This is a genomic window from Arthrobacter sp. SLBN-112, assembly GCF_006715225.1.
In the GTDB taxonomy this organism is placed as follows: domain Bacteria; phylum Actinomycetota; class Actinomycetes; order Actinomycetales; family Micrococcaceae; genus Arthrobacter.
On sequence record NZ_VFMU01000001.1, the window covers coordinates 1,253,262 to 1,309,836 of the forward strand.

A 56,575-nucleotide genomic window follows, 5' to 3' on the forward strand; every position below is an offset into this window, starting at 1 on the left:
GTTCCGCTGTCCACCAGGCGCTCGAACTGGCTGCCGTCAGGGCGGACCCGGGCAAGCTGGGCGTGGCCTGGTGCCGCGGTGAACGACTCCGTGTTCAGGTACAGCCATATTCCGTCCGGAGAATATTCAGGCCCGTCGCAGTGCCGCTGGCCCACCTCCACGCTCTCCGGTGGGCCACCCGCGGACGCGATGGTCCGCAGCCGGCCAGGGCGCGCGAAGTCACCCGCCCCAATGTCCACGTAGGCCAGCCGGCCGCCGTCGGGACTGACGCCGTGGAGGAAATGGAAGGAACCGTCGTCGTCTGTGATCCTCGTGGCGTGCCCGCCTGCCAGCGGTGCGCGGTAGATATGGCCGTCCTCTCCTGAGAGGAAGATGCCGGTGCCGTCCGGGTCCAGGACGTGGTCATTATTGAGGTCCGGGACGCCGGTGAGCGGAACTTCGGTGAGGGAGCAGGCCGCCAGGTCGAGCCGCCACAGCCTGCCGTCTCCGTTGAGGATCAGCGCCCGGCCGTCGAGGGTCCAGTTGGGCGCCTCGAGCAGCATGTCCTCCGTGCGGAAGACGAGCGAAGATTCCCCGGTGACTGACGCCGTCCACACCTCGCAGCATTGGCCTGGTTGAAGGGTGCGGACCACGCCGGTTCTCCCTAGTCCTTGCTGCTGAAGGCGGCGTCGAAGCTGGTCTGGGAGGGTGGAAAGTCGTACTTCTTCAGGGCGGCGAGGGCTTCGGGGGCGCCGTGGAGGCGGTCCATGCCTGCGTCTTCCCATTCCACGGAGATGGGGCCGTCGTAGCCGATGGCGGCGAGGGCGCGGAAGGAGGCTTCCCAGGGGACGTCGCCGCGGCCTGCGGAGACGAAGTCCCAGCCGCGGCGGGGGTCGCCCCAGGCCAGGTGGGAGCCCAGGACGGTGTTCCGGCCGGTCTGCCGGACCTTGGTGTCCTTGCAGTCCACGTGGTAGATCCGGTCCTTGAAGTCCCAGATGAAGGAGACGGGATCAACGCCCTGCCACATCATGTGGGACGGGTCCCAGTTCAGGCCGAACGCTTCGCGGTGGCCGATCGCTTCGAGGGTGCGGACCGTGGTCCAGTAGTCGTAGGCGATCTCGGAGGGGTGGACTTCGTGGGCGAAGCGGACGCCGCATTCGTCGAAGACGTCCAGGATGGGGTTCCAGCGGTCGGCGAAGTCCTGGTAGCCGGCGTCGATCACCTTTTCGGGGACGGGCGGGAACATCGCGACATACTGCCAGATGGAGGAGCCGGTGAACCCGACCACGGTGTCCACGCCGAGCGCCTTGGCCAGCCGTGCGGTGTGTTTCATTTCCTCGGCGGCGCGTTGGCGGACACCTTCCGGGTCGCCGTCGCCCCAGACCTTGGAGCCGACGATGGCCTGGTGCCGGAAGTCGATGGGGTCATCGCACACGGCCTGGCCCTTGAGGTGGTTGGAGATGGCCCAGACCTTGAGGTTGTACTTGTCCAGGATCTCGAGCTTGGCGTCGACGTAGCCCGGTTCATCCCAGCGCCAGGCGTCCAGGTGGTCACCGGAGACGGCGATTTCCAGTCCGTCGTAGCCCCAGCCGGAGGCCAGACGGGCGACTTCTTCGAAGGGCAGATCGGCCCACTGGCCGGTGAACAGGGTGAACGGGCGGGGCATTCAGGGCTCCTTGAAGATAAGGGTGCTAGTGGCGGACGACGGTGAGGGTGCTTTTGTTGGCGGCGGACTGCTCCACCGCGTCCAGGACGTACTGGACGTTCAGTCCTTCTTCGAACGACGGCGAGGGCTGGCTTCCGTCCCGGATGGCCAGCAGGAAGTCGCGGACCTGGTGGGTGAAGGTGTGTTCCCAGCCGATGATGTGGCCCTGCGGCCACCACGCCTCCAGGTAGGGGTGCTCTGGTTCGTTGACCAAAATCCTGCGGAAGCCCTGCTCGCGGACCGGGGCCGTAGCGTCCAGGAAGCCGAGTTCGTTAAGGTTTTCCAGGTCGAACAGGAGGCTGCCCTTGTCGCCGTAGACCTCGATCTGGAGGGAGTTCTTCCTGCCGGTGGCCACGCGGGAGACCTCCACGGAGGCCACCGCCCCGGAGGTGAGGGACAGCGTGGCCCAGGCGGCGTCGTCGACCGTTACGTCCTCAAGCCCGCTTGCGGGACCATTTGCACCGGGGCGGCGGTCCACGAAGGTGTTGAGTCGGCCGCTGACCTCGGTGACCTGGTCGCCCAGGAGGAAAAGCACCTGGTCGATGGCGTGGGAGGCGATGTCCCCGAGCGCCCCGGACCCGGCGGTCTCCTTCCGCAGCCGCCAGGTCATGGGGGCCTGGGCGTCCGCGAGCCAGTCCTGGAGGTAGGCGGCGCGGACGTGCCGGACGGTGCCCAGCCGGCCCTCGGCGATCAGTTCCCTGGCCAGGGCCAGGGCCGGGACGCGCCGGTAGTTGAAGCCGATCATCGACTGCACCCCGTTGGCCCGGGCCTTGGCCGCGGCGGCCGTCATCAGCTCGGCTTCCGCGAGGGTGTTGGCCAGCGGCTTTTCCACCAGGACGTGCTTGCCTGCCTCGAGCGCGGCGATGGCGATCTCGGCATGCATCCACCCCGGGGCGCAGATGTCCACGACGTCAATGTCATCGCGGGTGATCACCGTGCGCCAGTCGGTGGCTGATTCGGCCCAGCCGTACTTTGCCGCGGCCTCTGCCACGGCACCGGCGTCCCGGCCCACGAGGACCTTTTGTTCGAAGGCCGGGACGTCGAAGAAGCTGGCCACGTTCCGCCACGCGTTGGAGTGGGCCTTGCCCATGAAGGCGTAACCGATGGCGGCCACACCCAGCGGGCGGGAAACCCGGCGGGAGGCCGGCGGTTCGGACGGGTGTGCGGGTGTGGTCATGATGCGTTCCTGCGTGCTTCCTGCTGGCTGGACTACGTGCTGGATTACTTGCTGGATCAGAGGGTGGCGGTCTCCGGCGCCCAGTCCTCGGGGAGGGCGGGCGACGCCGGGGCAGAGCTTTCCACATCCACGAACGTGCCGGACTCGACGGACTCGGAGATGGAGACCATGGTGTCCAGGACGTGGTAGGCCAGCTCACCCGTAGCGCGGTGCAGGACGCCGGCACGGATGGAGCGCGCCATGTCCAGCACGCCCATGCCGCGGCCGTTGGCGGGCCCGGTGGCCGGAACGGTGGTCCAGTCCTCGTCACCGGCGCGCCAGAGCTTGATGTCGCCGGTGAAGTAGTTGGGATCCGGCAGCGAGATGGTGGCTTCGGTGCCGGTGATTTCCACGAATCCCATGCGGGTGCGGGGGGACTCGAAGGAGAAAACGCTGTGCGAGGAGGCGCCAGACTCGAACTGCGCCATCGCGGAGACGTGGGTGGGCACCTCGACGGTGAATTCCTCGCCCGCCTTGGGGCCCGAGCCGATGACCCGCACGTCCTTGGCCTTGGACCCGACGGCGGCCACCTTGCGGATGGAGCCGAAGGCCTGGACCAGGGTGGTGAGGTAGTACGGCCCCATGTCGAACAGCGGGCCCGCGCCGTGCTGGAAGAGGAAAGCGGGGTTCGGGTGCCAGGATTCCGGGCCGGGGGTCTGGAACGTCGTCATGGCTGTCAGCGGGGTGCCGATGTCGCCGCGCTGGATCAACCGCAGGGCGGTTTGGATCCCGGCGCCCAGGAAGGTGTCCGGGGCGCAGCCCAGGCGGATTCCGGCGGCGTCTGCGGTCTTGAGCAGGCCTAGCCCGGATTCCCGGTCCAGGCTGAACGGCTTTTCCGTCCAGACATGCTTGCCGGCGTTGACGGCGGCGGTGGCCACCTCCACGTGCGCGGCGGGAATGGTGAGGTTGACGATGATTTCGACGTCCGGGTGGTTCAGTGCCTTGTCCACCCCGCCCCACTCGGGGATGCCGTACTCCTTGGCGCGGGCCTCAGCCGCGTCCTCGAAAAGATCCGCGATGACGAGGACCTTAAGGTCCGGGAATGCGGTGAGGTTGTCCAGGTACTGCTTGCTGATCACGCCGGCGCCGATGACGCCGACGCCCACCGGGCCCTTGCGGGAAGCTGTGGTGCTCATGCTTTTACTCCTTCGCCTGCAGCGTTGAGGAAGGAAAGGCTCTCGTTGATGCCTTCGAAGATGTCGCCGGCGTAGTCGTCGAACTCCACCACGCCCACCTCCAGCGACTTGGCCGCGGCGATGACGTCCATGACCGGCACCTTGCCCTGGCCTGCGGGCTGCTGGGCCTTGTTGTCCTTGTTCAGGGGGCCGTCCTTGATGTGGATGAACCTCACGCGGTCGCCAAGCTTGGTGAGGATGTCCACCGGGTCCTGGCCTCCGACGGCCACCCAGTACGTGTCCACTTCCAGGACAAGTTCCGGGTCCAGCAGGGACTCGAAGTACTCCAGGGCCGTGCGGCCCTCGACGATGGACTCCAATTCCCAGGCGTGGTTGTGGTAGCCAACGCGGATGCCGTATTCGGCGCCCTTCTTGGCAGCAGCGTTGAGCTTTGCAGCCGTTGCCTGGATGTCTTCGGCCTTCTGCCAGTGCTCGGCGGGCAGGAACGGATCGATGACGGTGGTGATGCCCAGTTCCTTGGCCGCTGCGAAGATCTCGTCCTGGTCCTGGCTCATGAGGGGTGCGTGGCCGGATGGTGCGGTAAGCCCGTTCTCCTTCAGGGCCGCGCCGAGTTCCTTGGCCGTGGCAACGAAGTTGTACGGCTCGACCTGCGTGAAGCCGATCTCCGCCACCTTCCTGATGGTCCCCGGAAGATCCTCCGAGATTGCGTTGCGGAGGGTGTAAAGCTGCAGTGAGTAGGACATGGGTTTCCTTAGGTGTTCTGTAGGTGTGGGCTGGGGTCAGCGGCCGGCGAGCGAGCCGCCGATGCCGCCGACGCTGAAGTACTTGTTCAGGGTGGCGAAGACGATGACGGGCGGGAGCATCATGACCACGGCCAGGGCCATGACGGAGGTCCAGTCCGTTGCATTCTGCTGGAAGAAGGACTGCACGCCCATGGGCAGGGTGAAGATTTCATTCGAGCGCAGGAACACGATGGCCACCAGGTAGTCGTTCCAGGCGAGGAGGAAGGCGAAGATCGCTGTCGAAAGGACACCGGGAAGGGAGTTCCGGAGCACCACCTTGGTGAAGGAACCGAAAACCGAGCAGCCATCGATCCAGGAAGCCTCCTCCAGGCTGATGGGGATGGAGTCAAAGTAGGCGGCCATCATCCAGGTGGCAACCGTCATGGTGGAGCCGACGTAGATGATGGTCAGGCCCAGGAGGTTGTCCACCAGGCCCATGCCGGCGAACAGGATGAACAAGGGCACCACCGAGGTGATGATGGGCAGGGACTGCATGACGAACAGCAGCAGCGAATATCCGGAAACTGCCTTGCTGCGGCCCCGGGAGAGGACGTACCCCGCTGGTGCGGCGACGGCCACCGAGACCACCACGGTGGAGAGGGTGGTGATCAGGCTGTTCTTAAGCCACGTGGCGGCGAGCGTTTTGGAGAACACGTTGCCGAGGTTTTCGAAGGTCAGGCCCGTGGCGGTGCTGTTGGGCCCGGGAGTGAACGCCAGCAGCACTGTGACCATGATGGGCACCAGCACGATCCCGGTGATGATGAGGATCGCGGCGAAGCGCCACCAGCGGCCGCGCTGGCCGGCCTCGGAGAGGACCTTGCGGCGTTTGCCGGCGTCGACGCCGAGTGCGGGGCCGGATTCGGGATGGGCGTGGAGTACTGCACTCATTATTCGACGCTCGACTTTCGGATCTGGCGGTACAGGATGACCGAGATGACCACCAAGGTCATGGTCATGAGGAAGGCGATGGCCACGCCGGGGCCGGTGGCGAAGTCCTGGAACACGGTGCGGTAGGCCAGGACCACCAGGGAGGTGGTGGCGTTGACCGGGCCGCCGCCGGTGAGCAGGTAGATGGTGGGGAAGTCGTTGACGCAGAAGATGGTCATCAGGATCCAGCTGATGTAGGTGGAGCGGGCAATCAGCGGCAGGGTGATCTGGGTGAACTGCTGCCAGCGGCTGGCCCCGTCCATGCTGGCTGCCTCATAGACGGTGGTGTCAACGGATGCCAGGGCGGCCGAGATCATCATCATCATGAAGGGGAAGCTGACCCAGACCTTGAACACCATCACCGTGATGGAAGCCAGCGAGGGGTCTGCCAGGAAGAGCGGGGTGCCCATGCCCAGGTTCCGGAACAGCGACGGGATAAGGCTGTCCGGGGTGGCCACCAGCCAGTTCCATGCGGTGGAGGACACCACGATGGGCACCACCCAGGGCAGGAGCAGCAGGACCTTGAAGGTGCCTCCTGCCGGGATCCTGGTGCGCAGGAGCAGGGCCAGGCCCAGGCCCACGAGCCAGGACCCGAAGACGCCCACGATGGTGAACCACAGGGTGAACTGGGCGGCTTTCCAGAATGCCGGCGAGGTCAGGACGGTGGCAAAGTTCTGCCCGCCCACGAAGTTGCCGGTCTGGAGCAGGTCTCCGTCGTGCGTCGCCTGGATGGCCGCATAGATCAGCGGGTAGCCGTGGATCAGGACAAGGAGGACCACGGAGGGAAGCAGGAGCCAAAAGAAGGTCCTGGTTGCCTGGGCGGACAGCTTGCTCCGGCGTTTGCCGGGGACCGTCCCGGACCCGCCGGGGGCAATCCCGCGGCGGGCCCGGGCCAGGCCGGACTGGGTGGTGGTGCTGGACATGGGCGGCCCGTCCTACTTCTTCAGGACGGATTCGAGGCCGGACTGGAAGGTCTGCAGGGCAGTCTTGGCGTCGGCCTTTCCGGTGATGATGGTCTGGCTGAACTGGTTCAGTGCCTGCCCGCCGTCCAGTGCGGCGAGGTTGGCGTTGAGTTTGCTGCCCTGGGCCGCGAAGGTCTTGGCGATGGGCTGCCAGTCCTTGACGATCTTGACGTTGTTGGGGTCGTTGGCGAACTCGGGAATCTCAGTGATGGACTTGAAGACCGGCAAGGCGGACATCAGCTTCTTCTGCCACAGCTGCTTGAGCTGGCCCAGATAGTACACCAGGAACTCTTCCGACGCCTCCTGGGACGGGGTGTTGGTGTACATCATGATGTTGTTGGGGAAGACGATCGTTGCCTTGTCCCCGTGCGGACCCTTGATGGGGTCAGCCACCAGCAGGTCGCCCGAGGTATCGCCCACGCGCTGCGGGACGTTCACCTGGAACAGGCCGTAGCCTGCCTTGCCGTCCTTCCACTGCGCGGACATGTTGTCCGTGGTGTAGCTGACCGCGGCGGGATCCACGATGCCGTTGGACACGAGTTCCAGGACGAACTCCATGGCCTCGACGTTACGGTCGTTCATCAGGTCCAGCTCGCCATCCTTGTTCCAGACACCGCCGCCGTTGTTGACCATCATCATGATCATGGAGTGGTTGGCGTAGTTGTTGCCCGCGCCTGCGCCGGTGGTGAAGCCGAACGCGCCCACCTTCTTCAGGGCCTTGCCCGCTTCCAGCAGCGACGGCCAGTCCGTGGGGAGCGCAACGTTGGCCTTTTCGAACAGCGACTTGCGGTACCAGAAAACGCGCATGTCCAGCTGCCACGGGACCGCCACATAGCCCTTGTCCGACTTGAACGGGTCCAGCACGCCGGGCAGGAAGTCGTCGAACTGGCCGCTGGCCTTCAGCTTCTCGATCACCTTGTCCGCGTATGCGATCTGGCCCTGCTGTTCGAACTGGAAGGCCTGGAATCCGCCGCCCGTGGACACGGCCGGGCCCGTCTTTGAAGCGATCGCGGAGGAGAAGGTCTGGTAGAAGTTGTTCCACTGGATGATCTGGTAGCTCGCCTTGGCGCCGTTGGCACCGGAGAAACCCTCCGCGATGCCCTTGGCGGCGTCGTTGTAGGCGGGCGTGGCCCAGGGCATATCCCAGAACTTGACGGTGCCGCCGGCACCACCGCCGCCGCCTTGGCTGGCGGAGCCGCCACCGCAGGCTGCCAGCAGCGGCACGGAAGCAGCCGCCGCCGTCAGGCCCAGGAAACCGCGCCGGGAGAAGGAGCGGCGCTGTTCGGATGTTGCGTTCATCATGTGTCCTTTCGGGACCGGCAGGCGTGATGCGCCGTTGATGCGGTCCTGCTCATCGTTGAGAGTGGAGGTGGGACTGGACTGCTGTTCAGGTTGCGTATCGGTGGGTCTGGTTACGTGTCAGCGAGGGTTGCGTAGAGGTCGGTCAGCCGGGCGAACCCGGCCAGATCGTCCGGCCGGGTGCCGGCGCCAAGATGGTCCTTCAGGCGCCGCCACGCCGACCGGTGGGCGGATTCGTAAAGCGTGGGAAGCAGGAGTTCGCCGTGGGCTCCGGTGACCCGGACTTCGGCCGGCCAAGCCGCGTTCGGATCCGGAAGCTGGACGGCCACCCCGCCGTCGGCAGTGTAAAGGCGGATATCGACGCCGGCCGGGCAGGCCGTGGTCAGCACGCCCTGGGCGGTGAACGGTGCGCCGTTGGCCAACCTGCCAGCCACGGCGTACCCCATGGCGTCGCTGCGGAGGAGGCTGACGCCGTCGAGCGTTCCGGTGACGGCCAGCAGCGCGGCCAGGTGCTCGCCAAGGAGCCGCCGCGGGTCCGTGCCGGGAGCCGTCGCGGCAACACTGTCCAGCAGTGACGCGGTGCCCAGGGCGCTGCGCACTGCGTCACGGGCGTCGGGGCCGTCGCCTTCTGCCACCAGCGCGGGGTTGGAGGCCCAGCGGAGGTCCAGGACGACGGCGGTTCCTGCGGCGTCTGCCGCGGCGGCCAGTTCGCGGGTGTCCTCGGGGACCGGGTTGGCCACCACGATGCCGCGGGCACCTGCGGCGACGGCGCGGCGGGCTTCGTCCGTCCAGCCGGGTTCGCCCGCAACCACCAGCACGTCCGCCGTGCTGTGCAGGTTCTTCGCGGCGGGTGCGAAGGTTGCCGGCAGTGAAGCCACCGTCTGGGTTACCGACCCGGCTTCCCGGGCGGTGGGGGATGCCGAGACCGTGTACTGGCCGCTCATGCCGAAACTCCTGCTTTTTCTGCCGCGCCGGACTGTCCTGGGGCACTATGCACGGTTGCGTCCGCGATGGCGAGGGCAAAGGTGAGGTCGTCGATCAGTGCCTGGGCGGAGGGCGCCTGGCGGGTTCCCCTGGCCAGCTCCGCCAGTTCACGCCATTCGCCCTCGTAGCCGTTATGCCCATAGGGGCCGAACGTGCGCGTTTCGCTGCCGCTGCGGCTGGTCAGGGTGGCGACGGCGGAGCCGGCCTGGACGTAGGACGGCGTGAAGTCGATGTGCAATGCCGCATCATCGGCGATCGCCTCGAAGGTCCATTCGGGTTTCCAGGTGCTGTTCATGACGGCACGCAGTTCGATGACGCGGGTTGGGGTGCGGAGCGAGACGGCGTAGCCGAACGGGCGGACGTGGAACACCTGGAGGACCTCGATGTCCGCGAAGTCCGGGGTAAACCGGCGGACCAGGGGCAGGTCGTGGATGGCCAGGCCCATGATCCCGCCCCGAAGCGCGTTCTTGATGACGTCGATGTCCGAGTAGTCGGGCTCGCCGGCGGCGGGGCGCGTGAGAATTTCGGTGGCGAAGTCCTCGAAGCGGGCATTGGGCGGCAGGATGATGGAGGAACGGATGGTGTGGACCTGCTCCGGGAGGTCGCCCCAGTTCTGTTCGGCCGCGAGCCAGCCCGGATCAAAGGTGTGCATGGCCCCCACGACGATGGGTACGCCCGTTTCGCTGCTGACCGCCGAGATGCGCGCAGCTTCCCCGGCGTTCATTGCGAAGGGCTTTTCGCAGAGGACGGCTTTCTTTCCGGCCCTGCAGGCGGCGATGACCTGGTCGGCATGGAACTGGTGGGGGCTGCAGATTGCCACGACGTCCACGGCCGGATCGTTCATCAGCGCATCCATGCTGGTGCCGGCGGTTGCTCCGACGCGGGCCGCCACCGAGGAGGCAACGGCCGGGTCCACATCCATGATGTGCCGGACTTCCAGGATGTCCTGGAGGCGTGCCAGGGCCGGGAGGTGGATGGCTTGGGTGACGGGCCCGGCGCCGAGGATGCCGACGCCGAGGGGGCTGTCTGCGGGCGCTGTGTCATGGGACAAGTTCAGTTACCTCTTTGTAAGCGGACTCTGGGATATGAGCGGACTCTTGTGCTGCCTGTGGACACGCTGCGGGCCGGGATCACTGCGGCTGATGTCCGCCATCGGATCCGCGAATGTGCCTTGAATCACAACGTAGAACTACTTTTGACGCACGTCAAGCAAAAGTTGTTTGTTGCGCGTCATTCTTCTGCCGTGATGACAGCCGTAAGTAAGAGTGTTATGACTTAGGCATGACTTCAGTGACGGGCAGGCAGGCCGCAAAAGACGCCGACGTCGGCAGCCTGTCGCGCGCCGGCGACCTCTTCCAGCTGCTGCGTGACGGCCAGGCCCGCACCCGCGCCGAGCTTGCCCTTAGTACGGGGCTGGCCCGGTCAACCGTGGCCTCGCGGATCGACGCGCTGATGCTGTCAGGCCTCGTCGGCCCCGCCGGCGAGGCGCTCTCCAGCGGCGGCAGGCCGCCGTCGCGCTTTGCCTTCAACCCGGCCGCCCGCCTGGTGCTGGCCGTGGACGTGGGCGCCACCCATATCATCGTTGCGGTCACGGACCTCGGCGGCAACATCCTGGCCGAACACCGGCTGGCTCAGCAGGTGGCCGACGGGCCGGAAGCGGTCCTGGACCAGGTGGTGGCGCAGGGCAAGGAGCTGCTGGCGTCCACCGGACGAAGCGTGGCGGAACTCGCCGGGATCGGAATCGGCCTGCCCGGACCCGTGGAACACGACACCGGCAAGCCCGTTAAGCCGCCCATCATGCCGGGCTGGGATGGGTTCGATGTGGTCAGCTACGTCCAGCGGTCGCTGCCCGTGCACGTGCTGGTGGACAACGACGTGAACATCATGGCGTTGGGGGAGCAGTCCGCCCACTGGCCCGAACACAACAACTTCTTCTTCGTGAAGGTGGCTACCGGTATCGGCTCCGGCATCATCAGCAACGGGGAACTGCAGCGCGGCGCCAACGGCACGGCAGGCGACCTGGGGCACGTCCAGGTGGCGCGCGGCGCGGATGTCCTGTGTGCCTGTGGAAACTACGGGTGCCTGGAAGCGCTGGCGTCAGGTCCCGCCGTCGTGCGTTCCCTCCGGGACCAGGGGCTGGACGTGGCGAAGGGCGCGGACGTGCTCCGGCTCGCCGCTGACGGCAACCTGCAGGCCATCCAGGCACTGCGCCAGGCCGGCCGGGACATCGGCGAGGTACTGGCCACCGTGGTCAACCTGCTCAACCCGTCCGTCATTGTGGTGGGCGGCAGCGTCGGCGAGACGGGGGAGCACCTCGTCGCCGGCATCCGCGAGGTGGTGTACCGGCGCTCGCCGCCGCTGGCCACCTCGCACCTGCGCATCAACGGCTCGCGCGCCGGCAGCCAGGCGGCAGTCCTGGGCGCCAGCAAACTCGTCACCCAGTATGTCCTCTCGCCGGCTGTCATCGAAGCAACGCTGGCAGGCGCCATCGCGGGGTAGGGCCTGCGATTACAGGCCCTACCCCGCCTGCGCGGCTTTAGGCTTCCGCCTCCGGTTCAGGTGCTTCGGTCAAGATCAGCGCAGTCCCGCCGTAGGCGGGCAGCTCCAGGAAGAAGCTGTGCAGGTCATCCACCTGCCCCACGGTCTCGCCGCTGAACAGGTCCTTGACGTTGGCACCTGAGGGGAGCTCGTTGGACTGGATGCTGCCGGCGATGTCCTGCCCGGAGAAGTTGAGCGCGGTGACCTGCAGTGTCCCGTCCGTCAGCCTGTTGACCAGCACCAGCGCGCTGCGGTTCGAAACGTCCGGGACATCGAGCAAGGTCCCGGTGGCAATGCCGTTCTCTTCACGCACGGTGAGGATCCGCTGCAACCGCCGGGCGAAAGACTCGGGGTCCTTCAGCTGGTCCGGCAGCGGGCCATAGAGGCTGCGGGCCCGCGGCATCCCGGAAGAGGAGGTGATTGCGTCCGGGCTGGTCCCCATGAGGTCATGGGCGCCGCGGTTTATCCAGCGGGTGTCACCCTGCGAGGTCAATTCCCGGACGCTGCTCCGGTCCAGGGCCAGGATTCCCGTGAGGTCCCAGCCGGACAGGGCAAAGACGCCGGGCTGCAGGGCGTTGTACATGGCCAGGAGCAGGTGGACGTCCCGGATCTGTGCTTCCTGTTCCGCGGTGGTGGCGGACGGGTCCTTGATGCCCAGCGCAGCCATGATGAAGCTGACCGAGGTGCAGGCAATGCCGTTGGTGGTGAAGACGGCGTTGTATGGCCCGTTCTCGCCGGTCAGCCGCTCGCGCATGGTCTGCTGGATCTGTTCGGCCAGCTGGGCGCCGGTGAGTTCCTCGCCGTTGAGCTCGAACATCTCGTCCCGGTGCCCGGCGGCGAAGTGCAGGAGCTCGTAGGTGAGTTCGTCATGGTTCTGCAGTGCATGCACCAGCGAGGCCTGGTCCACGCCGATCTCCAGGGACAGGCGGAGGGTCAGCCGCAGGAACTCGGTATCGGCCGTGATCAGGGCGTAATGGTACGCCGGCCGGGTAATGAAGTCGTAGGACAGGTCCGGGCCTGCTTCGGAGGTTGCCTTGATGTCATCAATGGTCAGGTTCAGCTCCTGGAAGGAGAACCCGCCAACTTTGCGGATCATGGACCCGATGAGCTGGTTGGCGGCCTCGGACAGCGGGTGTCCTTCGGACCAGCCGGGCTGCTCCTCGGCGCTCTTCTCCACGCCCAGGAAGCCGTTGGCATCAAGGCGCAGCGCCCCGGTGCCCAGGTCCACCAGCGAATGCAGGGCATCGCCCACTACCAGGCGCATTCCCGCGAAGGTGGGATCCAGCCAGTTGATGGAGGGCTGGCCTGCCTTGAAGTAGTGCAGGTAGACCCAGCGGCGGGTCTTCCCGGCCGTGTCCACGATCGGCCTGGTAGCGCTCCAGTTGGTTTCCTTCACCCCGGGTTCGTAGAAGATGACCCGCTGCAGCCGGCCGATGATGTAGCCGGCCTTCTGCAGTGCCTGCTCCGAGTCGGGGCTGAGGTTGACCGAGTCGGCCCCCTCGGGGACGTCCGGAAGCAGGTGCCAGTCCTCTTCCGGAATGTCCACCATGTGGTAGATGCCGGGGTAGTCCCGGAAATTCATCTCGGCCAGGCGGAAGTCCGCGCCCTTGCCGGTATGGCCCGGGACGATGTCGTCGATGACCGTGCCGTCATGCTCAGCAGCCACCTCGCACATCCGGCGGAACTCCTCCTCCGTGCCGAAGACCGGGTCGATCGCCATGCTGATGCGGTCGAAGTGCCCGTCCACGCTGGGCGTGTGGGACCAGCCGCTGATGCCGCCGGCGAGCTTTACGGGTCCGGTGTGGATCCCGCGGATGCCGATCTCACGGAACGCTTTCCACATGGTCGGATCACCCAGGGCGGAAAGGAATGACTGGCCGGTGGGGGTGATGAAGGACAGCGGGTAGGCGGTGAACCATACGGAGGCACGGTCGACGGCGGCCCGCGGGTTGGGATGGGCGTACGAGTTTTGCCACATGCTGGCCTGGCCGGACAGCTGCCGTGCCAAAGTATTGGCGTCGCCGAGCATGGCCTGGTTGCGGAGCCAGTCCACGTAGGCCGCGTTCCGCCCGTCGAACTCGAAGGACGGCCTGCTGCCTACGAACTGGCGCCGGCGTGCGATGGGCCGCAGCGCCTTTGGCCTGGCTGCGAAGAACTGCTCGTCGAAATTGACGTCCAGTTCCGCTGACGGCTCCGCAGCGCCCGCTTCCACTTCCCCGTTGCCTGCGGCTGCATCCGCTTCCGAAGTGTTCCCGCTGGTGCCCGGCTCCCGCATAAGCTCCTCTTTCCATTGCTCGTTTCCGTGCTGGCATGGATGCTCAAAAGACCCCTTGCCCAAGGAAAGGTACCCAGGGCAACAGGGAGTATTCGGCGTTCCCTCTCCCGATGCTACTGCGCAGCGGGGGCGGTGGGAGGGACAAACGTGCCCGGGCTAATGGATGCTTTGCCCGATCTCCCGGCCAATCTGCTGGAGGAGGGCGGCGGAGAGCCGGGGGTCCTTGCCTACCTATGCCCGCCCCGTACCGCGAATCCCCCTGTCCCCCTTGTTTCGCCGAGTTTGCCCACTAAGGCCGCCGCCGGTCGTATTCTTAGAACAAAGGTTTTGCAGTGGGCCGAAGTGCTGATAGCAGGGCTGAAGCATGGCCGCTGAACCCATGGGGCAGGTTGGCTGGGGACCGCTTCCAGTTACCCCGGAGCCGGTTTTCGACAGCAAGGACGTTGAAGACTACCTCCGGGATGTGACCCGCGATTTCATGGCGGGCATCAAAGGTGAGCGCCGCAGCATCAGCTGGGCGGCCACCCTCTTCCGCCTGGGCAAGGCTCACACCCTCGCGGCCAGCACTGAGCAGGCACTTGAGGCGGACCGCGAACAATGCTCGTTCGCCGATGGGCCGGTCATGGAAGCCATGCGGACCGGGGAGTTCGTCCTGGTGTCGGACCTGAGCCGGGACCGCCGCTGGCCCGGGTATTCCAGCGCCGCCGCCGGCCACGGCGTGCAGTCCCTGCTCTCTGTCCCCATCCTCACCGAAGGCGGGAGCAGTGCCGGCATCAACCTTTACGCGCCGTCCCCCCATACCTTCACCAGCGATGACCTGGTACTCAGCCAAAGCTATGCCCGTGAGGTGGCGCGTGCCCTGCGTGTTGTGGTCCGGGTGGCCGAGCGCGCGGAAGCGACGGCGGGCCTCGCCGTCGTCCAAAGCTCCCTGGTCCTGGTGGACCTCGCTGTGCGCAGCCTGATGAACGAATACGGACTCACCCGGGAGGGCGCGCTGCGGTTCCTGCAGACGCAGGCGCTGCACCATGAACTGGATCTCCGGGACGCGGCATTGAACGTTGTGGCCCCCACGGGGATGGGCCCAGGGGCCGGGCAGCCTTCGGGGCTGCGGCAGGAAACGTACGACGGCGTGGCGGAGCTGCCGCGGCCGTCGTCGGCGGGGCGGGACTTTCCAACCGGAACGTCGCCCCGCAAGGACGCTGCGGCGGGGAAGGAACCCCCGCCCGCTGCGGAAGGGAGGACGGCATGACCATCGAGAAACAGGAACTGCGCTCCATCGCGGACGGAGCGGACCGGCACCCCTGGCACCGGTTCGTTGCCCTGGGGGACTCCTACACGGAGGGAATTGGCGACCCTGAACCGCACAGCCTGGGCGGGCTTCGGGGCTGGGCTGACCGGGTGGCGGAGGAACTGGCCGACAGCCAACCGGACTTCGCCTATGCCAACCTGGCCATCCGCGGCATGCTGCTGCGGCAGATCCTCGACGGGCAGCTGGAACAGGCCCTGGAGCTGAAGCCCGACCTGATTGCCATGTCCGGCGGTGGCAACGACATCGTGTTCCGCCACGGCGACCCGGACAAACTGGCGGAAAAGATTGACGAGGCCGTGGGGATCCTGGCTGCCACGGGCGCCACAGTGCTGCTGTATGCCGGTCCGGACTGGGGGAACACTCCGGTGTTCGGCAAGGTCCGCGGCCGTGTGGCGATCTACAACGAGCATCTCCACAGGATCGGGGCCCGGCACCACGCCATCATGGTTGACCTCTGGTGCCTCCCGGAGCTGCAGCATGCGCTGATGTGGGATCCGGACCGGCTGCACCTGTCCCCGCTGGGCCACCACTCGGTGGCCGTGGCCACCCTCACCGCCCTGGGCGTACCGCACACGCTCAAGCCGTCCCAGCCCCGGCCACTTCCCGTCCACGGGTGGACGCAGGCCCGGGCCGAAGACCTGGTCTGGGCGAAGCAGTACTTCGTACCGTGGGTGCTGAAACAGATGCGGCCCCACCAGATGAATGGACTGGCAGCGAAGCGGCCGCTGCCGGGCCCGGTGTTCGGCCTGGGCCGTCCCGGGCCCTTCCCGCCCGGCCATCCGGCCGTCGGGACGTCCGTGCCCGGCGCCACCTATGTGGTGCCTGGAACGGACCCGGAATTGGGAACCGGCAGCGCGGCTTAGCGCTTCCTGGGGGAACGCTTCGCCGCGGCCTTCATGGCGGCCTTGGCCGCGGGCGGCAGTACGCCCTGCTCCGTTTCGGGTTCGGCCACCGTTCCGCGTGCCTTCGCGATGGCCTTCATGCCGTGGTAGATCACCAGGGCGGCAGCCGAACCCAGGGCAATGCCCGTGAACTTCAGGTCGCCGATGGTCCAGGTGTAGTCCGCGATGCCGATGATCAGGGCCACCGCGGCAGTGGTCAGGTTGACCGGGTTGGAGAAGTTCACCTTGTTCTGTACCCAGATCTTCACGCCCAGGATGCCGATCATGCCGTACAGCATGGTGGCTGCACCGCCCAGCACGCCTGCCGGGACGGTGGCGATCAGCTCGCCGAACTTCGGCGAGAAGCTGAGCAGGATGGCGAACATGCCCGCCACCCAGTAGGCCGCCGTCGAATACACCTTGGTGGCTGCCATGACGCCGATGTTCTCCGCATACGTGGTGGTGCCGGACCCGCCGCCCAGGCCGGCCAGGACCGTGGCGGCGCCGTCGGCCATCAGAGCGCGCCCGGAGACGCCGTCGAGGTTCTGCCCGGTCATGGCGGCAACGGACTTCACGTGGCCGATGTTCTCTGCCACGAGCACCAGGACCACCGGGACAAACAGGCCCAGGACGCCGATGTGGAACTCCGGGGTCTGGAAATGTGGCAGGCCTACCCAGGCTGCGGCGTCCATCTTGTCGTACTTCACTTCGCCGCGGAGCATGGCCACCAGGTAGCCCACCACCACGCCCACCAGGATGCTGAGCCGGCCCAGGATCCCGCGGAACAGGACGCTGACCAGGATGATGGTGACCAGTGTGATGAGGGCGGTGATCGGGGCGGCGTCGAAATTCTGCTTGGCGGCGGGGGCCAGGTTCAGGCCGATCAGGGCCACGATCGCCCCGGTGACGATGGGCGGCATCAGCCGGTTGATCCAGCCCGCGCCGAACTTCTGCACCACCGCACCCACCAGGGCCAGGGTGGCGCCGGCCAGCACTACGCCGCCCAGGGCGCCGGGGATGCCGAACTGCGCCTGCGATGCGGTGATGGGGGCGATGAACGCAAAGCTCGAGCCCAGGTAGCTGGGCACCCGGCCCTTGGTGATTACCAGGAACAGCAGCGTCCCGATCCCCGAGAAAAACAGCGTGGTGGCCGGCGGCATCCCGGTAATGATGGGCACCAGGAAGGTGGCGCCGAACATGGCCACCACGTGCTGCATGCCCACGCCAATAGTCAGGGGCCACGCCAACCGCTCATCCGGGGCCACCACCTGCCCGGGCTTGATTGTTTTGCCGGTGCCGTGCAGCTTCCATTTGATTCCGAGCATGCTCATGGGAAGGAATGCCTTTCAGGGGGTGCCGCGAGGGGGCAAAGAATAACTCGCTCCAGAATACCGCCAAGTATTTGCGCCGGGCGGCTGTGGCCAAGGTCACCCGGCGTCACGGGAAGAGGGGGAAAGCAGTTGAAGTTGCAACTATGGAAAGCATCAGAGGCCACCCCGGCAGGCGGGCGGCGCAGCGAAAGGTAAGCCAATGACCATTGCCCACGAAGAAGCGGTTATCGATTCGGCAGCCGTGGACGCCGTCTTCGCCCAGGCCCGCACCGCCAACTCCTTTACCGGCGAGGTGACTGAGGAACAGGCCCAGGCCATCTACGAACTCACCAAGTTCGGTCCCACCGCGTTCAACTCCCAGCCGCTGCGCGTCACCTACGTCCGCTCGCCCGAGGCCCGCGCCACCCTGGTGGACGCACTGTCCCGCGGCAACCAGGCCAAGACGGCCTCGGCTCCGCTCGTGGCCATCCTCAGCTACGACACCGACTGGGCCGGAAAGTGGGACGAATTCCTTCCCGGCTACAACGCCCCCAAGGCCATGTACGACGCCGACCCGTCACTCGCCGCCGCCACGGGCAACAACAACGCCCACCTGCAGGCCGGCTACTTCATCCTGGCCGTCCGCTCGCTCGGTTTCGCCGCCGGCCCCATGACCGGCGCTGACTTCGCCGCGATCGATGCCGCCTTCTTCCCGGCCGGCGACCAGAAGAGCTTCCTGGTAGTCAACATCGGCCAGCCGGCCGAGGGCGCCTGGGGCGAGGCAAAGCCCAAGTTCTCCTACGATGAGGCTGTCCGCACCGTCTAACGCTTCCCCTGATGCTCCATCACTTACGGTCCCTATTCGCCTGAATGGGAACCATAAGTGATGGAGCATCTGTGCTTAAAGCCGGCGGGTGGGAGACTGGGCGTATGCCCGTGCGGAACCTCATCTTTGTGGCCTTCGTGGAACCGGCTGCTGCCGGCCAGGTTTTTCCGCGGACGGAGTGGCCGCTGCACATCACCCTGGTGAGGTTCGACGCCGCCACCACAGATGGTGCCGATGCCGCCGACAGCATCGCCGGGCTCGCTGCGCCGCATGCCGAAGCAGCCCTTGGGACCCCGCTGGTGGTGGGGGAGGAAGCGGGGTTCGGGCGCAACGGCTCCGTCCCGGTCAACCTCATCAAGCCGCAACCGGACCTCCAAAGGCTGCACGAGCACCTCGTCGAGGCAGTCGGCGCCCTCGGCGGCAGGATTCTGACACCGGCGCACACGCGCGCGGGCTACCGGGCCCATGTTTCACACCACGGCAGCAAGCGCCTCCACCCAGGGGACGCCGTCGTGCTTGACCGCGTCGCCCTGGTGGACATGGCTCCCGGCGGGGACCACACCACCAGGCGTGTCCTCCGGCTGTGGAGCCAAGATCTCCGGGAGCGGGGCTAGGCGATGACGCTGTCCACCAGTGCCTTGGCCTCCGCCTGCACCTGCTTCAGGTGCTCTTCGCCCTTGAAGGACTCGGCGTAAATCTTGTACACATCCTCGGTTCCGGAGGGGCGGGCCGCGAACCAGGCGTTCTCGGTGACCACCTTCAGGCCGCCGATGGCCGCGCCGTTGCCGGGTGCCTCGGTGAGCTTGGCGGTGATCGTCTCGCCGGCCAGTTCCGTTGCCGTGACATCCGACGGCGACAGCTTGCCAAGTGCGGCCTTCTGCTCCCGGGTGGCGGCGGCGTCGATCCGGGCGTAGACGGGGGCGCCGAACTGGTCCGTCAGTCCCTTGTACAGCTGGGACGGGGAGTTGCCGGTGACCGCCGTGATCTCCGAGGCCAGCAGTGCCAGCAGGATGCCGTCCTTGTCCGTGGTCCAGACGCTGCCGTCCAGCTTATTGAAGGAGGCACCCGCGGATTCCTCGCCGCCGAACGCGCCTTCACCGGAGAGCAGGCCGGGCACGAACCACTTGAAGCCAACAGGAACCTCAACAAGCTTGCGGCCCAGGCTCTCGGCCACACGGTCGATGATTGAGGAGGACACCAGGGTCTTGCCGATCACCGAGGCAGGGTTCCAGCCGCTGCGGTTGCGGTAGAGGTAGTCGATGGCGACGGCAAGGTAGTGGTTGGGGTTCATCAGCCCGCCGTCCGGGGTGACAATGCCGTGGCGGTCAGCGTCGGCGTCGTTGCCGGTGGCCACATCGAAGGCGGGCTGGCCGGAGGCTGCGGCGTCGGACATCCGCTGGATCAGCGAGGCCATGGCCGACGGCGAGGAGCAGTCCATGCGGATCTTCTCGTCCCAGTCCAGGGTCATGAAGGCCCACTGCGGGTCCACGGTCGGATTCACCACGGTGAGGTCCAGGTGGTGGCGCTCACCGATTTCGCCCCAGTAGTCCACGGACGCGCCGCCCATGGGGTCGGCTCCGATCCGGACACCGGCGTTGCGGATGGCGTCCAGGTTCAGGACGGACGGAAGGTCGTCCACATAGCTGCTCAGGAAGTCGAACTTGCCGGTGGTGTCCGCGGCCTGGGCGTCAGCCAGCGGGATCCGCTTCACGCCGCGCAGGCCGTTTTCCAGGAGTTCGTTGGCCCGGTTGGCGATCCACCCGGTGGCGTCCGAGTCCGCCGGGCCGCCGTGTGGGGGGTTGTACTTGAAGCCGCCGTCGCCGGGCGGGTTGTGGCTGGGGGTCACCACGATGCCGTCGGCCTGCGGGGCTCCGGGCGCCGCCTTCCGGTTGTAGGTCAGGATGGCGTGGCTCAAAGCCGGGGTGGGGGTGTAGCCGTGCCTCGCGTCAACGAGGACCTGGACGCCGTTGGCGGCGAGCACCTCCAGGGCGGAATTCTGTGCGGGCTCGCTCAGTGCGTGGGTGTCCTTGGCCAGGAACAGGGGGCCGGTGACGCCCTGCGCGGCCCGGTATTCCACGATTGCCTGGGTGATGGCCACGATGTGCTGTTCGTTAAACGACGCCTTGAGGCTGGATCCCCGGTGCCCCGAGGTGCCAAACACCACGCGCTGGCCGGGATCACCCAGGTCCGGCGCAATGTCGTAATACGCGTCAAGGAGCGCAGTGATGTCAACAAGGTCCTGGGGTTGGGCAACTGTGCCCGCGCGGCTAGCCATGGCTCCAGCATGCCAGAAGCTGGCAGGAGTCCAAACGACCCGCCCAAAATCCGGACCCTGTGACACGCCATGACGCCATCAACCAAGTAGTCCACCTGAGTACCCGGCCGGAAAGTACCTATATACCGGGCCTTCGGCGCCCTGCTACCTTTCAAAAAATTCCAGGAAAACAACCGAATGAAACGGACGACGGCGGGCCGCCGCCGTGGTCCGTCCGGCAAGGAAACGGGGACGTCCAATGGGGGCAGGAGACGGGGCAGCGGAGCAGTCCAGGCTGGCTGCCGAGCGCGTTGCGAGGCTGAAGCACCAGCTCGACCAGGCGGAGCGTTCCACGAAGGCGTGGGACGCCGGCGCGGTAGGCGAGCGGGTGGTGGCCGAGAAGCTCAGTGAACTGGTCCCGCGTGGTTGGTACGTGCTCCACGACGTCCACTGGCCGGGGCGGCCCAAAGCGAACCTCGACCACGTCCTGGTGGGCCCCGGCGGTGTGGTGGTGGTCGATTCAAAGAACTGGACCGGCGAAGTGCGGGTGGCGTCCGGGGTGCTGTGGCAGGGTCGGTTTGCGCGCACCCAGGCCGTGGAAGGCGCCCTGGCCCAGTGTGCTGCCGTGGCCTCGGTCCTGGCTCCGCCGCACCGCCGGTTGGTGCGGCCACTCATCTGCATGTCCGCGCAGCCTGATCTTTTCGGGGTGACGGACTCTGATGTTGCCGTTGCGGGTTCGCAGCGGGTAGTCGGCGCCATCGAGTCGCTGCCGGCCGTGCTCGACCAGCAAACTGTCGTGGGCCTGTACGCGCATCTGGGCCAGCAGCTCACCCATGAGCAGGAGCCTGGCATCACGGCCCTGCGCAGCGTGCGGCCGGGTACCGTGGTGCGTCCCGCAGGAGCATTGCCGCCCGCCGGCCCTGCGGCACGTCCGCGGGAGGATTCCGGATCCGGGGAGGGGGCGGGCCGGAGCCAAAGCGCGGCGCGGCACCCCGCGGGCCGTGCCCTTCCTCCGGGAGGAACGAAGCCAGGGCAACCCACACGGCAGAGGGCGGGAACGCGGGCAGGGGCGTCGGCAGGATCGGCACACCGCGGACGGAACGGCAAGGCCCAGCAGCATGGCGGTACCAGCGGAGGGAAGCTTGCCCTGCTGGCAGCCTTCGTCATTTTTGCCGTCTATATCCTGCCCTACTTGGGCCGTTAGCCTCGGCAGCATCGCCCGGCAGCAGCCGCCCTTTGGCTGCCGTGCGGACTGCAGCGGTCATCCGGTTGAGCCGGTCTGAATCGAGGGTCCAGGCCTGCCAATAGAGTGCCACATCCTGGTGTTCGGCATCCTCGAGCCGGACCAAGGCGCCGGATTCCAGCTCATCCGTCAGCTGGAGTTCCGGAATCATTCCCCAGCCCAGGCCGGCTTTGACCGCCGCGAGGAACCCCTGGGACGAAGGGACGGTGTGCGTGGGAGGGGGCTTCCGCAGGGGCTTTCCGGTGAGCAGCTGCTGCTGCAGGTTGTCCTTCGTGTTGAATTTCAGGACGGGCATTGCGGCCCAGTCCACGCCCCCGGAGGCGGAGAACCGGCGGCGAAGCGCCGGAGTGGCTACCGGGACGTACCGCATGGAGCCCAACAGTTCCACCCTGCATCCGCTGACCGGGACGGGATCCGACGTCACCGCGCCCATGACCTCGCCCTCGCGCAGCAGTTGGCTGCTGTAGCCCTGGTCCTCAACATGGAGATCGAGGGCAGAGTCCTCCCATCCGGCGGCCTGGTGCAGGACGGGGACAAACCAGGTGGCCAGCGAGTCCGCGTTGACGGCCACCGGCAGGTGCGCCCGGGCGGCGCTGCCGGAGCCCAGCGCCGCCGACGTCTCCGCCTCCAGCACCTGGACCTGGCGGGCCATCCGCAGCAGCAGCGCGCCGGCATCGGTGGCAGTGCAGGGCAACCTCCTGCGCACCAGCACCTGGCCTACCGAAGCTTCGAGGGCCTTGATCCGCTGGCTTACCGCGGAGGGCGTGATCCGAAGCAGGTCCGCGGCTGCCTCAAACGTTCCTTCGTCAATAACAGCCACCAAGGCTTTCAGATGCTCCAGGTTCATGAAGATATTCTAATGACTCCACACAATCCTTTATTTGCCTACAGTAAGAGGAAAACCTACCGTCATAGCTATGTGGACTGCAGGGATAACGGGAATGCTCACCGGGATGGCGCTGATCGTGGCGATTGGGGCCCAGAATGCCTTCGTGCTCCGCCAGGGCATCCGGCGGGAGCACGTCGGGGCGGTGGTTGCTGTCTGCATGGCCGGCGACGCCGTGCTGATCGTGGGCGGCACGGCGGGCATCGGGGCCCTGGTCACCCGGTTCCCCGAGGCCCTGGAAGTGCTGCGCTGGGCCGGAGCGGCCTACCTTCTGTGGTTCGCGGTACGGTCCTTCATGGCAGCGGCGAAACCCTCGGCCCTGGCTGAACAGGCGCCCAGGTCGAAGAATTCGGTGATTGCCACCACGGCGGCCCTGACCTTCCTGAACCCGCATGTCTACCTGGACACCGTGGTGCTGGTGGGCAGCCTTGCCAACCAGCAGGGCCCCGACCTGCGGTGGATCTTTGCAGCAGGCGCGGTCACCGGAAGTGTGGTGTGGTTCTCCGCCTTGGGGTATGGGGCAAGGGCGCTGGCGGGGGTGCTGAGCAGCACCCGCACCTGGCGCTGGATTGATGCCGCCATCGGCGTGCTGATGCTGATCCTGGCGGTCCGCCTGGTCCTGCACTGAAGTAGGCTGGAGCCAGATTCACAGGGGAGAAACCATGAGTAACCAGCCATCCCAGGGACCTGACTACCAGCGTGACGGTTCGCCGTGGCCCAGCTACCAGCCCCCGCCCCAATATGGGCAGTCCCAGCCTGGGCCGGGGTCCAGCTATGGCCAGCCGCAGCACAACCAAGGCCAGTACAGCCAGCCTCAGTACTTTGGCCAGCAGTCCTACTACGGCCGGCCGGTGGAAGCGAAGACCCTGAGCATCGCGAGCATGGTCTGCGGCATTGCGTCGGTCCTCATGGGCTGGCTGCTGCTTCCGCAGTTTGCCGCCATCATCACCGGCCATCTGGCCCTCCGGCGCGAACCCTCCGGCAGAGGAATGTCCATCACCGGCCTGGTGCTGGGCTACCTGTGCCTGCTGGGCTACGGAGCCATCTGGCTCCTGCTCATCATCGGCCTGGCCGTCGCCGGCACCGTCGGTTCGAATACCGGCACTTTCTAGCCTGCCCGCCCAAGGAAGCGGCGACGGCGGCCCGGGCACCTCTGCGACACGGGCACCCAGGCGCGGACCGCCGTCGTGCCTTATCCCTTCACGGCCGCCACGGCCGGCACGTGGATGACGACGTCGAATCGATAGCCAGAGCGTCAGGCCTGGACCCGTGCACAAAAGTCCCCTCCGGATGGACTATTCCCCTGCGTATTACAGGGGGACTGGTCCATAAGGCGGGGAGTTGCCTCCAGCGGGAGTGGTATGGGGGCGCCTAGCGGAGCAGTTCCACGTCCGAGACAAGCTCGATGTGCGCCAGCATGGCACTCGCGGCCGCCTCCGGATCCTGGACGCGGACGGCATCGGCGATTTTCCGGTGCGAAGCCAAGGACTGCTCCGGCCGGCCGGGCTGGCCCAGGGACTCCATCCGGGTTTCCAGGATCATCTCGGCAATGAAGGCCATCAACTGTGCCAGGACAGAGGAGTGTGCCGCCGCGGTGATGGCCTGGTGGAACAGTTCGTCGCCGTGGGTGCCGCGGTCGCCGTCGTTGATTTCCTTTGCCATGATGTCCAAGGCGTTATCGATGGCGGCGAGGTCCTGATCGGTCCGGCGTTCCGCGGCGAGGGCGGCAAGCTTTACTTCCAGGGTGCTGCGCGCTTCCACGATCTCCGGCAGCCGGCTCTGGTGCTCGCGCAGGCCCTTGATGACCGATGCGACGCTGGGCCGCCGGGCCAGGACCGCGCCGGTGCCGTGCTGGACGTCTATGACGCCAAGGACCTCCAAGGCCACCAGGGCCTGTGCGAGTGTTGCGCGGGAGACCCCCAGCCGTTCGGCAAGGTCGCGTTCCGCCGGCAGGAGATCCCCGGGGCGAAGCTGGGCCGACTCGATGTAGGTGAGGATCTGCTCCACCAGCTGCTCATACAGCCGTGGCCGTGTGACGCGTTCCAGGCCCAGCCGTGCTGTCTTCTCCACAAAGCCCTCCCTTGGGTCGTACGGAACAGAATACCTCCTGGTTCTATTGACAGATAGACTCACTGTCTAAGAGGCTAGTCCAGTGAGCCAGTAACTCACGTCACATTCTTCTTTCCCCCAACGGAGGACCAACGATGTCCGCTCCTGTCTTATCGATCATCATCCTCGCGGCGATGTTCCTGCTCGCTACCGTCCTGCCCCTCAACATGGGCGCGCTCGCCTTCGTGGGCGCGTTCCTGCTTGGCGCCGTGGTGCTGGGCATGTCCACCAACGAGATCCTGGCCAACTTCCCGGGCGGCCTCTTCCTCACGATTGTCGGTGTCACGTACCTGTTCGCCATCGCGCAGAACAACGGCACCATTGACCTGCTGGTCCGCGGCGCCGTCCGTCTGGTGGGCAGCCGCGTTGCCCTCATCCCGTGGGTCATGTTCGCGATCACCGCCGTCATTACGGCCGTGGGTGCACTGTCTCCCGCCGCCGTCGCCATCATCGCCCCCATCGCACTGAGCTTCGCCGGTAAGTACAAGATCAGCCCGCTGCTGATGGGCATGATGGTGATCCACGGGGCGCAGGCGGGCGGTTTTTCGCCCATTGCCGTCTACGGCGTCACCGTCAACGGCATCCTGGCCAAGACCGACCTTGCCTTCAGCCCCACCGCGCTCTTCCTCTCGAGCTTCATTTTCAACCTGGTCATTGCCCTGGTGCTCTTCGTGGTCCTGGGCGGGCGGAACCTCCTGTCCTCCAAGGTGGGCCACTTCGTGGAGCAGGCGGCTGAGGCCAGGATGGCCGTCAGCGTTGGTGCCAAGGCCGGCACGGATGTCCCCTTCAAGGGGTTCGGCTCCGGCATGTACGGTCCCCGGGACCCCGCGGGCGACGGCGTCGCAGCCACCAGGGAACGCAAGGAGCGGATTCCCCAGCTGGTCACTATCGCCGGCCTGATCGCCCTGGCCGTCGTGGCACTTGGCTTCAAGATGGACGTCGGCTTCGTGTCCATCACCATCGCCATCGTGCTGGCCCTGGTGTCACCCGCGGCCCAGAAGGGCGCCATCAACAAGATCAGCTGGTCCACTGTGCTGCTGATCTGCGGCATGCTGACCTTCGTAGGCGTGCTGGAGGAAGCCGGCACCATCGAATTCGTCTCCAATGGCGTGGCCGGCATGGGCATGCCGCTGCTGGCAGCCCTCCTCATCTGCTTCATCGGCGCCGTCGTATCCGCTTTTGCCTCCTCCACCGCCATCCTGGCCGCCCTCATCCCCTTGGCCGTTCCGTTCCTCTCCACCGGCGAGATCGGTGCCGTCGGCGTCATCTGCGCACTGGCGGTGTCCGCCACCATCGTGGACGTCTCACCGTTCTCCACCAACGGTGCCCTGGTCCTGGCCAACGCCCCGGAAAGCGTGGACAAGGACCAGTTCTACAAGCGGATCCTGGGCTACAGCGGCATCGTCATCGTGGCCGGCCCCGTCCTGGCATGGCTGGCGCTGGTAGTGCCCGGCTGGCTCTAGCCACAGCTGCACCCGCCGGCGTTCCGCCACCCGTTCCAGAAAGGTAACCCAGACCATGAGCACCGAAAACCGCCAAGGCCCGCTGGCCGGGCACACCGTCGTCGACCTCAGCCGCGCACTGGCCGGACCCCACGCAGGCATGATGCTGGCGGACCTCGGCGCCCGCGTCATCAAGGTGGAAAACCCGGGGACCGGTGACGACACCCGCGGGTGGGGGCCGCCCTTCGTCGGCCCCGAAGACGACCTCCAGTCCACCTACTTCATGTCCTGCAACCGCAACAAGGAGTCCATCAGCCTGGACCTGAAGAGCGGCGACGGCCAGGCGGTGCTCCGCGGGCTGCTGGAGCGGGCGGACGTGGTGGTCGAGAACTTCCGCCCCGGGGTCATGGACCGGCTGGGCTTCTCCACCGCAGCCATGCATGAGCTCAACCCCCGGCTGGTGATCCTGTCCATCACGGGCTTTGGCCACGACGGGCCCGAGTCCCAGCGCAGCGGCTACGACCAGATCCTGCAGGGCGAGGCGGGCCTCATGTCCCTCACTGGGTCCGGCCCTGACGATCCCCAACGCGTCGGTGTCCCGATTGCCGACCTGCTCTCCGGCATGAACGGCGCCTTCGGTGTGCTGGCCGCGCTGGTTGAACGTGAGCGGACCGGCCAGGGCAAGGTGGTGCGCACCTCGCTGCTGGCGTCGCTGATCGGAGTCCATGCGTTCCAGGGCACCAGGACAACGGTTGCCGGCGAGGTTCCGCAGGCCCAGGGCAACCACCACCCTTCGATCGCACCCTACGGCCTGTTCAACTGCAAGGACGGGAGCGTGCAGATCAGCGTGGGCAGCGAGAAGCTGTGGCAGTCATTTGCATCGGCCTTCGGCCTGGACCCGGCCGCCCCCGGCTTTGCCAGCAACGCCGAAAGGGTGCGGAACCGCGCAGGGGTGATTGCCGCCGTCGAACGCGCCTTCGCCAGCTACGGTGCGGTGGAACTGCTGGAAAAACTGAACGACGCCGGGATCCCGGCAGGGAAGGTCCGCTCGCTTGATGAGGTGTACGCCTGGGAACAGGTGGCGTCCCAGGGGCTCGTGGTGGATGTGGATCACCCGCTGCTCGGAAAGGTGAGCCTGCCGGGTCCGCCGCTGCGGTTTTTCGCCCCCGGGGATGCGGCTGAGACCACCCTGACGGAGCACGATGCACCGCCGCTGCTGGACGAGGACGGGCCGGCGATCCGCGAGTGGCTGGGCCTGGCTTCTGCAACGGCCGGGGCGAAATAGCATGCCGGTGAAGGAAAAGGTGCGGCACCTGAACGCAACCGAACTCCTGGAGGCCGTGGTGGATGCGGGGTCGTTCGTCTCCTGGGACGCGGAACCGGAACAGCCGGAAGTGTCCGAGGAGTACGCCCAGGACCTGGCCAAGGCGCGCGAACGCAGCGGCGCCGATGAGTCGGTGATCACCGGTGCCGGCCTTATCCGCGGCCGCCGCGTGGCCCTGATCGTCAGCGAATTCTCCTTCCTGGCCGGTTCCATCGGCCACGCCGCGGCACAACGGATCGTCGCCGCCGTCGAACGTGCCACCGCCGAGGGGCTGCCCCTGCTGGCCGGACCCGCCTCCGGGGGAACCCGGATGCAGGAAGGGACGCTCGCTTTCCTGTCCATGGTGAAGATCACCGGCGCCGTCCGGGCGCACCGCCAGGCCGGCCTGCCGTACCTCGTCTACCTGCGGCATCCCACCACAGGCGGTGTCATGGCATCCTGGGGTTCGTTGGGGCATATCAACGTTGCGGAGCCGGGAGCACTGCTGGGATTCCTTGGTCCCCGGGTTTATGAGGCGCTGTACGGGGAGGCGTTCCCGGAGAATGTGCAGGTAGCGGAAAACCTCTTCAACAAGGGGCTCATCGACGGCGTGGTGGAACCGGGCGACCTGGCCGACCTGGTGGGGCGGGCGCTGGACATCCTGAAGCCCGCGGCAGCAGCAGCCGCCGGCTCTGTAGCATCGGTGCCCTTGCCGTCCACGCTGTCGGTGCGGCCGGCCGACGTGGATGCCTGGACGTCCATCGGGATTTCCCGCCGGCCGCGGCGGCCGGACCTGCGCCAGCTGCTGAAGTTCGGCGCCACGGACGCCCTTCCCCTGAACGGGACCGGGCAGGGGGAGAAGGACCCCGGGTTGCTCCTGGCGCTGGCGCGCTTTGGCACCCAGTCGTGCATCGTGCTGGGCCACGCCCGCCCGCTGCGGAAGGACGCCGCCGGAATGGGGCCGGGTTCACTGCGTGAGGCGCGCCGCGGCATGAAGCTGGCGGAGGAACTGCGGCTGCCGCTGCTCACCGTCATTGACACCGCCGGGGCCGCGTTGTCGCAGGAGGCGGAGGAGGGCGGACTTGCCGGGGAAATTGCCCGCTCCCTGCATGAGCTGATCGGCCTGGAATCGCCGTCGGTTTCCGTGCTGCTTGGCCAGGGCGCCGGCGGGGGAGCGCTTGCGCTGCTGCCCGCGGACAGGACTATTGCTGCCCAGCACAGCTGGCTCTCGCCGCTGCCTCCCGAGGGTGCCAGTGCCATTGTGCACCGGACCACCGGGTTCGCCCCGGCCATGGCCCAGGCGCAGGGAGTAAACGTCGCCGCGCTGTATGGGCACGGCCTGGTGGACCACATAGTGGATGAGCGTGATGATGCTTCGCTGGAGCCGCGCGAATTCTGCACCCGGATGGCCCGGGCCATTGAGTATGAACTCGGCTCGGTGGCGGGCATTCCGGTGCCGGAACTCGTGGTTGCCAGGGCCCGGAAGTTCGCAAGCCTCGGCGGCAGCTGACGGTGGGCGCTTATTAGTGCCAAGCCCGGAGACGCCGGAGCTGTGTTCCCGGCGTCTCCTACAGCCGGTCCGGTATGTACACGGCCATGAGGACGCCAGTGGCAGTGGAGTTGGCTTCGAGGAGCCTCAGCGGTGTTTTGATGCCGCCGGCGAAGAGCTGTTGGCCGCTGCCCAGTACCAGGGGATGGATCATGAGCAGGTACTCGTCGATTTGATCGGCTGCCATGAGCGCGCGGATCAGCACTCCGCTGCCCATGATCACGAGGTTCGCCGGGGAGGTTTCACGGAGTTCCTTCACCGCCGCGGGAACATCACCGTGAAGGAGGGTTGAATTCGGCCATTCAAGCTTCAGGTCGGGGTCCCCGGAGGCGACATATTTGGGCGTGCTGTTCAAGGCTTCCTTGAAGGGGCCTCCCTGGGCGTTCCAGGACTCCAGGAGCTGCATGTATGTGCGCCGCCCGAAGAGGAAGGCATGGTGGGCACCCATCCGTTCGCCCATCTTCTGGACTATTGCCTCGTCGGCATACGGAACCGCCCACCCGCCGGTGAATCCACCCCGTGGATCTTCGTCAGGCCGGCCTGGTCCCTGCATGACGCCGTCGAGCGTCACGTGGTTCATCACGATGACCTTGCCCATCGTGGTCAGCCTTTCCTAAGGGGCCCTGGCGCGAGCCGGCTAACCTACTTCCGCTGCCGGGCCCTTGCCCTGTGGGCGTTGGAACGGAGCTGCAGGATTCGCGCGCCGCCCGCTACGGCTACCAGCACCCCGCCTGTCACGGCTGCGATGAACAGTGCCATGCCCAGCGGGACTGCGCCCTCGAAGCCCAGGAATTTCACCAAGGCCTGTTCCTGGTTCTGCAGGATGAAGACGATCAGCAGGATGAGCAGCACTAAGGCAGCAACCACCGCTGCCCAGATGACTCCGGCGCGGGTGACCTTGCGATCGGCAGTGCCGCCGGCAGCGGGCCCGGGGGCCGTTGCGGTGCCGGATGTTCCCGTTGTTCCTCCAGTTCCCGGCACATCCGGTGCGTAGGACGGGGCGCCGCTGTAGCTTGCTGCCCGGTCTCCTGCCGGCTGGGCAGCGTTCGATGGCGTGGTGTTGACGTCCGGTTCAGGCCGGCGGTCCGGTCCTGGCGTGTACTGTCCTGCGCTCATGTTCGTCCCCTTTCGCAGAATGCTAAGCATGCTTATTGTGCAACCATAGCCGTCCGCGTTGCTGTGGCACAACGAACGGTACAGCGGCCTGCCGTCAATTGGCCGTCCGGGATTGGACAGCCAGGGCCGCTTTCATGACGAAGGGGTCCTCACATGAGAACCCCTCCTTTGGCACCTGCCCGGGCCGGTTGTGCGGGTCAATTTTGCCCGTGTCATTCGGGCCCCGGTATCAGACCCTCTCCCTGCTCCGTTCGCCGGAGGGGGTGCTGGACGCAGATGTCCTGTGCCAGCTGGGGAAGGCCCAGAACGTAAATTCCTGTTCCTTGGCCGGCTTCTCCGGAGTTTCCGCAGGGGTTTCCGTTTCCGCTTCGGGCCGGCGCTTGGTTTCTTTCCTGGCGCCCCACCCGAAGTCCTTGCTCGATGCGTAGCACATCACAGACCTCCTCATGGTGACTGCCCTTTAATCGTCCTCCTGAATGGCGGCGGAGTCGATACGCAAGCGAAGTCCGGAAGGGCGCCGCGGCATGCAGGGCACTGCAGCAGGCAGGGCGCCACGGCCTCCCCAAAACGTCAGCCGGGGATCCTTTCCGGTCTGTCAGCCGCCGTCCACCATGTCCTGGGCCTCCTGCGGGCGGTGGAACTCGCAGGGCCCGGGATGCCGCAGGGGGAGGAGGCAGGTCCGGCCCGTAGGGAGGTGGACCAGTGCGCACCGGCCTGTCATTGCCAGGTCTTCCCTGACGTTCGAGTTGCTCATGTCCGGACGTCCGTCGTCTGCCGTCATGGTGGTTTCGATGCTTGGGGCAGGGTGTTCAACGTTCATGGTGGGGCAACTCCTCATCGGGTGGAGGGCGAATGGAGGGCGCTGAAAGGTGCTTTTCCAGTGTGCTCCACCGGGGTTACCAGTGGATTAAGCAGACGTTAGGAACAGGTCAACAACGTCTTGGGACCAACAAGTGCACCGGGCCCCCGTCCCTCTAGCAGCCCAACTGGTGCGCAACCTGCAGGAGGAGGGCTTCGGAGCCCATGCGGCCCACGAGTTGGATTCCCATGGGTAGTCCGCTGCCGGGGGCGCCGCCGGTCCAGTGCACGGGAAGGGTGATGGCCGGCAGGCCGCACACATTCACCATCGAGGACCACGGGGCGAATTCGCACTGTTTCCGGTAGTCGCCGTCGGCATCCCCGGGCCACTGGGCCGACGGCCAGCGCTCACTGCCGTGCGCAGTGCCGGTGAACCACCCCACCGGCCGTGGCGTCTGCGCCAGGGCGGGCATCAGCATCAGGTCCCACTGCCCATACTGCACCAGGGTGTCGTGCTGGAACTGCCGCAGGAATGCCAGGGCCTCGGCGAGTTTGGCGGGGCTGCGCTGCTGGGCGCGGCGCCTAAAGGTCCGGGTCAGGGGTGCCAGCAACGCTTCACGCGACGGGGTGATCCGGGCCGCGCCGACGCCGGCGGTCCAGGCTGTGGTGAAGGCATCCGGGTAGCGGTTGTCGTAGCGGATGGCAGCGTCACCCAGGCTGTGGCCCGCGTGTTCCAGGAGGGCTTCGCCGGCTTGGAGCGCGTCCAGGGCCTCCTGTTCCGGCGTAAAGGGGAACGTGGCGGACCACGGGCTGTCCAGCGTGACGCCGATCCGCAGCCGTGGCGGCTTCCCTTCTTGCACTGCCCGAAGGTACTGGTTTCCCGGTGCCAGGACGTCCATCATCAGTGCTGCGTCCTCGGCGTTGCGGGCGAGAGGGCCCGGCACCACCAGCCGCGCAGGATCGCCGGCACTTTCCCCGGCTGCCACCAGTCCCCGGCCCGGCTTGAGGCCCACCAGACCGCAGGCGGCTGCCGGGATGCGCACTGAGCCGCCGCCGTCGGTCCCCGGGGCGAAAGGCAGCAGGCCCGCCGCCACGGCGGCGGCACTGCCGCCGGAGGAACCTCCCGAACTCCGGCTGGGTGCATGCGGATTGCGCGACGGCGGCGCCACGCGGTTTTCGCTGTACGCCGTCAGCCCGAATTCAGGCACCTGCGTCTTGCCCAGCGAAACCACGCCGGCCTCCTTGAAGAGGGAGACCAGCGGAGCGTCCGTGGGGGCAGGTTTGTGGTCGAGGGCGGCGCTGCCGTGCGTGGTCACCACACCGGCCACATCGGTCAGGTCCTTGAAGGCAAGCGGCATGCCGTGGAGCGGAGGAAGGTCGCCGCTGTCGGCGCGGGCATGCAGGGCATCGGCCACCCGCGCCTGCTCCATGGCCTGTTCCGCAGTCACGGTGATGAAGGCGCCGAGAAGGGGATTCTGCCGATCGATCCGGGCCAGGAAATGGGCGGCGGCATCCGTGGCGGACACTGTTCCATTCCTTAGGAGGTCCCGCAGGGCCAGCGCGGAGAGCTCATGGAGTTCAGCCACGGAACCGGGATTCCATGTGGGCTCCGGCGTACCGATCCGTGTCCGGATGCGGAAAGACCGGGCATGCATGGACGGCGGCGGGCTGCTGGGACATGGAAACCTCCTTGGGCTTCACCAGCCTAACCCGCAGCTTTTGACGCAGCTGTTCCTGGCGTAAGGAGGCGGAAGGGGGCGAAAGGGCTAGGCTTAAACCTGACTCTGATCCCGCCGAGACAGGACTCCGATGAGTGACTTCGATACCGTCCCCGTGCATGATATTCCCGCTGATGCGGTGATCCTGGATGTCCGGGAGGACTACGAGTGGGTGGCCGGACATGCTGACGGCGCACTCCACATCCCCATGGACCAGATCCCGGCACGGCTGGACGAGCTCGATCCGGACGAGGACATCTACGTCATCTGCCGCACAGGCGGGCGGTCCTTCCGCGCTGCCCAATGGCTCACTGGCCAGGGGTATACCGCCATCAACGTCTCCGGCGGGATGGATCAGTGGCTGGAAGCCGGCAAGCCTTTGGTCTCGGACAACGGACTAAAGCCGTTGGTGCTTTAGTGCCCGGTACTTCCCGCACCTACACCTTCCTGGGGCCGGAAGGTACCTTTACGGAGGCTGCCCTCCTGCAGGTGCCTGGCGCCCTTCAGGCAGCCAGGATCCCGGCACCCAACGTCAACGCTGCCCTTGGGAAAGTACGTGACGGGGCGGCCGATGCGGCAATGGTCCCCATCGAGAACTCGGTGGAGGGTGGTGTCACTGCCACCCTGGACGCCATTGCCACGGGCCAGGAACTGCGGATCATCCGCGAGGTCCTGGTTCCCATCAGCTTTGTCCTGGTGGCCCGGCCCGGGATGCGGGTTGAGGACGTCCGGCGGGTGTCCACGCACGGCCACGCCTGGGCCCAGTGCAGGTTGTGGATGGACCAGAACATGCCACATGCAGAATACGTTCCCGGCTCGTCAACCGCTGCTGCGGCCCTGGGGCTGCTGGAGGAGGACTGCCATTACGACGCAGCCATCTGCGCGCCACTGGTGCCCAGTACGCATGCGGGGCTGTCGGTGCTGGCGGAGGACATCGGAGACAACCCGGGTGCGGTGACCCGCTTCATCCTGGTCAGCCGGCCCGCCGCCCTTCCGCTCCGCACAGGTGCGGACAAAACCACCGTGGTTGTCCCGCTTCCGGAGGACCGTCCAGGGGCCCTGATGGAGATCCTGGACCAGTTCGCCAGCCGCGGGGTCAACCTCAGCCGGATCGAATCCCGGCCCACCGGGCAGTACCTGGGCCACTACTTCTTCAGCATCGACGCCGACGGCCACGCCGGTGAAGCGAGGGTGGCCGACGCATTGGCGGGCCTGCACCGCATCAGCCCGGGAACCCGCTTCCTGGGCTCATATGCCAGGGCTGACAAGCAGGAGACGCCGGTGCCGGCGCACACCTCGGATGCAGCATTCGCGGCCGCCCAATCGTGGGTTGAGTCCATCCTTGCCGCGGAATCTTTCGCAGGTGAAAGCGGTTCCGGAGCTTCGCCCACAGCGTAGGCAAATGCCTTTCGAAGTACTTCCGCGGGGTGTGGACAATGCGTATGCTTGCTTGATCCACACGGGGTATGGCCCCTGACGAAAGGAGAGGGTCATGACCAGCAGCACTGACAACGACGGCCAGGGGATGATCGTCAACCCCAAGCCGACGGCCGACAACCAGGACTGGGACGGGGATGACGCGGACCGTGCCGACCGCCTGCGCTTCGAAGAGGAGCAGGCGATGATCCGCGAGCAGTCTGAAGCCCACGCTGCTGCCAAGGCCGCCGCTGACGCAAAGAAACAAGCCAGCGCCTGACCACGCCGCACTCACCGCTTTGTTGCCCCACAGCCTTATCAGCGCACTGCTTTGGCGCTGCTGCCGTGGACCTCTCGCCTGACCCGGACCAGGAGTGACCGCGGCAAAACCTGGACGGTGAGCTGCGTAGCCTCACCCGATGTGTCGCCGTCGAGCTGCGTGGGCATGGGTTCGGGGCACTTGATGACCACCCTGCCTGACCGGTAGACGGTCATAATGGGCAGTTTGCCGCTGTGCTTGAACATGATTTTCACGTACATCAGCAGCCAGCCCAGTGCGCTGCGGGGGCTCATCACCACCACATCGAGCATGCCGTCGTCAATCATGGCCTGCGGGATGAAGTCGATGCCACCGGGAACAAGGCCGCAGTTGGCGAAAAGCACGCTGCGGATGTTCCTTATCTGCTCCGGGCTGCCGTCCAACGCAATGGAAACCTTCTTGCGCCGGCCCGGAAGATGGCGCACGCCCGCCTCCGTGTACGCAAGCCAGCCCACCGCTCTCTTCAGCCCGGCGTTGGTGTCGGCCAGGACCTCCGCATCCATGCCGATTCCGGCGATCACCAGGAAGACATGCTCCGAATAGTGGCCGGTCCGGGAGTTCTCGATGGCCATCCGTGCGGTGTCGATGTACCGCTGACGTCCAAACAGGGCTGTCTGGACGTTGCCGTGAAGGTCGTTCACATCCAGGTCCACGTTCCGCGCCAGCAGATTGCCCGTGCCCAACGGAATCAAACCTATGGCAACGTCTGTGTGCGCCAGGGCCTCCGCCACCACGCGGACCGTGCCGTCGCCGCCGCCCACAAGGACGACGTCAGGCTTGCCGGCCAGGGCGGCCTGCATTTGGGAAAAGCCGGGATCCTCCGCCGTCGTCTCGAAAAAGACGGGCTCCTCCCAGCCGGCTGCCAGGCAGGCGCGCTGGATGATTGCCTTCGCTTCCCCGGCCCGTGCCTTGATCGGGTTGAGGACCACGGCCACCCGCTGCCGGGTCAGCCCCGAGTCGTAGGCTTCCCCTGCCATGGCGCTGCGCACATGCAGGGCTTTGAGGCGCCGTACCCCCCACCAGCTGGAGATGGCGAAGGCAAGCGCCACCGCAATCAGCAGGTAGAGAATCCAGTCGCTCATGGTGGTTCAACAGTAGCCCGGCGCATGGCGGGCGGGTGCACGGAGCCCGCCGCCCGCCGTCGCGCGCGGTATTGGATACCCTTGTCTGGTGATCGACGTAAAAGACCTCAGCGAAAACCCGGATAAATACCGTGCCAGCCAGCGTGCCCGTGGCGCGGACGAATCAGTGGTGGACGCGATCATCTCCGCGGATTCCGCCCGCCGTGCTGCCCTGATCCGCTTCGAAAACCTCCGCGCCGAGCAGAACGTGTTCGGCAAGAAGGTGGCGCAGGCCAAGGGTGAGGAGAAGCAGGCCCTGCTGGCAGAGGTCAAAGAGCTGGCCAACTCCGTCAAGGCCGCGTCTGCAGAGGCCGATGCGGCGCAGACCAAGCAGGAAGAGCTCCTGCGCACCATCCCCAACCTCATCGAGGACGGCGTTCCCGAGGGCGGCGAGGATGACTACGTGGTGGTCAAGACCGTTGGCGCCCCGCGCGAATTCCCGGACTTCGAGCCCCGCGACCACCTGGAGATCGGTGAGCTGATCGGCGCGATCGACATGGAACGCGGCGCCAAGGTTTCCGGTGCCCGTTTCTACTTCCTCCGTGGCGTCGGGGCACGCCTCGAGATGGCGCTGCTGCAGATGGCCATGGACCAGGCAATCGAAGCCGGCTTCGTCCCGATGATCACCCCCACGCTGGTGCGCCCGGAGACCATGCAGGGCACCGGCTTCGATGTAAAGCACGACGCCGAGATCTACCGTCTCGCCGAGGACGACCTTTACCTTGTGGGCACCTCCGAGGTGGCGCTTGCCGGGTACCACGCGGACGAAATCCTGGACTTCTCCAACGGTCCGGTCCGGTACGCCGGCCAGAGCTCCTGCTACCGCCGTGAGGCCGGTTCGCACGGCAAGGACACCCGCGGCATCATCCGCGTCCACCAGTTCAACAAGGTGGAGATGTTCATCTACACCACTGTGGAAGAGGCTGCCGCCGAGCACCAGCGCCTGCTGGCCTGGGAAGAGGAGATGCTGGCCAAGTGCGAGCTGCCGTACCGGGTGATCGATACCGCTGCCGGTGACCTTGGCACCTCCGCGGCCCGCAAGTACGACTGCGAAGCCTGGGTTCCCACCCAGGGCGCCTACCGCGAGCTGACTTCCACCTCCAACTGCACCACGTTCCAGGCACGCCGCCTGAACATCCGTGAGCGCGTGGTGAACTCCGAGGGCGTCGCCAAGGGTACCAGGGCTGTGGCCACCCTGAACGGCACCCTGGCCACCACCCGCTGGATCGTGGCGCTGCTGGAGCACCACCAGAACCCGGACGGCTCGGTCAACGTGCCCAAGGCGCTGCAAAAGTACCTGGGCGGCCTCGAAGTCCTGCCGGTCCTCTAGTTTCCTGCCGGTCCTAAGCCTGTTCGCGGATCAGAACCTTCTTGGCTCTGATCCGCGAACAAGCTTAGGTCGGGCTGGGGCTTATCCACATAGAGGCAGTGCACTGGCGACCCTGGTGCCTGGGTCCAGCATCCTGCTGGGATGGACATTCCTCCCGGACTGATTGATACTGCTGCCATTCTCCGTACGGGTGCCGGCACCGACGGCGTGCACCGTGCCTTCAAGGCAGGGCAGCTGGTACGGATTCGGCGCGGCTTCTACGTTTCCACAGGGGACTGGCTGCATGCACTGCCATCCCAGCGCTTCGCGTGGACGACGACGGCAGCCGCCAGATCGGTCAAAGGTGCAGTTTTGTGCGGGCAAACGGCAGCGGTGGCAAGTGCCCTGCCCACGCTGGGGACGCCACCGTGCGTAGAGCTCGCCACGACTCTTGGCGGGCGCAGTGGCGTCCGGAAGTCACCGCTGTTAGTACTGGGCGGGGACGGAACCGCCCAGGAGGTACGCCGCACGCGTTCGTACCCGCTGCGCTACCGCCTCACTGCGGGGTTCGAGGCTGTGCGCTTCGGCGAGTTCCTGTGTTCAGGGCTCATCCGGACCACCGTGGACGTCCTGGGCTCTGCAGAGCTGAGCCAGGCTTTGGTACTCGCAGACGGGGCCGCCCGCAGACTCTTAACTGACGGCATCGGAGATCAGCGTGACAGCCTTCTGTCCGTGCCGGGTGTTGCCGCCGGCATAGCCGCCCTTCCGTCTGCCGCTGCCCGCCGCCGTGCGGAACGGGTGGCTGCCCTTGCCAGCCCACTGCCGGAGTCCGTTGGGGAGTCCTACAGCCGGGCCGTCTTTGAATTCCTTGGTTTCGAGCAGCCCGTCCTTCAGCAGGTTTTCTGGGACGGCGCCGGCTTCATTGGCCGGAGTGACTTCTGGTGGCCTTCCCAAGGTGTAGTGGGTGAGTTCGACGGCAAGGGGAAGTACGTGCAGGCCGCCTTGCGTGGCGGGAGCACCGCCGAGGAAGCCGTATATCGGGAGAAGCTCCGCGAGGACCGGATCCGCGCGCTGGGCCACCGCTTCGTCCGGTGGCGGTGGGCCGACCTGACGGAACCTGGCCGCCTGCGCCAGAAGCTTCTTGAGGCCGGACTTCGCCCGGGTTGCACGACCCCTTGGCCCCTGAATCAGAGGCTTGTTCGCGAGTCCAAACGGTGAAGGTGCGGATGCGCGAACAAGGTTAGGACTGACGCGGAGTGGTGAGTTGCCCCGGGGCGCGCGGCGGCAACGGGGCGCAAGGCACCCCCGGATGTGGGAACCCGCCGTGTTAACCAACAGTTCAATAAACCTGTGGCCCGCGTCCTAGCGCCTGTCAGTTAGGTCTGGTTCACTATGTGGATGACAACGCTGACTGAAACCTCAGTCGCCGGCAACGATGACCGGCGAGACAACAACCGAGACAACAACAAGAACGCCCTGGGCTTCGCCGGTGTGGACCGGAAGTTCATGGTCGCGCTGGACGTGGACGGCACCCTGGTGAACCACGACGGCCACATGTCCCCGGGCGTGCGGGAGGCGGCGCAGGCCGTGGTGGCCGCCGGACACGAAGTGATGATCGCCACCGGCCGCTCCCTGAATGCCACGCTTCCGATCATTGAAAAGATCGGAATGGACCGCGGGTACGCCGTCTGCTGCAACGGCGGCGTGACCCTCCGGCTGCACCCGGAACTGGAAAACGGCTACGAGGTGATCCACAAGGCCACCTTCGATCCCGCTCCCGCCCTGCGTGCGCTGCGCGAGCGGCTCCCTTCCGCCAAGTATGCCCTTGAGGACGCCGACGGCAACTTCCTCTCCACCGAGCGGTTCCAGGATGCCAGCTTCGGCGTCGAGGCCGTGGGTGTGGACTTCCACACCATGCTGGAAGCCACCGCCGTGCGCGTGGTGGTCTTCAGTACCGAAAACACGCCGGAGGAGTTCACCGAGGCCATCAACCACGTGGGACTCGCGGGAGTGACGTACTCGGTGGGGTGGACTGCGTGGCTGGATATCGCTGCGGCAGGGGTGACCAAGGCCAGCGCCCTGGAAAACATTCGCGTGCGCCTTGGTTTCGAAGAGCACCTCACCGTTGCTGTCGGCGATGGCCGGAATGACATCGAGATGCTCACCTGGGCCGGCCGCGGGGTGGCCATGGGGCAGGCCCCGGCGGAGGTGGTCGCCGCGGCGGATGAGGTCACCCACTCAGTGCATGACGACGGCGCCGCCCACGTGCTGCGCAGCCTCCTCTAGACAACCCTGCGCGTTGCTCCATCAGATATGGCACCTAAACCCCGGTTTTGCCGACCATTACTGATGGAGCAAGCGGGAGTTCAGGGCCACCGGTCAGCCAAGGCAGAATAGGGGCATGACCCTTACGACGTTTGCCCTCGTCCGCCATGGCCAGACCGACTGGAATGCCGAGCGGCGGCTGCAGGGAGCAACGGACATCCCCCTGAACGACGTCGGCCGCGGCCAGGCGAGGGACGCCGTCGCCGTCCTTGCCCCGTACGAATGGGACGCCATCGTCTCCTCGCCCCTGAGCCGGGCCGCGGAAACCGCGGACCTGATTGCCGAGGGGCTGGGGCTGTCAGTGTCCCGGCGCGTCCCGGAACTCACGGAGCGCAGCTTCGGACCGGCAGAAGGAATGCAGGCCGGCCCGGAGCTGGACGCACTGCGTATTCCCGGCGGTTTCGAAGGCGCGGAGAGCGAAGAAGAGGCCGCCGACAGGGGCCTTGCCGCGCTGGAGGCGCTGGCGGAGGAGTTCCGCGGCCGGCGGCTCCTGGTGGTCACCCACGGCACCCTGCTGCGCGTGAGCCTCAGCCGGGCCATCGGCCAGACCCTGTCCAGCGTGGACAACGCTGTGCTGAACCTGGCACACCATCACGCAATCGACGGCTGGAAGTTGGAGTACTTCAACGGCGAAGCCGTCATGGCGGCTACCGGCAGCTAGGCGGTCAGCCAAACAAGCCCCACCCGAAGGCCGGGGGACCGCAGGCTACCGGGCCGCCAGGATCAGCGCCAGCAGCCTGGCAGCTGCCGGCCGCGCAGCGTGTTCCTCGTTCCACTGCGCCCGTGCCACCGCCTTGCTGACGGCCTGGGTGGTGATGCCCAGCTCCTGCGCCACCGCCTTCTGCTGCCCCCGGACGCCGGGGGTCAGCAGGTCCAGCACCCGCCATTCCGCGTCCGAGCGGTCCCGCACAATGTGACCCAGCAGCCGGAGGACGGCCTCCGCATCATGAGCAACCTCCGCCAGCGGCCCCTCCACCGCAAGCGGGATCCGCTCCTTGCTGCTGCGGAGCCGGTCCACCGCCCGGCGGGCATAGACCAAACCGTGGCCGGAGGCGTCCTTGATCTGGTTGGGCAACGGCTCGTTCACCGGCCCCGCGCCGATTCCCACGTACCAGTGCCCGCTGCGCAGCGCGATCAGGGCAGCATCCACGGCCTGGTGCGGGCACTCAACGATTCCCTGGACTTCGTCCTCCACAGACCGGTCAAAGTCCAGGCGCGCAGGGATGTGCCGCAGTGCCTTGAGCAGTTGCGGGACCTGGTCGCCGTCGCGCCGGCTGTCCGTCTGGTTAATGGTCAATGTGAACATTCTGGATCCACACTACCCGGAAGTAGGAATTGCGAAACGGCCGGTAATGCAGGGCCGCGCTGCCCCATTCCTGAAACGGGAGAGGGCCCGCGTCACCTGGACGCGGACCCTCAACCATGACCCGGCAAATGGATAGGGACCGGGCGTCAGTTCTCCTGCCCAGCTGCCCCGGTTGCCGGGAAACGCTCCCAGGCGCGGTGGGCGGCGAGCAGCCCGGAGACGGCGGAGGTCACCGAAGCTGCCGAGTCTCCTGCAGCAATGCCCGCCGCGTCCTGCGGGATGCCTGCCGCGTCCAGGACAGCCGAACCCGAACCCCAGAAGCCAATAGCCTTGGCGTGACGGTAAGCCTCAGACAACATCAGGGCGACGCGTGGGTCCGCCCCTTCACCCGGTTCCCCGGCCTTTGCGTCCCGCCCTGCGGTGGCGTCGGGTGCGGGCTGCCGTCCGCCGGCGACGAGCAGCGCGTCGAACTCCGTAGACCGCGCCGTGAGGAACGTGCGCTGCACTGTGAGCGAGAGCCCGTCTGCGGAAAGCGTGCCGCCCGCCGGCGCGATGACCAACGGGACCATGCCCTCGTCGTCGAGCGCTTTGCGGGCGGCTGCCACCTGGGACAGGTCGCTGGACGAATCGGCGATGATGCCCACCAGGCGGCCCGCAACCGGCCACGTTTCGCCAACCTGGGACACGGCCGGGCTGGGATCGTGGTCCGCCACCTGCTCTGTGGCCTCCGGCGCAGGCATTCCCAGGCCGGCAGCGACGGCGGCGCAAAGCCGGGCGTCAATGTTGGCCAGGGCCTGGAGCTGGCGTTCCCGGACGGGCGTCTCGAAGCATTTGCCGAGTTCGAACGTGTACGCCTGGATCACGTGGTCCTGTTCCACGGCGCTAAGGCTCCGGAAGAACAACCGGGCCTGGCTGTAGTGGTCATCAAAGGAGGCCGGGTTGCGCCGTTCCTTCACGCTTTCGGCGACTGCCTGTGGCACGTCCACAAAAGCCCCCATGTCTTCTCCAGCCAGGAACGGGCACCCGCCGTCCAGGGAATTGGGCCGGTACGGGGCAACCCCCGCATGGACCGCCGTTTGATGCATGCCGTCGCGGAGCATGTCGTTGACCGGTGCGTGCGGCCGGTTGATCGGGATCTGGGCGAAGTTGGGCCCGCCCAGGCGCGAGATCTGCGTGTCGAGGTAGGAAAACAGCCGGACCTGCAGCAAGGGATCGTTGGTGACATCGATTCCCGGCACCAGGTGCCCCGGGTGGAAGGCCACCTGCTCGGTCTCGGCAAAGAAATTGGTTGGGTTGGCATTGAGGGTCATGAGCCCGATCGGCTGCACCGGCGCCAGTTCCTCAGGCACGAACTTGGTGGGGTCCAGGAGGTCGATGCCTTCGAACATCTGGTCTTCTGTGTCCGGAAAGGTCTGGATGCCCAGCTCCCATTCAGGGTAGGCGCCGGCCTCGATGGCGTCGGCAAGATCGCGCCGGTGGAAGTCCGGGTCCATGCCGTTGATGATTTGGGCTTCTTCCCAGACCAGGGAGTGCACACCCTGTTTGGGATTCCAGTGGAACTTCACCAGAGTGGTGTCGCCGGTGGCGTTGGTGAGCCGGAACGTGTGGACGCCGAAGCCTTCCATGGTCCGGTAGGACCGGGGGATGCCGCGGTCGGACATGTTCCACATGGTGTGGGCCTGCGCCTCCGTGTGCAGCGACACGAAGTCCCAGAAGGTGTCGTGGGCGCTTTGGGCCTGGGGAATTTCCCGGTCTGGATGGGGCTTGGCCGCGTGGACAATGTCCGGGAACTTGATGCCGTCCTGGATGAAGAACACGGGAATGTTGTTTCCCACGAGGTCGTAGGTGCCCTCATCGGTGTAGAACTTGGTGGAGAACCCGCGGGTGTCCCTGACGGCGTCCGCGGATCCCCGGGAACCGAGCACGGTGGAGAACCGCACGAACACCGGAGTCTCAACGTCCGGGGCCAGGAAGCCGGCGCGCGTGACCTTCGAGGCGCTGCCGTAGGAACGGAAGACACCGTGCGCTCCGGCGCCCCGGGCATGGACAACGCGCTCCGGGATCCGCTCGTGGTCAAAGTGGGTGATCTTTTCGCGCAGGTGGTGGTCCTGCAGCAGGATGGGGCCGCGGGCGCCGGCCTTCAGGGAATGGTCCGTGTCCTGCAGCCGGAGCCCCTGGGCTGTGGTCAGGTACTGGCCGGACTGGGCGCGTGCCCCGGCCGGGGCCCCGGTGGGGCTTCCCGTGGGGGACACCGCCTCAGGACTGCGCTGGTCCGGTTTCGGCGGCAACGGCTCGCGCGGGGTGGTGGGCTCTTCACGTGCCGGAGGTTCACTGGACGGAACCCCGGGAATCACAACGCCGTCTTCGGCTGGCATATCTGGTCTCCCCGCAGTAGATTTTCCCAGCCCCGCCGAGCGGAAGCTAAGCTTACTTACTACCCTACATGCCGCCCGCAGCGATGCGGCAAGAGCGGGAATGCGCGACGGCGGGGGTTGCCTGCCTGCCCCTCCATCTGTTGCGATGGGGGAACGGCCGCCTGCAGCGGCACACCCGACGTGAGGATGGTTATGCCCGGCAGTGCTGGACAGAATGAACGGCGGCAGGAAGACATGCGGCAGGACGGGCTGGGACAGGATGAACTTCGCCTCGTCGACAAATGGTGGCGGGCCGCGAACTATCTCTCGGTGGGACAGATCTACCTGCGGTCCAACCCGCTGCTGCGCGAACCGCTGCAGGCTGAGGACACCAAGTCCCGCCTGCTGGGGCATTGGGGCACCACGCCCGGACTCAACTTCGTCTACGCCCACCTGAACCGCGTGATCCGCCGCGACTCCCTGGAGATGCTCTTTGTTGCCGGTCCCGGCCATGGCGGTCCCGCCGTCGTCGCCAATGCCTGGCTGGAAGGAACGTATTCCGAAATCTATGGCCATGTGGGCAACGACGAGGCCGGCCTGGCCGAACTGTTCCGGCAGTTCTCCTACCCCGGCGGCATCCCCAGCCATGCGGCCCCGGAAAGCCCCGGCTCCATCAGCGAAGGCGGCGAGCTGGGGTACTCCCTGGCCCACGCCTACGGCTCGGTGTTCGACAACCCGCAGCTGGTCACGGCTGTGGTGATCGGCGACGGGGAGGCCGAAACCGGTCCGCTGGCCGCCAGCTGGCACTCCCACAACTTCCTGGACCCGGCGGTGGACGGCGCCGTCCTGCCCATCCTGCACCTGAACGGCTACAAGATCGCCAACCCCACCGTCCTGGCCCGGATGCCGCAGGACCAGCTGGAGCAGCTGCTGCGCGGGTATGGCCATGAGCCGTACTTCGTCACCGTGGCCGATCCGGACGACACCGAAAAGGCGCACCGCGATTTTGCCGGGGTCCTGGACCAGTGCCTGGCGGACATCAGGGCCATCCAGGACGCCCACCGGAAGGATGCATCCGGTGAAGAGTCCGGCGAGGACGCTGCGCACCGCTGGCCCCTGATCGTCCTGCGCTCGCCGAAAGGCTGGACCGGGCCACGCACGGTGGACGGGCTGCAGGTGGAAGGCACCTGGCGGGCCCACCAGGTTCCCTTGAACGAGGTCCGGACCAACGGTGAGCACCTGAAACAGCTGGAGGAGTGGCTGCAGTCCTACCGGCCGGAGGAATTGTTCGACGGAGACGGCCGGCTCCGTCCCGACGTCGCGCAAGGAGCGCCTACCGGCGATTTCCGCATGAGCGCCACCCCGCATGCCAACGGCGGACTGCTGAGGCGCGCGCTGAAACTGCCCGCCTACCGGGACCACGCCGTCGAGGTCCCCAACGCCGGCATCGACCGGGTCAGCCCCATGATCGCACTCGGTTCCTGGATGCGGGACGTGATCGCGCAGAACATGGAGAACTTCCGGCTGTTCGGGCCGGACGAGACGGCGTCCAACCGGCTGCAGAACGTCTACGAGGTCACCGACAAGGTGTGGCAGTACCGGATTGACGACGTCGATGAGCACCTGGCGCGCTCCGGCCGCGTCCTGGAGGTGCTGAGCGAGCACCTGTGCCAGGGCTGGCTCGAGGGGTACCTCCTCACCGGCCGGCACGGGGTCTTCAACTGTTATGAAGCCTTCGTCCACATTGTCGACTCCATGTTCAACCAGCACGCGAAATGGCTGAAGGTTTCCCGGAAGCTGCACTGGCGCCAGCCGGTTCCCTCGCTGAACTACCTGCTGTCCTCGCACGTGTGGCAGCAGGACCACAACGGGTTCTCGCACCAGGACCCCGGCTTCATCGACCACGCCGTCAACAAGAAGGCCGAGGTCATCCGCGTGTACCTGCCGCCGGATGCCAACACGCTGCTGTCTGTCATGGAACACTGCCTGGCCTCCACGGATTACGTCAACATCGTGGTCAGCGGCAAGCAGCCCTCGCCCACCTGGCTCGGTCCCGCCGACGCCGCCAACCATTGCCACCGCGGCCTGGGGATCTGGACGTTCGCCGGCTCGGAGGTGCCCGGCGAGGAGCCCGACGTCGTGCTGGCCTGCGCGGGTGACGTACCCACCGTGGAGACCGTGGCGGCCGCCGAACTGCTCCGTGAGGGCGCGCCCGGCCTCAAAATCCGCGTGGTCAACGTGGTGGACCTGATGCGGCTGCAGGACGAAAGCGAGCATCCGCACGGCCTTCCCGCCCATGACTTTGACGGCATCTTCACCCCGGACAAGCCCGTCATCTTTGCGTACCACGGCTATCCCGCACTGATCCATCGGCTTGCCTACCGGCGCACCAACCAGCAGGGCCTGCATGTGCACGGATACAAGGAGGAGGGGACCACCACCACGCCGTTCGATATGGCCATGCTTAACGGCATCGACCGCTTTACCCTGGCAATCGACGCGATCGACCGCGTGCCCGGTCTGGCGGAAAAGCACTCGCTGCTGCGCCAGGAACTGCAGGACCGCCGCAACCGTGCCCGCGAGCACACGCGCACCCACGGCGAGGACCCGGAGGAGATCCGGAACTGGAAGCTGGGGAACCCTGCCGCTTAGGCCGGGAGCCCGTCCAGGGTGCAGGACGGGAGGTGGATCCAGCCTTCGCTGCGTGCCGCCTTGGCGTGGGACTCGTCCGGCAAAAGCGTACGACGGCGGGCGGCGGCCCGGGCGGTGAGGGAGGCTATGACGGCGTCGAACAGGTCGTCCGAAGCGGCCAGGCTGTCCCGGTGTCCGGCCAGGTCCAGCCATGGCGCCTGCTCTTCGAGGGCTGCCAGCAGGAGGCCAAGGCGCTCGGCTTCGGGGACGCCCCTGCCCTTGTAGCCGCGCCCGTTGAGGCCCCAGATTTTCAGGGAGGCCGCCGGGTACACCTCGGCCAGGCGGCCGGAGCCGTCCCGGGGCTGCGGACCGTGCAGCGCAGCGATCTTGGCCTGGATCACGGCGCAGCGCATGGCCGGGTGGGCCAGCCGGTCGGCGGAGACGCTCAGCGGGATCAGCCCGGTCTGGCGCGTGACGAAGCGGTCGGTGTCGCGGTAGGCAAGGAGCCTGCGGCCGGCGATCCCGTCGTACTCGAGGACTGGCCCGGCGTCGGAGTCCAGGTGGCCGGTGAGGAACGGGATCAAGGCGTCGGGCCAGCCCACCGGACAGTCCACGCCGGTCATGTCGCAGGCGCTGAACAGCTCCACGATCTCCTGGTCAGTTACATCGAGTGCGAGGTGGACCAGCTGTGCGGAACCTTGGCCCCATTCGATGACCGCCGCAGCCGTCTTCTTGGTGGCTGCCGCCAGGTCCACGCCGAGCGTTTTCACGGCCTGTCAGGCCCGCCTGTAACGCAGCGCGTCGTCAACTGCTCCCGCTTCGCCGAGATCATCGCCGCGGGCGAAGCCGGCCCACAGGCCCCGCACCGACCGGCCCGCCATGTCCACGTCCTCCCAGCGGGCACCGTCGATCAGTCCCACGCCGTCCCATGTCTTCCTGGTCCCGAGCAGCAGGGGCAGGTCGACCGTGTGCGCTGCACCAAAGATGTTGCCTGGAGCGTGCCAGGTCAGGAGGTAGCGGTGGGCCTTTCCGCCCGCCTTGGCGTGGCGACGGGCGAACCGGCGGGTTGCCCGGCCGTACACGGTTTCGGTGACTACCCAGTCGATGGCGCGCACGGCGTGCGGTCCCACCACAGGGACACCCGCCAGGCGCATGAGGCGGGGGCTGCGGGGGAGGAACAGCCGGGCCTCCTCCGACGTGTGGCCGATCAGCACCTCAATGGCGGGCGCCGTCCGGTCCCACGCCGCTTCGATATCGGATTCCGGCGGAAGCGGGTGGTGCCCGTACTGGGTGCCAAAGGGCATGGCGGCCAGCATGCCGAACTTTTTGGCCACCAGGGTGACCTGCTCCTCGAGCGCCACCACGTCTATGGCCGGTGTCTGTTCGGTGACGGATTCGGCTGCGATGCCCATGGCGTGGTTCATTTTGGCGCGCCCCCGGGTGATGCCGAGCGGTGCGCTCTGGATGATGGCGCGCTGGAAAAGGGTGGGAGCCTCGGGCGTCGCCATCAGGTGGGCAATGGCGTCGCCGCCGGCAGACTGGCCGAATGCAGTGACCCGGCCGGGGTCCCCGCCAAAGGCTGTGATGTTCCGCTGCACCCACCGGAACGCCTCGAGCTGGTCCAGGAGCCCCAGGTTGCCGGGCCGGCCGCCGGGTGTTGCCAGGAACCCGAACAGCCCCAGCCGGTAGGTCACGGAGACCACGATGACGCGGTTCTCGGCCACCAGCCGGACGGGGTCGAAGATGGCCAGGTCGCCGGATCCGGTGGTGTAGGAGCCGCCGTGGATCCAGACCATGACGGGCAGCTTTTCGTCCGGGATGAGGTCGCCCGGCATGGTGATGGAGAGGTTCTGGCAGTCCTCGCTGCCCGGAAGTTCCCCATATCGGGTGCCCAGGACGTCGTCGAGGAAGGGGACAGGCGCCTGCGGGCAGGCAGGTGAGGGAGAGGTGGCGGATAGTTCGGAGGTCCAGTCCGGGGCCGGTGAGGGAGGCTGGAACCGGGCAGCAGTGGCATAGGGGATGCCGGTGGCGCGGATAACGTCGCCGTCCCGCCAGCCGGTGACTGGACCGCAGGGAGGATTGAACGAAGGCTCGGAAGTCACAGGCCAACGATTCCACAGATTCACGGTGGCCGGACAACAGAAATCCCCGCCTCCCGGACCTTTCCCCGGCGCATAACGCGGGGTTTGGTCCAGCAGGCGGGGATTCTCGGTGGGTGGGCCCACGCCGTCAGGGTTCCCTGACCGAGCGGAGCGAGGTTATGGGACGGTGGGTGGGCCCATGCCGTCAGGGTTCCCTGACCGAGCGGAGCGAGGTTAGGGGGACGGTGGGGAGTGTCAGTGGCCGGTGGGCACGTAGCGCTTGATGGAGGCTTCCAGTTCGGCCTCGGCGGCGGCGCGGTCGCCCCAACCCTCGGCCTTGACCCACTTGCCCGGCTCCAGGTCCTTGTAGCGGGTGAAGAAGTGCTCGATTTCCTTGATCAGGAATTCGTTGACGTCGCTGACTTCCTGGATGTGGTCAAAGCGGGCATCCACCGGAACGCAGAGGATCTTGGCATCTCCGCCGCCGTCGTCGGTCATGTTGAAAACGCCGATGGGGCGGGACTCCACGATGACGCCGGGGTGCAGGTCGAAGTCCTGCAGGAGCACCAGTGCGTCCAGCGGGTCGCCGTCCTCGCCGAGGGTGTTTTCGAAGTACCCGTAGTGCGTGGGGTACTGCATGGAGGTGAAGAGGACGCGGTCCAGGCGGACGCGGCCGGTCTCATGGTCAACTTCGTACTTGACGCGCGATCCCTTGGGGATCTCGATGGTCACGTCGTGCTTCATGGAATGCTCCTCGGCAATTGCAGGGGGTGCGCGGCACACTTGACGGGCCCACAAAAAAGAGTGTCGGTGCCGCCGACTACTATTGAGGATATAGCGAGAGGCCCTGGAATCAGGAACTTGTGGGGAAATTTCAGGACTTGAGGACCAACACCAGCATGACCAAAACAACCGGGCAGGAACCTCTGCGCGCGCATCGCTCCGGGCGCCCCGGCGGCCTTGCCCAGGTCCCTGGAGAAGGGCCGCGCAGGCCCTGGCCGCTGGCTCTGGCGGCATTGCTCCTGCTCGTCCTGGCCGTCCCGGGAGCCCTGCTGGTGGCCCCCGGATTCATCGGCCCCGACGCCCCTCAACCCAAACCGGCGCCCCCTGCCTGGCAACAGGCCCCCGCCACCCTCCCGGCCCCGCAGGTGCTTGCCCCGCTTCAGGCGTCCGCCCCCGTGCCCGTCCAGGCAGCCGTGACGGCCCAGGTGGAGCCGGTGTTGAAGGCCGACGGCGGCGGTACTTTCACCGGCATGGTGCAGGACGCGCTCACGGGCCAGGTCCTCTTCGACCGGGGCGGGGCAGAAAGCCGGGTGCCGGCGTCGAACCTTAAGCTGCTCACTGCGGTGGCCGCGCTGCGCACCCTGGGGCCTGGCCACCGTTTCACTACCAAAGTGATTCCCGGCCCCGCCGCCGGCCAGGTGGTGCTGGTGGGCGGCGGCGACGTCCTCCTGGCCGCAGGGGAGTCGCAGCCGGAACAGGTTATGGGCCACGCCGGCCTTGCCACCCTTGCCGCCCTCACAGCGCAGGCCCTGCAGGCCGCCGGAACTGCTGGCGAGATCAAGGTCCTGGTGGATGAGTCCCTCTTCACGGGGCCCGCACTGAATCCCAACTGGCAGAGCGGCGACGTGGAAGCCGGCGAGATAGCCCCGCTGTACCCGCTGGCCCTCAACTCTGCGCGCTTTGATCCCGCCGTCACCACCGGCCCCCGGCCCCAGGATTCCGCCCGGGCCGCAGCGGAGGAGTTTGCATCCCGGCTGCGTGCGGCAGGTGCCGGGGCGGGGCTCACCGTGGCGGCCGGCGTCGAACGTTCACCCGGGGCTTCCCAACCAGACACCGCAGTCCTGGCGGCCGTTGAATCGGCCACTGTCGCCGAGCAGGTGAACCTGATGCTGCAGGTATCGGACAACTACCTTGCTGAAACCATGGGGCGGATGGCTGCGGTGGCCAGCGGCCGGCCCGGGAGCAATGACGGCGCCACGGCTGTGGTCGCGGCCGAGCTCGGTGCAGCGGGCATACCGACCGACTCGGTGAAGCTGGTGGATGTGTGCGGGCTGGCCATGGGCAACCAGGTTTCAGCCCGCCAGTTCACGGAGGTGGTGCGGGCCATCACCACCGGGCCGGACACCAGGCTTCGGGCCGCCCTGGACGGCTTCCCGGTCGGGGGGCTATCCGGAACCTTGGACACCCGCTATGGGGACGCCACCACCTCCGGCGGCGCCGGCCTGGTCCGCGCCAAGACCGGGACATTGAACACCGTGCTGGCGCTCAGCGGATACGTCGTGGACGCTGACGGACGGCTCCTGGTCTTCTCCTTCACCGGCAACGGCCTGGCGCCCGGCGCTGCCGGCAACAAGGAATCCCTGGACCGGGCCGCCGCGGCGCTGGCAGGCTGCGGCTGCCGCTAGCCCGAATTCCTCCGGCGGCCGGTACTCCTGCTGTCGGCACTACCGGGGCTGGATGCCCAGCAGCGCCGCCATGACGACGGCGGCAAGCACCGATGCCCAGCCCTTGCGAGGGCCTGCGGTCAGGGGAGGAATGGGACGGTAGGGGATCATGACGGCCTCCTTCTTAGCGGGATTCTTCCTGTCCTTCCACAGTGCCGGCCCGGACTGGGACAATGCTTTCGCCCTCCTGTGCGGCGGCTGTGGAAGTTCGCCGGTCAGCGAACTTAAGGACGATCGCCGGCCTGCTGTGTTCTGATGGGAACCATGGAGTCCACTGCGCGCGAGTCCGCATCGACGTTGTCCCCAACAGCCCAGTCCCTGATCAACTGGGACCTCGCTGCTTCCACAGCAGCGCGGCTTGCTCCGGCCGGGCCTGTGCTCGGCGAAAAGGCCATCGGCGAGGCGGTGGACAGCCTTCGCGAGCTGGCGGATGCCTCTGTTCCGCACGTCCACGACATCACCGGGCTGGAGGCGGCGCGGGACCTGCGCGATTCCTCGGTGCTGGTGGTGGACCGGGCGTCCTGGGCCAAGGCCAACACCCAGAGCTTCGCGGTGATGCTCAAGCCTGCCATGCAGAAGATGCTGGACAGCCGCCGCGGCAACCTCAGCCCCGCCGCCGCCCAGGTCAGCGGCGCCATCACCGGCAGCCAGTTGGGGGCCGTGCTTGCCTTCCTGTCCAGCAAGGTCCTTGGCCAGTACGATCCCTTTGCGGCGCTGGCGGAAAACTCGTCGGCTCCCGCTGCCGGCAGGCTCCTGCTGGTGGCCCCCAACATCGTCTCGGTGGAGCGCGAGCTCAACGTCACGCCGGAGGATTTCAGGCTCTGGGTCTGCCTGCACGAGCAAACCCACCGTGTCCAGTTCGCGGCAGCCCCCTGGCTGCGGCACCACATGCTGGAACAGATCGATGAACTCAGCGGCCACCTCCTGGGCAACGTCGACACCCTGATGGAGCGTGCCACCGCCGCTGCCCGCTCCCTGAAGGACCGCTCCGCCACCGGCAATACACCCGGCCGCGGCGCCATCCTGGACCTGCTGCAGGACCCGGAGGAAAAGGCTGCCATCTCGCACCTCACCGCGGTGATGAGCCTCCTCGAAGGGCACGCGAACGTGGTGATGGACGCCGTCGACGCCAGCATTGTCCCCTCCGTGAAGACCATCCGGCAGCGGTTCAACGACCGCGGCAAGGACCGCGGGGTCATCGAAAAGTTCATCCGCAGCCTCCTGGGCCTGGACGCCAAGATGCGCCAGTACTCCGACGGCGCCCGCTTCGTCCGTGCCGTCGTGGAAGTGGCCGGGATGGAGGGCTTCAACAAGGTGTGGGAGTCGGTGGACCACCTGCCCACCGAGCCTGAGATCCACGACGCCAAGCTGTGGCTTGAGCGGATGGGGCTCTGATTGACGGACTCCCCGCTGCCCGGAACACCGCTGTCCGACGCACCCCTGCCTGACATCCCGTCCGCCGACACCGTGGGGACTCGCAGCGGACGACGCCGGCCCGGAAGGCTCGCACCCGTCGTCGGGACCGCGCGCAAAATGCTGCAAAACGCGCTGGCCGACGCCGGATATCCACGCCACGCCCTGGTGGCGTGCAGCGGAGGGCCTGACTCGCTGGCACTCGCCGCCGTCGCAGCATACTTTGCGCGGCGCGGCCACGTGGACGGGCATCCCCTCACCGTGGGTGCCGTTGTGGTGGACCACCAGCTGCAGGAGGGGTCCGCGGACGTTGCCGCACACACCGCCAAGACACTGGAGGAGCTGGGCCTGTCACCCGTGGAAATCCGCACCGTGACGGTGGCCGGTGCCGGCATGGGCCCCGAGGCTGCAGCACGCGAAGCCCGGCATGCGGCGCTCGAGGCGGCCGCTGAGGCACAGGGCGCGGACGCCATCCTGCTGGGCCACACCCTGGACGACCAGGCGGAGCAGGTACTGCTGGGCCTGGCCCGGGGCTCCGGGTCCCGCTCCCTCGCCGGCATGCGGCCCGCCCGGGCCGGCTCCGGGAACAGTGTCCTCCTGCGCCCGTTCCTCGGCCTGCGCAGGGCGCACACCGAGGAGATCTGCGCGGTGGAGGAATTGGATCCCTGGCACGATCCCACCAACACCGATCCCGCCTTCGCACGCTCCCGGACCCGGGTGCAGGTCCTCCCGCACCTCGAGGAGAACCTCGGCCCCGGCGTGGCCGAGTCCCTGGCCCGGACCGCCGCCATCCTGCAGCTGGACGCCGACTACCTGGAGGATGTGGCGGAAAGCACCTTCGCGTCCCTTGTAGAGCGGGACGGCGGCACGCTGGCGCTGCCGGAGGAGGCGTTGCGCGCCCTGGCCCCCGCCATCAGGTTCCGGGTGATCGCCAAGGCAGCGGCCGACGTCGGCGGGCAGCAGCCCAGCTACCAACGCCTTTTGGCGGCGGAAGCGCTGCTGCGGCGGCAGGGTTCGGCCGGCCCGGTGGAGCTTCCCGGCGGCGTCAGCGTATACCGGCTGTCGCTGGCGCAGCTGGAAGGATCGAAGGCTGCGGGTGAGCCCGGGGCGGAGGGCGGCCCCGGTTCCGTTCCCCGCGAACCGGTGCGCTGTGGGAAGCTAGTAATCCGGCCTCAAAAACCGCCCGCAAAATAGTCGCACCCCGCATCTAAACAGGAGCCATTGGTGGATTCAAACGACGTCCAGGCAGATCTCAAGCACGTTCTCTACACCAAGGAGCAGATCCAGCAGCGGATCACCGAGCTCGCTGCGCAGATCGACAAGGACTACGAAGGGCGCGAGATCCTCCTTGTGGGTGTGCTGAAGGGCGCCGTGATGGTCATGGCCGACCTTGCCCGCGCACTCCACAGCCACATCTCCATGGACTGGATGGCCGTCTCCTCCTATGGTTCGGGAACCCAGTCCTCCGGCGTGGTGCGCATCCTGAAGGACCTGGACACGGACCTGATGGGCAAGGACGTCCTGATCGTCGAGGACATCATCGACTCCGGCCTTACCCTGTCCTGGCTCAAGACCAACCTGGAATCCCGCGGCACGGCCTCGGTGGAAATCTGCACGGCGTTCCGCAAGCCCACCGCCGCCAAGGTGGAAATCGACGTCAAGTACGTCGGCTACGACATCCCCAACGAATTCGTGGTGGGCTACGGCCTGGACTACGCCGAAAAGTACCGCAACCTTGACTTCGTGGGAACCCTGGCCCCGCACGTCTACGAGTAACCGCGGGGCACGCTCCGCCACCGCCGTGCCCCGGCAAACCCCGCCACGCAGCAGCTCCTGCGCCGTCCCGGCGCAGCTACGCCCACAGGGAACTTTTGCTTTTCGCTATGCGTGATGTACTCCGGACGGTGTATAGCTAGAAGCTGACGCAGCACCATCACGCGCGCAGACTACTCGCCGTGAAGCACTACCGGAAGGGACGGGGCCAGCCCCGAACAGATGAAAGCTAAGAACTTCTTCAAAGGCCCGGGCATCTGGATCGTCGTTGTGGTCGGTCTGCTCCTCGTGGCTTTTGCAACGCTCGCCCCCGGCGGTGCGGCCCGGATCGATACCGACAAGGGCCTGGAACTGCTCTCCAGCAACAAGGTGGAGCAGGCCAAGATCTTCGACGGCGAGAACCGCGTTGACCTCACGCTGAAGGACAACCTGCAGCTGGAGGGGCAGGACAAGGGCAAGAGCGTCCAGTTCTTCTTCGTTGATGCCCGCGCTGAGGATGTGGTGAAGGCTGTCACCGACGCCAAGCCGGCCCAGGGCTTCACCGACCAGCCGATCGAAAGCAACTGGTTCTCCGGCCTGCTCTCCCTCCTGATCCCCGTCATCCTGCTGGGCGCCCTCTTCTGGTTCCTGATGACCCGCATGCAGGGCGGCGGCTCCAAGATCATGCAGTTCGGCAAGTCCAAGGCCAAGATGGTCAGCAAGGACATGCCGCAGGTGACTTTCGCGGATGTCGCAGGTGCCGACGAAGCCGTGGAGGAACTGCAGGAGATCAAGGAATTCCTGCAGGAACCGGCCAAGTTCCAGGCCGTTGGCGCCAAGATCCCCAAGGGCGTGCTGCTGTACGGCCCCCCGGGTACCGGTAAGACCCTGCTCGCCCGCGCCGTGGCCGGTGAAGCCGGCGTCCCCTTCTTCTCCATCTCCGGCTCGGACTTCGTGGAGATGTTCGTCGGCGTCGGCGCTTCCCGCGTCCGCGACCTGTTTGAGCAGGCCAAGGCCAACTCGCCCGCCATCATCTTCGTGGATGAGATCGACGCCGTCGGCCGCCACCGCGGTGCAGGCATCGGCGGCGGCAACGACGAACGCGAGCAGACCCTCAACCAGCTGCTGGTTGAAATGGACGGCTTCGACGTCAAGACCAACGTGATCCTGATCGCCGCCACCAACCGGCCCGACGTCCTGGACCCCGCACTGCTGCGTCCCGGCCGCTTCGACCGCCAGATTGGGGTGGACGCGCCCGACATGATTGGCCGCGACCAGATCCTGCAGGTCCACGCCAAGGGCAAGCCGATGGCGCCCGGCGTCGACCTGAAGGCCGTGGCCAAGAAAACCCCCGGCTACACGGGTGCCGATCTCGCCAACGTCCTCAACGAGGCCGCACTGCTCACCGCGCGTTCCAACGCCAACCTGATTGACGACCGCGCCCTGGACGAGGCCATTGACCGCGTCATGGCAGGCCCGCAGAAGCGCAGCCGGGTCATGAAGGAACACGAGCGCAAGATCACCGCGTACCACGAAGGCGGCCACGCCCTGGTGGCGGCGGCCCTCCGGAACTCCGCCCCGGTCACCAAGATCACCATCCTCCCGCGCGGCCGGGCCCTGGGCTACACCATGGTGGTTCCCGAAAACGACAAGTACTCCGTAACCCGCAATGAGCTCCTGGACCAGATGGCCTACGCCATGGGCGGGCGCGTTGCCGAGGAGATCGTGTTCCACGATCCTTCCACCGGCGCCTCCAACGACATCGAGAAGGCGACCGGCACCGCGCGCAAGATGGTCACCGAATACGGCATGAGCGAACGTGTCGGCGCGGTCCGCCTGGGCCAGGGCGGCGGCGAACCCTTCCTGGGCCGCGACGCAGGCCACGAGCGCAACTACTCGGACCAGATCGCCTACGTCGTGGACGAGGAAGTGCGCCGCCTGATTGAGCAGGCCCACGATGAGGCCTACGAGATCCTCACCGAAAACCGGGACGTCCTGGACCTCCTGGCCCTGGAGCTGCTGGAGCGCGAAACCCTCAACCAGGCCGAGATCGCCGACATCTTCAGGGACGTTCGCAAGCGCGACTTCCGCGAGGTGTGGCTGTCCAAGGAGACCCGTCCGGTACAGATGGCAGGCCCGGTGGAGAGCCGCCAGGAGCGCGCCGAACGGGAAGCCCAGGAGGAAGCCAAGAAAGCCCGGCTGGACGAGCCGCTGGACGCCCAGCCCCCTCATTCGCAGGGCGTTCCGGAGGACGCTCCGTTTCACGGCGGCACCCCCGACTCGGGGCCTGACACCCTTCGCAGCTAAGCTTTCCCTGTGACTTCTTTCCACGACGACGACGGTCCCGCCTCCGCTGCACATCCGGCAGAGGACGGTTCCCACCATTCCAAACACGAAAAGGTGGACCGGCCGAGGATCGAGGCGGCCGTCCGTGAGATCCTCCTTGCCATCGGCGAGGACCCGGACCGCGGCGGCCTCCTCGACACCCCGAAAAGGGTGGCCAAGGCGTACGCCGAAATGTTCGCGGGACTGCACCGCGACCCCGCGGAGGTCCTGTCCACCACCTTTGACCTGGACCATGAGGAACTGGTCCTAGTCAAGGACATCCCGTTCTACTCCACGTGCGAGCACCACCTGGTGCCGTTCCACGGGGTGGCCCACGTTGGCTACATTCCCTCGCACGACGGCAAGGTCACCGGGCTGAGCAAGCTGGCCCGCCTGGTGGACATCTATGCCCGCCGCCCGCAAGTGCAGGAGCGGCTCACCACTGAAATCGTCGAAGCGATGGTCCGCCACCTCAAACCCCGTGGCGCCATCGTGGTCGTTGAATGCGAACACATGTGCATGTCGATGCGCGGTATCCGCAAGCCCGGAGCGAAGACCGTCACCAGTGCGGTCCGCGGGCAGCTTCATGACCCGGCCACCCGTGCCGAAGCCATGAGCCTCATCCTCGGAAGGTAACAACAGACCATGGATTCACTCGCTGCAGCCCCTGGAACGGGGCCCGCAACCTCCCCGCTGCCCATCCTGCGCAAGCCCCGCCCGGCGGCGCGCTTCGCCGACCTGCCCACTGACCGTACCCTGGTCATGGGAATCCTGAACGTCACCCCGGACTCCTTCAGCGACGGCGGAAAACACGCCACGGCAGACACTGCCATCGCTGCTGGCCTGCGGATGTTTTATGCGGGCGCCGACATCATCGACGTCGGGGGCGAATCCACCCGGCCCGGGGCTGACGATGTCACCCCGGATGAGGAACAGCGCCGCGTCCTGCCCGTGATCGAGGCCCTGGTGAAGGCAGGGGCGCTGGTCAGCATCGACACCACCCACGCCTCGACGGCTGCAGCCGCGGTAAAGGCCGGCGCAGCAATCATCAATGACATCTCCGGCTTGAGCATTGAGCCCGAAATGGCCGAGTTCGTGGCGGCCTCCAAGGTTCCGTACGTCCTCACCCACCGCCGCGGGGACGCCCGCACCATGAACTCGCTCGCCGAATACACGGACGTTGCCGGGGAAGTGGTGGCGGAACTGGCAGGAGTGCGGGACAAGCTGTA

Annotated in this window: 51 protein-coding genes (2 of these 51 only partly in view); 26 read left to right on the top strand and 25 right to left on the bottom strand. The window is 66.8% G+C overall.

Annotated features, from left to right (window positions below; translation table 11 throughout):
* From FBY33_RS05900 to FBY33_RS05945, 10 genes are all read right to left on the bottom strand, one after another.
* Positions 1 to 632: the 5' portion of a TolB family protein gene (locus tag FBY33_RS05900; RefSeq protein ID WP_142029719.1), read on the bottom strand. Its footprint begins 250 nt before the window's first position; 632 of the gene's 882 nt are visible here — the first part of the coding sequence; the start codon lies at positions 630 to 632; the stop codon falls past the left edge of the window.
* Positions 633 to 643: 11 nt separating this feature from the next.
* Complete coding sequence (locus FBY33_RS05905) at positions 644 to 1,645, bottom strand: sugar phosphate isomerase/epimerase family protein (RefSeq protein WP_142029720.1); 1,002 nt, start codon at positions 1,643 to 1,645, stop codon at positions 644 to 646.
* Positions 1,646 to 1,670: 25 nt separating this feature from the next.
* Positions 1,671 to 2,861, bottom strand: a complete 1,191-nt coding sequence (locus FBY33_RS05910) for a Gfo/Idh/MocA family protein (RefSeq protein ID WP_142029721.1) — start codon at positions 2,859 to 2,861, stop codon at positions 1,671 to 1,673.
* A 56-nt stretch (positions 2,862 to 2,917) separates the two neighbouring features.
* Positions 2,918 to 4,036, bottom strand: a complete 1,119-nt coding sequence (locus FBY33_RS05915) for a Gfo/Idh/MocA family protein (RefSeq protein WP_142029722.1) — start codon at positions 4,034 to 4,036, stop codon at positions 2,918 to 2,920.
* A complete protein-coding gene (locus FBY33_RS05920) occupies positions 4,033 to 4,779 on the bottom strand; it encodes a sugar phosphate isomerase/epimerase family protein (RefSeq protein ID WP_142029723.1) in 747 nt (248 codons plus the stop codon). Before FBY33_RS05920 ends, FBY33_RS05915 begins: the two co-directional genes overlap by 4 nt.
* 36 nt (positions 4,780 to 4,815) lie before the next feature.
* The gene (locus tag FBY33_RS05925) at positions 4,816 to 5,706 is read right to left on the bottom strand and encodes a carbohydrate ABC transporter permease (protein WP_142029724.1); all 891 of its coding nucleotides are present in this window, start codon (positions 5,704 to 5,706) and stop codon (positions 4,816 to 4,818) included.
* Positions 5,706 to 6,668, bottom strand: coding sequence for a carbohydrate ABC transporter permease (locus FBY33_RS05930; RefSeq protein WP_142029725.1), 963 nt, complete (start codon positions 6,666 to 6,668; stop codon positions 5,706 to 5,708). Before FBY33_RS05930 ends, FBY33_RS05925 begins: the two co-directional genes overlap by 1 nt.
* Positions 6,669 to 6,680: 12 nt before the next feature.
* The gene (locus FBY33_RS05935) at positions 6,681 to 8,006 is read right to left on the bottom strand and encodes an ABC transporter substrate-binding protein (protein WP_142029726.1); all 1,326 of its coding nucleotides are present in this window, start codon (positions 8,004 to 8,006) and stop codon (positions 6,681 to 6,683) included.
* 113 nt (positions 8,007 to 8,119) lie between these two features.
* Complete coding sequence (locus tag FBY33_RS05940) at positions 8,120 to 8,950, bottom strand: hypothetical protein (protein ID WP_142029727.1); 831 nt, start codon at positions 8,948 to 8,950, stop codon at positions 8,120 to 8,122.
* A complete protein-coding gene (locus tag FBY33_RS05945) occupies positions 8,947 to 10,041 on the bottom strand; it encodes a Gfo/Idh/MocA family protein (protein WP_142029728.1) in 1,095 nt (364 codons plus the stop codon). Before FBY33_RS05945 ends, FBY33_RS05940 begins: the two co-directional genes overlap by 4 nt.
* A 230-nt stretch (positions 10,042 to 10,271) precedes the next feature.
* Between FBY33_RS05945 and FBY33_RS05950 the strand changes: the two genes are divergently transcribed.
* Entirely contained in the window at positions 10,272 to 11,489 is a 1,218-nt protein-coding gene (locus FBY33_RS05950; RefSeq protein WP_142029729.1) for an ROK family transcriptional regulator, read from the top strand.
* A 37-nt stretch (positions 11,490 to 11,526) separates the two neighbouring features.
* Here FBY33_RS05950 and treS read toward each other — a convergent pair whose 3' ends face one another.
* Complete coding sequence (gene treS, locus FBY33_RS05955; protein WP_142029730.1) at positions 11,527 to 13,803, bottom strand: maltose alpha-D-glucosyltransferase; 2,277 nt, start codon at positions 13,801 to 13,803, stop codon at positions 11,527 to 11,529.
* Positions 13,804 to 14,167: 364 nt separating this feature from the next.
* Here treS and FBY33_RS05960 point away from each other — a divergent pair, with 364 nt between their 5' ends.
* Positions 14,168 to 15,052 carry a GAF domain-containing protein gene (locus FBY33_RS05960; RefSeq protein WP_142029731.1) on the top strand — a complete coding sequence of 295 codons (885 nt, stop codon included), beginning with the start codon at positions 14,168 to 14,170 and terminating at the stop codon, positions 15,050 to 15,052.
* The gene (locus FBY33_RS05965) at positions 15,049 to 15,975 is read left to right on the top strand and encodes an SGNH/GDSL hydrolase family protein (RefSeq protein ID WP_142029732.1); all 927 of its coding nucleotides are present in this window, start codon (positions 15,049 to 15,051) and stop codon (positions 15,973 to 15,975) included. Before FBY33_RS05960 ends, FBY33_RS05965 begins: the two co-directional genes overlap by 4 nt.
* On the opposite strand, the gene FBY33_RS05970 is transcribed toward FBY33_RS05965, so the two are convergent.
* A complete protein-coding gene (locus FBY33_RS05970) occupies positions 15,972 to 17,324 on the bottom strand; it encodes a uracil-xanthine permease family protein (RefSeq protein ID WP_142029733.1) in 1,353 nt (450 codons plus the stop codon). The two genes, FBY33_RS05965 and FBY33_RS05970, sit on opposite strands and share 4 nt — an antisense overlap.
* Before the next feature lie 199 nt (positions 17,325 to 17,523).
* Here FBY33_RS05970 and FBY33_RS05975 point away from each other — a divergent pair, with 199 nt between their 5' ends.
* Positions 17,524 to 18,129, top strand: coding sequence for a malonic semialdehyde reductase (locus FBY33_RS05975; protein WP_142029734.1), 606 nt, complete (start codon positions 17,524 to 17,526; stop codon positions 18,127 to 18,129).
* Positions 18,130 to 18,233: 104 nt separating this feature from the next.
* A complete protein-coding gene (locus tag FBY33_RS05980) occupies positions 18,234 to 18,743 on the top strand; it encodes a 2'-5' RNA ligase family protein (protein ID WP_142029735.1) in 510 nt (169 codons plus the stop codon).
* Here FBY33_RS05980 and pgm read toward each other — a convergent pair.
* Complete coding sequence (gene pgm / locus FBY33_RS05985) at positions 18,740 to 20,404, bottom strand: phosphoglucomutase (alpha-D-glucose-1,6-bisphosphate-dependent) (protein ID WP_142029736.1); 1,665 nt, start codon at positions 20,402 to 20,404, stop codon at positions 18,740 to 18,742. The two genes, FBY33_RS05980 and pgm, sit on opposite strands and share 4 nt — an antisense overlap.
* A gap of 238 nt (positions 20,405 to 20,642) precedes the next feature.
* Between pgm and FBY33_RS05990 the strand changes: the two genes are divergently transcribed.
* Positions 20,643 to 21,587: a nuclease-related domain-containing protein gene (locus FBY33_RS05990; RefSeq protein WP_142029737.1), complete on the top strand. Its 945-nt coding sequence runs from the start codon at positions 20,643 to 20,645 to the stop codon at positions 21,585 to 21,587.
* On the opposite strand, the gene FBY33_RS05995 is transcribed toward FBY33_RS05990, so the two are convergent.
* Entirely contained in the window at positions 21,547 to 22,473 is a 927-nt protein-coding gene (locus FBY33_RS05995) for a LysR family transcriptional regulator ArgP (protein ID WP_142029738.1), read from the bottom strand. The two genes, FBY33_RS05990 and FBY33_RS05995, sit on opposite strands and share 41 nt — an antisense overlap.
* 70 nt (positions 22,474 to 22,543) lie before the next feature.
* On the opposite strand from FBY33_RS05995, the gene FBY33_RS06000 reads away from it, so the two are divergent.
* Both FBY33_RS06000 and FBY33_RS06005 read left to right on the top strand, forming a co-directional pair.
* Positions 22,544 to 23,140 (top strand): LysE/ArgO family amino acid transporter, encoded by a 597-nt coding sequence (locus FBY33_RS06000; protein ID WP_235010466.1) that lies wholly within the window; start codon positions 22,544 to 22,546, stop codon positions 23,138 to 23,140.
* Between the two features lie 34 nt (positions 23,141 to 23,174).
* Complete coding sequence (locus FBY33_RS06005; RefSeq protein WP_142029739.1) at positions 23,175 to 23,624, top strand: DUF4190 domain-containing protein; 450 nt, start codon at positions 23,175 to 23,177, stop codon at positions 23,622 to 23,624.
* 259 nt (positions 23,625 to 23,883) lie between these two features.
* Here FBY33_RS06005 and FBY33_RS06010 read toward each other — a convergent pair whose 3' ends face one another.
* Positions 23,884 to 24,582 carry a FadR/GntR family transcriptional regulator gene (locus FBY33_RS06010; protein WP_142029740.1) on the bottom strand — a complete coding sequence of 233 codons (699 nt, stop codon included), beginning with the start codon at positions 24,580 to 24,582 and terminating at the stop codon, positions 23,884 to 23,886.
* 134 nt (positions 24,583 to 24,716) lie between these two features.
* Between FBY33_RS06010 and FBY33_RS06015 the strand changes: the two genes are divergently transcribed.
* Genes FBY33_RS06015 through FBY33_RS06025 form a run of 3 tightly spaced genes read left to right on the top strand, consistent with a single transcriptional unit; the run spans position 24,717 to position 28,876 of the window.
* The gene (locus FBY33_RS06015; protein ID WP_142029741.1) at positions 24,717 to 26,084 is read left to right on the top strand and encodes an SLC13 family permease; all 1,368 of its coding nucleotides are present in this window, start codon (positions 24,717 to 24,719) and stop codon (positions 26,082 to 26,084) included.
* Positions 26,085 to 26,139: 55 nt separating this feature from the next.
* Positions 26,140 to 27,348, top strand: coding sequence for a CaiB/BaiF CoA transferase family protein (locus FBY33_RS06020; protein ID WP_142029742.1), 1,209 nt, complete (start codon positions 26,140 to 26,142; stop codon positions 27,346 to 27,348).
* Between the two features lies 1 nt (position 27,349).
* Complete coding sequence (locus tag FBY33_RS06025) at positions 27,350 to 28,876, top strand: carboxyl transferase domain-containing protein (protein WP_142029743.1); 1,527 nt, start codon at positions 27,350 to 27,352, stop codon at positions 28,874 to 28,876.
* 58 nt (positions 28,877 to 28,934) lie between these two features.
* Here the strand turns inward: FBY33_RS06025 and FBY33_RS06030 are convergent, their stop codons facing one another.
* The 4 genes from FBY33_RS06030 to FBY33_RS06050 all read right to left on the bottom strand — a co-directional run bounded on the left by FBY33_RS06030 (position 28,935) and on the right by FBY33_RS06050 (position 32,415).
* Positions 28,935 to 29,513, bottom strand: a complete 579-nt coding sequence (locus FBY33_RS06030; RefSeq protein WP_142029744.1) for a dihydrofolate reductase family protein — start codon at positions 29,511 to 29,513, stop codon at positions 28,935 to 28,937.
* 44 nt (positions 29,514 to 29,557) lie between these two features.
* The gene (locus FBY33_RS06035) at positions 29,558 to 30,031 is read right to left on the bottom strand and encodes a LapA family protein (protein ID WP_142029745.1); all 474 of its coding nucleotides are present in this window, start codon (positions 30,029 to 30,031) and stop codon (positions 29,558 to 29,560) included.
* A 595-nt stretch (positions 30,032 to 30,626) separates the two neighbouring features.
* On the bottom strand, positions 30,627 to 30,851 hold the full coding sequence (locus tag FBY33_RS06045; RefSeq protein WP_142029746.1) for a hypothetical protein: 225 nt from the start codon (positions 30,849 to 30,851) through the stop codon (positions 30,627 to 30,629).
* 154 nt (positions 30,852 to 31,005) lie between these two features.
* The gene (locus FBY33_RS06050) at positions 31,006 to 32,415 is read right to left on the bottom strand and encodes an amidase (protein ID WP_142029747.1); all 1,410 of its coding nucleotides are present in this window, start codon (positions 32,413 to 32,415) and stop codon (positions 31,006 to 31,008) included.
* A 223-nt stretch (positions 32,416 to 32,638) separates the two neighbouring features.
* Between FBY33_RS06050 and FBY33_RS06055 the strand changes: the two genes are divergently transcribed.
* The 3 genes from FBY33_RS06055 to FBY33_RS06065 all read left to right on the top strand — a co-directional run bounded on the left by FBY33_RS06055 (position 32,639) and on the right by FBY33_RS06065 (position 34,243).
* Positions 32,639 to 32,965: a rhodanese-like domain-containing protein gene (locus tag FBY33_RS06055; RefSeq protein WP_142029748.1), complete on the top strand. Its 327-nt coding sequence runs from the start codon at positions 32,639 to 32,641 to the stop codon at positions 32,963 to 32,965.
* The gene (pheA, locus tag FBY33_RS06060; protein WP_142029749.1) at positions 32,965 to 33,945 is read left to right on the top strand and encodes a prephenate dehydratase; all 981 of its coding nucleotides are present in this window, start codon (positions 32,965 to 32,967) and stop codon (positions 33,943 to 33,945) included. The genes FBY33_RS06055 and pheA overlap by 1 nt, the downstream gene beginning before the upstream one ends.
* A gap of 94 nt (positions 33,946 to 34,039) precedes the next feature.
* Positions 34,040 to 34,243, top strand: coding sequence for a hypothetical protein (locus FBY33_RS06065; protein WP_056330619.1), 204 nt, complete (start codon positions 34,040 to 34,042; stop codon positions 34,241 to 34,243).
* A 38-nt stretch (positions 34,244 to 34,281) separates the two neighbouring features.
* Here the strand turns inward: FBY33_RS06065 and FBY33_RS06070 are convergent, their stop codons facing one another.
* Positions 34,282 to 35,364, bottom strand: a complete 1,083-nt coding sequence (locus FBY33_RS06070) for a diacylglycerol/lipid kinase family protein (protein ID WP_142029750.1) — start codon at positions 35,362 to 35,364, stop codon at positions 34,282 to 34,284.
* Between the two features lie 88 nt (positions 35,365 to 35,452).
* Here FBY33_RS06070 and serS point away from each other — a divergent pair, with 88 nt between their 5' ends.
* From serS to FBY33_RS06090, 4 genes are all read left to right on the top strand, one after another.
* A complete protein-coding gene (serS, locus tag FBY33_RS06075; protein WP_142029751.1) occupies positions 35,453 to 36,733 on the top strand; it encodes a serine--tRNA ligase in 1,281 nt (426 codons plus the stop codon).
* Positions 36,734 to 36,874: 141 nt separating this feature from the next.
* Positions 36,875 to 37,930 carry a type IV toxin-antitoxin system AbiEi family antitoxin domain-containing protein gene (locus tag FBY33_RS06080; RefSeq protein ID WP_142029752.1) on the top strand — a complete coding sequence of 352 codons (1,056 nt, stop codon included), beginning with the start codon at positions 36,875 to 36,877 and terminating at the stop codon, positions 37,928 to 37,930.
* 180 nt (positions 37,931 to 38,110) lie between these two features.
* Complete coding sequence (locus tag FBY33_RS06085) at positions 38,111 to 38,998, top strand: HAD family hydrolase (protein WP_142029753.1); 888 nt, start codon at positions 38,111 to 38,113, stop codon at positions 38,996 to 38,998.
* A 115-nt stretch (positions 38,999 to 39,113) separates the two neighbouring features.
* Positions 39,114 to 39,698, top strand: coding sequence for a histidine phosphatase family protein (locus tag FBY33_RS06090; protein WP_142029754.1), 585 nt, complete (start codon positions 39,114 to 39,116; stop codon positions 39,696 to 39,698).
* A gap of 45 nt (positions 39,699 to 39,743) precedes the next feature.
* Here the strand turns inward: FBY33_RS06090 and FBY33_RS06095 are convergent, their stop codons facing one another.
* Entirely contained in the window at positions 39,744 to 40,343 is a 600-nt protein-coding gene (locus tag FBY33_RS06095) for a hypothetical protein (protein ID WP_142029755.1), read from the bottom strand.
* A gap of 146 nt (positions 40,344 to 40,489) precedes the next feature.
* On the bottom strand, positions 40,490 to 42,718 hold the full coding sequence (locus tag FBY33_RS06100; protein ID WP_142029756.1) for a catalase: 2,229 nt from the start codon (positions 42,716 to 42,718) through the stop codon (positions 40,490 to 40,492).
* 234 nt (positions 42,719 to 42,952) lie between these two features.
* Here FBY33_RS06100 and FBY33_RS06105 point away from each other — a divergent pair, with 234 nt between their 5' ends.
* Positions 42,953 to 45,349 carry a phosphoketolase family protein gene (locus tag FBY33_RS06105; protein ID WP_442858345.1) on the top strand — a complete coding sequence of 799 codons (2,397 nt, stop codon included), beginning with the start codon at positions 42,953 to 42,955 and terminating at the stop codon, positions 45,347 to 45,349.
* On the opposite strand, the gene FBY33_RS06110 is transcribed toward FBY33_RS06105, so the two are convergent.
* From FBY33_RS06110 to FBY33_RS06120, 3 genes are all read right to left on the bottom strand, one after another.
* Entirely contained in the window at positions 45,346 to 46,098 is a 753-nt protein-coding gene (locus FBY33_RS06110) for a DUF429 domain-containing protein (protein ID WP_142029758.1), read from the bottom strand. The genes FBY33_RS06105 and FBY33_RS06110 overlap by 4 nt on opposite strands.
* Positions 46,099 to 46,104: 6 nt before the next feature.
* Positions 46,105 to 47,430 carry a carboxylesterase family protein gene (locus tag FBY33_RS06115; protein ID WP_142029759.1) on the bottom strand — a complete coding sequence of 442 codons (1,326 nt, stop codon included), beginning with the start codon at positions 47,428 to 47,430 and terminating at the stop codon, positions 46,105 to 46,107.
* Positions 47,431 to 47,664: 234 nt separating this feature from the next.
* On the bottom strand, positions 47,665 to 48,153 hold the full coding sequence (locus FBY33_RS06120) for an inorganic diphosphatase (protein ID WP_018762663.1): 489 nt from the start codon (positions 48,151 to 48,153) through the stop codon (positions 47,665 to 47,667).
* Positions 48,154 to 48,308: 155 nt separating this feature from the next.
* Between FBY33_RS06120 and dacB the strand changes: the two genes are divergently transcribed.
* From dacB to folP, 7 genes are all read left to right on the top strand, one after another.
* The gene (dacB, locus tag FBY33_RS06125) at positions 48,309 to 49,817 is read left to right on the top strand and encodes a D-alanyl-D-alanine carboxypeptidase/D-alanyl-D-alanine endopeptidase (protein ID WP_142029760.1); all 1,509 of its coding nucleotides are present in this window, start codon (positions 48,309 to 48,311) and stop codon (positions 49,815 to 49,817) included.
* A 303-nt stretch (positions 49,818 to 50,120) separates the two neighbouring features.
* Complete coding sequence (locus tag FBY33_RS06130; RefSeq protein WP_142029761.1) at positions 50,121 to 51,251, top strand: zinc-dependent metalloprotease; 1,131 nt, start codon at positions 50,121 to 50,123, stop codon at positions 51,249 to 51,251.
* Between the two features lie 138 nt (positions 51,252 to 51,389).
* Positions 51,390 to 52,463, top strand: a complete 1,074-nt coding sequence (gene tilS, locus FBY33_RS06135) for a tRNA lysidine(34) synthetase TilS (protein WP_200831443.1) — start codon at positions 51,390 to 51,392, stop codon at positions 52,461 to 52,463.
* A 30-nt stretch (positions 52,464 to 52,493) separates the two neighbouring features.
* Complete coding sequence (gene hpt, locus FBY33_RS06140) at positions 52,494 to 53,045, top strand: hypoxanthine phosphoribosyltransferase (RefSeq protein WP_018770260.1); 552 nt, start codon at positions 52,494 to 52,496, stop codon at positions 53,043 to 53,045.
* A 219-nt stretch (positions 53,046 to 53,264) separates the two neighbouring features.
* Positions 53,265 to 55,328: an ATP-dependent zinc metalloprotease FtsH gene (ftsH, locus tag FBY33_RS06145; RefSeq protein ID WP_142029762.1), complete on the top strand. Its 2,064-nt coding sequence runs from the start codon at positions 53,265 to 53,267 to the stop codon at positions 55,326 to 55,328.
* A gap of 9 nt (positions 55,329 to 55,337) precedes the next feature.
* Positions 55,338 to 55,982 carry a GTP cyclohydrolase I FolE gene (gene folE / locus FBY33_RS06150; RefSeq protein WP_142029763.1) on the top strand — a complete coding sequence of 215 codons (645 nt, stop codon included), beginning with the start codon at positions 55,338 to 55,340 and terminating at the stop codon, positions 55,980 to 55,982.
* A gap of 9 nt (positions 55,983 to 55,991) precedes the next feature.
* A protein-coding gene (gene folP, locus FBY33_RS06155) for a dihydropteroate synthase (RefSeq protein ID WP_142029764.1) crosses the window boundary here: on the top strand, positions 55,992 to 56,575 show its 5' portion. It continues 358 nt past the right edge of the window; 584 of the gene's 942 nt are visible here — the first part of the coding sequence; it begins with the start codon at positions 55,992 to 55,994; its stop codon lies beyond the right edge, outside the window.

Coding starts and splice junctions, on each gene's coding strand:
- FBY33_RS05905 (WP_142029720.1), bottom strand. CDS start 1,645: ATGCCCCGCCCGTTCACCCTGTTCACCGGCCAGTGGGCCGATCTGCCC.
- FBY33_RS05910 (WP_142029721.1), bottom strand. CDS start 2,861: ATGACCACACCCGCACACCCGTCCGAACCGCCGGCCTCCCGCCGGGTT.
- FBY33_RS05915 (WP_142029722.1), bottom strand. CDS start 4,036: ATGAGCACCACAGCTTCCCGCAAGGGCCCGGTGGGCGTCGGCGTCATC.
- FBY33_RS05920 (WP_142029723.1), bottom strand. CDS start 4,779: ATGTCCTACTCACTGCAGCTTTACACCCTCCGCAACGCAATCTCGGAG.
- FBY33_RS05925 (WP_142029724.1), bottom strand. CDS start 5,706: ATGAGTGCAGTACTCCACGCCCATCCCGAATCCGGCCCCGCACTCGGC.
- FBY33_RS05930 (WP_142029725.1), bottom strand. CDS start 6,668: ATGTCCAGCACCACCACCCAGTCCGGCCTGGCCCGGGCCCGCCGCGGG.
- FBY33_RS05935 (WP_142029726.1), bottom strand. CDS start 8,006: ATGAACGCAACATCCGAACAGCGCCGCTCCTTCTCCCGGCGCGGTTTC.
- FBY33_RS05940 (WP_142029727.1), bottom strand. CDS start 8,950: ATGAGCGGCCAGTACACGGTCTCGGCATCCCCCACCGCCCGGGAAGCC.
- FBY33_RS05950 (WP_142029729.1), top strand. CDS start 10,272: ATGACTTCAGTGACGGGCAGGCAGGCCGCAAAAGACGCCGACGTCGGC.
- treS (WP_142029730.1), bottom strand. CDS start 13,803: ATGCGGGAGCCGGGCACCAGCGGGAACACTTCGGAAGCGGATGCAGCC.
- FBY33_RS05960 (WP_142029731.1), top strand. CDS start 14,168: ATGGCCGCTGAACCCATGGGGCAGGTTGGCTGGGGACCGCTTCCAGTT.
- FBY33_RS05965 (WP_142029732.1), top strand. CDS start 15,049: ATGACCATCGAGAAACAGGAACTGCGCTCCATCGCGGACGGAGCGGAC.
- FBY33_RS05970 (WP_142029733.1), bottom strand. CDS start 17,324: ATGAGCATGCTCGGAATCAAATGGAAGCTGCACGGCACCGGCAAAACA.
- FBY33_RS05975 (WP_142029734.1), top strand. CDS start 17,524: ATGACCATTGCCCACGAAGAAGCGGTTATCGATTCGGCAGCCGTGGAC.
- FBY33_RS05980 (WP_142029735.1), top strand. CDS start 18,234: ATGCCCGTGCGGAACCTCATCTTTGTGGCCTTCGTGGAACCGGCTGCT.
- pgm (WP_142029736.1), bottom strand. CDS start 20,404: ATGGCTAGCCGCGCGGGCACAGTTGCCCAACCCCAGGACCTTGTTGAC.
- FBY33_RS05990 (WP_142029737.1), top strand. CDS start 20,643: ATGGGGGCAGGAGACGGGGCAGCGGAGCAGTCCAGGCTGGCTGCCGAG.
- FBY33_RS05995 (WP_142029738.1), bottom strand. CDS start 22,473: ATGAACCTGGAGCATCTGAAAGCCTTGGTGGCTGTTATTGACGAAGGA.
- FBY33_RS06000 (WP_235010466.1), top strand. CDS start 22,544: ATGTGGACTGCAGGGATAACGGGAATGCTCACCGGGATGGCGCTGATC.
- FBY33_RS06005 (WP_142029739.1), top strand. CDS start 23,175: ATGAGTAACCAGCCATCCCAGGGACCTGACTACCAGCGTGACGGTTCG.
- FBY33_RS06015 (WP_142029741.1), top strand. CDS start 24,717: ATGTCCGCTCCTGTCTTATCGATCATCATCCTCGCGGCGATGTTCCTG.
- FBY33_RS06020 (WP_142029742.1), top strand. CDS start 26,140: ATGAGCACCGAAAACCGCCAAGGCCCGCTGGCCGGGCACACCGTCGTC.
- FBY33_RS06025 (WP_142029743.1), top strand. CDS start 27,350: ATGCCGGTGAAGGAAAAGGTGCGGCACCTGAACGCAACCGAACTCCTG.
- FBY33_RS06030 (WP_142029744.1), bottom strand. CDS start 29,513: ATGGGCAAGGTCATCGTGATGAACCACGTGACGCTCGACGGCGTCATG.
- FBY33_RS06035 (WP_142029745.1), bottom strand. CDS start 30,031: ATGAGCGCAGGACAGTACACGCCAGGACCGGACCGCCGGCCTGAACCG.
- FBY33_RS06045 (WP_142029746.1), bottom strand. CDS start 30,851: ATGAACGTTGAACACCCTGCCCCAAGCATCGAAACCACCATGACGGCA.
- FBY33_RS06055 (WP_142029748.1), top strand. CDS start 32,639: ATGAGTGACTTCGATACCGTCCCCGTGCATGATATTCCCGCTGATGCG.
- FBY33_RS06065 (WP_056330619.1), top strand. CDS start 34,040: ATGACCAGCAGCACTGACAACGACGGCCAGGGGATGATCGTCAACCCC.
- FBY33_RS06070 (WP_142029750.1), bottom strand. CDS start 35,364: ATGAGCGACTGGATTCTCTACCTGCTGATTGCGGTGGCGCTTGCCTTC.
- FBY33_RS06080 (WP_142029752.1), top strand. CDS start 36,875: ATGGACATTCCTCCCGGACTGATTGATACTGCTGCCATTCTCCGTACG.
- FBY33_RS06085 (WP_142029753.1), top strand. CDS start 38,111: ATGACAACGCTGACTGAAACCTCAGTCGCCGGCAACGATGACCGGCGA.
- FBY33_RS06090 (WP_142029754.1), top strand. CDS start 39,114: ATGACCCTTACGACGTTTGCCCTCGTCCGCCATGGCCAGACCGACTGG.
- FBY33_RS06095 (WP_142029755.1), bottom strand. CDS start 40,343: ATGTTCACATTGACCATTAACCAGACGGACAGCCGGCGCGACGGCGAC.
- FBY33_RS06100 (WP_142029756.1), bottom strand. CDS start 42,718: ATGCCAGCCGAAGACGGCGTTGTGATTCCCGGGGTTCCGTCCAGTGAA.
- FBY33_RS06105 (WP_442858345.1), top strand. CDS start 42,953: ATGCGGCAGGACGGGCTGGGACAGGATGAACTTCGCCTCGTCGACAAA.
- FBY33_RS06120 (WP_018762663.1), bottom strand. CDS start 48,153: ATGAAGCACGACGTGACCATCGAGATCCCCAAGGGATCGCGCGTCAAG.
- dacB (WP_142029760.1), top strand. CDS start 48,309: ATGACCAAAACAACCGGGCAGGAACCTCTGCGCGCGCATCGCTCCGGG.
- FBY33_RS06130 (WP_142029761.1), top strand. CDS start 50,121: ATGGAGTCCACTGCGCGCGAGTCCGCATCGACGTTGTCCCCAACAGCC.
- tilS (WP_200831443.1), top strand. CDS start 51,390: ATGCTGCAAAACGCGCTGGCCGACGCCGGATATCCACGCCACGCCCTG.
- ftsH (WP_142029762.1), top strand. CDS start 53,265: ATGAAAGCTAAGAACTTCTTCAAAGGCCCGGGCATCTGGATCGTCGTT.